Source organism: Pseudomonas sp. BMW13, assembly GCF_013357275.1.
Classification (GTDB): domain Bacteria; phylum Pseudomonadota; class Gammaproteobacteria; order Pseudomonadales; family Pseudomonadaceae; genus Aquipseudomonas; species Aquipseudomonas khazarica.
On record NZ_SUKD01000013.1, the window covers coordinates 165340 to 221278 of the forward strand.

Sequence of the window (55939 nt, forward strand, 5' to 3'; positions counted from 1 at the left end):
CCAGCCGCTCCAGCGGTCAGCAGTCCCTGCGCTATGGGCGCATCGAGCAACTGTTCGCTGGCGGCAAGCTGGAAACCTTCGCCGGCACCCTGGAGATTCCCACCTTCCCGGCCTCGGCCGCCGGCCCCGACCTGCGCGAGCTGGTGCTGGGCTCGGAAGGGCGCTTCGGGGTGATTTCCGAAGTGCGCGTGCGCATCAGCCGCCTGGCCGAGCAGGAGCGCTTCTATAGTGTCTTCCTGCCCGACTGGCAGCAGGCACTGAGCGCCGTGCGCCAACTGGCCCAGGCGCGCGTACCCCTGTCCATGTTGCGTCTGTCCAATGCCATCGAGTCGCGTACCCAGCTGGCGCTGGCCGGGCGTCCGCAGCAGATCGCCCTGCTGGAAAAGTACCTGGCGTTGCGCGGCGCCCGTGACGGCAAGTGCATGCTGACCTTCGGCGTCACCGGCAGCCGCGTGCAGAACGCCGCCTCGCTGAAACAGGCGCGGCGCCTGCTGAAGGGCTTCGGCGGGGTGTTCACCGGCACCCTGCTGGGCAAGAAGTGGGAGCAGAATCGCTTCCGCTTCCCGTACCTGCGCCACGGTCTGTGGGAGGGCGGCTATCTGGTCGACACCCTGGAAACCGCCACCGACTGGTCGAACGTCGACAACCTGCTGAACAAGGTCGAAGCCAGCCTGCGCGAAGAGCTGGTCGGCGACGGTGAGCGCGTGCATGTGTTCACCCACCTGTCGCACGTCTATGGCGAGGGCTCCAGCATCTACACCACCTATGTGTTCCGGCCGGGCAGCGACTACGCCGAGGCCCTGTCGCGCTGGCAGCGCCTGAAGGCCGCGGCCAGCCGCACCATCGCCGAGAACCGCGGCACTATCAGCCACCAACATGGCGTCGGGCGTGACCATGCGCCGTACCTGGTGGAGGAGAAGGGCGAGCTGGGCATGGCCGCGTTGCGCAAGCTGTCCGCGCATTTCGATCCTGAACAGCGCCTGGCTCCCGGCGTGCTTCTGCAGGACTGATCATGGAAGCCTGGAACGCCGCCTGGCGCGAACGTGCCCTGCCCGAGCTGGCGGCGCGCGACTGGGACTTGCTGGTGATCGGCGGCGGCATCTGCGGCGCCGGCATCCTGCGCGAGGCCGCCCGGCGTGGCTGGCGTTGCCTGCTGCTGGAGCAGCGTGACTTCGCCTGGGGCACCTCCAGTCGCTCGTCGAAAATGGTCCACGGCGGGTTGCGCTATGTCGCCAAGGGGCAACTGGCGCTGACCCGTGATTCGGTACGCGAGCGCCAGCGCCTGCTGGGCGAGGCACCGGGGCTGGTGCAGCCGCTGAGCTTCGTCATGCCGCACTATCGTGGCGGCTTTCCCGGCCCCAGGGTCTTCGGCGGCTTGCTGAGCCTGTATGACGCCCTGGCCGGCAAGCGCAATCACCTGTTCTACCCGCTGCAGCAACTGCGCTACCTGGCGCCGGGCCTGCGCGAGGATGGCCTGCTGGGTGGCACGCGTTTCTTCGACGCGGTGACCGACGATGCGCGCCTGGTGCAACGTGTGCTGGGTGAGGCGCGCAGCGACGGTGGCGAGGCGCTCAACGGCATGCGCGTGGTCGAGCTGCTGCGCGAGGCGGACCAGGTCGTCGGTGTGCTCGCTGAGGATACGCAGACGGGCGCGCGCTACCCGCTGCGCAGTCGCGCCGTGGCGCAGGCCACCGGGGCCTGGGCCGACCGCCTGCGGACGCCGGGCAATGGGCGGATCCGCCCGCTGCGCGGCAGCCATCTGCTGCTGCCGGGCTGGCGCCTGCCGGTGGCCCACGCCTTCAGTTTCATGCACGCGGACGATGGTCGGCCGGTGTTCGTCTTCCCCTGGGAGGGGGCGACGGTGATCGGCACCACCGACCTGGATCATGATGGGGCGCTGGATGACGAAGCGGCCATCAGCAACGCGGAGGTCGACTACCTGCTGGCGGCCTGTGCCCAGCAGTTTCCCCAGGCCCTGGTCGGCCGCGCCGACGTGCTGGCGACCTGGGCCGGCGTGCGTCCGGTGGTGAGTGACGGCGCCGTCGGCCTGAAGCCCTCGGACGAGAAGCGCGAGCATGCACTGTGGGTCGAGCCGGGGTGCGTGACCCTGGCCGGCGGCAAGCTGACGACCTTCCGGCTGCTGGCGCTGGAGGTGCTGCGCGCTTGCGCCGGCTTCGTCGGCAAGACGGTTGACGACCGCGGTTGTGCGGTGTTCCGCGCTGAAGCGTTGCCGTCCATGGCGTCGCTGAGCCCGGCGCAGCAGCGGCGTCTGGCCGGTCGCCATGGTCGCCAGCTGGGCGAGGTGCTGCGGCGGATCGAAACCCAGGGTGAGGCGTGCGTCGCCGGCACCGACACCCTGTGGGCCGAGCTGGCCTGGGCCGCAGACGGCGAACTGGTGCTGCACCTGGACGACCTGCTGCTGCGCCGTACCCGTCTGGGCCTGTTGCTGGCCGAAGGCGGACGTGCCGAGCTGCCGCGCATTCGTGCGCTGTGCCAGCCACGCCTGGGCTGGAGCGACGAGCGCTGGCTGCAGGAACAAGCGAACTACCTGGCGCTCTGGCAACGCTGCTACAGCTTGCCGCCAGCCTGATCATCCAGCGGTGGCCTGGCCGCCGCTGGCAGCCCGGACGCGAACCGGGACAAACGAAGAAGCCGCGCCCGGTATGTATCCGGCCACGCAGCCACATGCCTGACAAGAAGGATCACACCTTGAGCGAACCAAGCTACCTGCTGAGCATCGACAACGGCACCCAGAGCGTGCGTGCGCTGCTGTTCGATACCGCCGGCAACCTGCTCGCCAAGGGCAAGGTGGAGCTCGACCCGTACTTCTCCAGCCAGCCGGGCTGGGCCGAGCAGGACCCGGAGTACTACTGGGCCAGCCTGGGTGAGGCCTGTCGGCTGCTCTGGCAGCAGGCGGACATCGACCGCAGCCTGATCAAGGGCGTGGCGGTGACCACGCAGCGTGGCAGCGTCATTCATGTCGATGAGCAGGGCACGCCGCTGCGCCCGGCGATCCTCTGGCTCGACCAGCGTCGTGCCGAGGTCCGCGAGCGCATCAACGGGCCGTGGGGCTGGCTGTTCAAACTGGCCCGTGCCGAGGAGGCGGTCGATCACTTCCGTGGCCAGGCCGAGGTCAACTGGGTCGCCCAGCAGCAACCGGAGATCGCCGCCCGCACGCACAAGGTGCTGCTGCTCTCGGGCTTTCTCACCCATCGTCTGTGTGGCCGTTTCGTCGACTCGACCAGCAGTTGCGTGGCCTACCTGCCGTTCGACTACAAGCGCCTGTGCTGGGCTGCGCCGCGGGACTGGAAATGGCAGGCGCTGGCGGTACGTCGGGAACAGCTGCCCGAGCTGTTCAAACCGGGCGAGCGCCTGGGCAGCATCTCGGCGCAGGCGAGTCGTCACACCGGTATTCCGGAGGGGCTGCCGCTGATCGCCGCTGGCGCCGACAAGGCCTGCGAGGTGCTCGGCTCCGGCGCACTGGACGCGAGCACCGCGTGCCTCTCCTACGGCACCACGGCGACCATCAACACCACCCGCAGTCGTTATCTGGAGACCATCGCGCTGATTCCGCCGTACCCGGCAGCGCTGCCGGATCACTTCAACACCGAGGTGATGATCTATCGCGGTTTCTGGATGGTCAGCTGGTTCAAGCGCGAGTTCGGCCTGCGCGAGATGCAGCGCGCCGAGGCTCTGGGCGTGGCGCCCGAGGCCCTGTTCGACGAACTGGTCAACGCCGTGCCCCCCGGCTCCATGGGGCTGATGCTGCAACCCTACTGGACCCCCGGTATCCGGGAGCCCGGACTGGAGGCCAAGGGCTCGATCATCGGCTTCGGTGACGTGCACACGCGCGCCCACCTGTATCGCGCCATCCTCGAAGGGCTGGCCTATGCCCTGCGCCAGGGCAAGGAGCGCATCGAGAAGCGTGCCGGCACGCCGATCCGGCGTCTGCGCGTGTCCGGCGGTGGTTCGCAGAGCGATGCGGCGATGCAGCTGACCGCCGACATCTTCGGCCTGCCGGCAGAGCGCCCGCATCTGTACGAAACCAGCGGCCTCGGGGCGGCGATCAACTGCGCCGTGGGCCTTGGCCTGCATGCCGACTATGCGGCCGCCATCGCCGCGATGACCCGCGTCGGCCAGGTCTTCGAGCCCGACCCGGCGGCGCAGCGCATCTACGAGCAGCTCTACACGCAGGTCTACCAGCGCATGTATCGCCAGCTCAGGCCGCTGTACCAGCGCATTCGCAAGATCACCGGCTATCCGGCCTAGGGCTGCAAGCCGGGAGGTGCGTCGCCCCCGAATGGCCTCAGGCGACGTCCACCAGCACGATCTCGCTGTCTTCCTGCGCTTCGACGCGCAGCTGGGTTTCCTCGGCGATGGCCACGCCGTCACGTGCCTTGGCGGCCACGCCGTTGACGCTGAAGGCGCCGCTGGCCGCGACCAGATAGGCCTTGCGGCCTGGCTGCAGGCTGTACTCGGCAGTCTGTCCGGCCTTGATCGTGGCGGCTAGCAGTCGCGCATCGGTGCGGATGCGCAAGGCGTCGACATCTTCCTCGTAGCCACTGGCCAGGGTGACGAAGGCTCCGGAGCGATCCCCCTTGGGAAACGGCTTGGCGCCCCAGGACGGCGGCAGGCCCGCCTGGGTCGGCTGGATCCAGATCTGGAAGATCTTGGTGGTCTCATCCTCCAGGTTGTACTCGCTGTGGGCGATCCCGGTGCCGGCGCTCATCACCTGCACGTCGCCGGCCTCGGTACGGCCCTTGTTGCCCAGGTTGTCCTCGTGGCTGATCGCCCCTTCGCGGACATAGGTGATGATCTCCATGTCACGATGCGGATGGGGCGGGAAGCCCGAGTGCGGCGCGATCTCGTCGTCGTTCCAGACACGCAGGTTGCCCCAGCTCATGCGCTGCGGATCGTAGTATTCGGCGAAGGAAAAATGGTGGCGGGCATTGAGCCAGCCGTGGTGGGCGCCACCGAGTTGTTCGAACGGACGTACGTCAATCATGGTCAATCCTCCTGTCACGCCAGGGCTGAGTCCCGGGCAGTGTCGATGGCGGCATGATCCATTTGGTTTAATCGATTTTAAAGCGCAATATTTTTGGCATTAACATCGATTTATTCGATTATTTTCGCGAAGGCCAAGCACTAGGCTTTCGCTGAACCCTTCAAGGAGGAGTGCGATGGGCGAGCGCAAGGCCTGGCTGATCCTGCATGGCAAACAGGCACTGAACGAAGAGGTGAGGGCGGCGGTGAATGGCCTGCGCGAGCGTGGCTGGGACCTGGCGGTGCGCCTGACCTGGGAAGGCGGTGACGCCGAACGACTGGTCGAGGAAGGGCTGGCGGCCGGCTATCGGACGCTGATCGCTGGCGGTGGCGATGGCACCCTGCGCGATGTGGTCGAGGCGCTGGTCAGGGCGCAGAGCGAGGCGAGCCTGGCGCTGCTGCCACTGGGCACCGCCAATGACTTTGCCCACGCCGCCGGTATCGCCCTGGCCCCCGCCGCCGCGCTGGCGCTGCTGGAGGTCGAGCCGGTGAGCGTGGATATCGGCATGGCGGGCGAACGCGCCTTCCTCAACATGGCCACGGGCGGCTTCGGCTCCAACGTCACCGCCAACACGCCGGAAGAACTGAAGAAGGTGCTGGGCGGCGCCGCCTATCTGCTCACCGGGCTCAGCCGCTTTTCCGAGGTGCGCGCCGCCACGGGGCGCTTCCACGGGCCTGACTTCGACTGGCAGGGGGAGTTTCTCGCGCTGGGCATCGGCAACGGCCGTCAGGCCGGCGGCGGCCATGTGCTGTGCCCGCAGGCCAGGGTCGACGACGGCCTGCTGGACGTCTGCATCGTACCGGCCGCGCAGGATGTGGTGACGACCCTGGGCACCCTGCTGTCGGGCGGCATTCGCGGCCTGCAGAGCGTGGCGATCAACGCCCGCCTGCCCTGGGTCGAGGTCGAGGCCAGCGAGGGGCTCGACCTCAACCTCGATGGCGAGCCGATGACGAGCGAGCGCCTGCGTTTCGACGCGGTGCCTGCTGCCCTGCGTCTGCACCTGCCGGAGCATTCCCCGCTACTCGGTCGCTGGTCAGGTGAGGAGGGCTGAGGCATGATGGCTGAGCGCCAGCAATGCTACAGTCTGCCGGCCGCTCGCCGATAACCCTAATGGCAGGCTAGACTCACTAAACACCACGGGAGCGCATGATGGCCGGCATTCTTGATTCAGTAGATCAACGCACGCAACTGGTCGGCGAAAACCGCCTGGAAATCCTCATGTTCCGCCTGGGCGGCCGGCAGCTGTTCGCGATCAACGTGTTCAAGGTGCAGGAAGTCCTGCAGATGCCCAAGCTGACGCTGATGCCCCAGCGCCATCGCTTCGTCTGTGGCGTGGTCAACCTGCGTGGTCAGACCCTGCCGGTGATCGACCTGTCTCAGGCCATCGGCATGCGCCCGCTGGTGCCGGATGAGCGCAGCACCATCATCGTCACCGAATACAACCGCTCCGTGCAGGCATTTCTGGTCGGCAGCGTCGACCGCATCCTCAACCTCAACTGGGAGTCGATCCAGCCGCCCCCTGGCGGTGCCGGCCGGCAGCACTACCTGACCGCCATCACCAAGGTCGACGAGCAGATCGTCGAGGTGATCGACGTGGAGAAGGTGCTGGCCGAGATCGTGCCGATGAGCACCAAGGTATCGGCCGAGAAGCTGGCCGACCCGCTGCTGGAGAAGGCGCGTGGTCGTGAGGTCCTGCTGGTCGACGACTCCAGCGTGGCGCTCAGCCAGCTGCGTGACACCCTGACCCAGCTGGGCATTCGCCTGCACATGGCCAGCGACGGCCTCAAGGCCTTCAACCTGCTGAAGAAGTGGGCCGACAGCGGTGAGGTGATGACCGACAAGCTGCTAATGGTCTTCACCGATGCCGAGATGCCGGAAATGGACGGCTACCGGCTGACCAGCGAGATTCGCAGCGACCCGCGCCTCAAGGACCTCTACGTGGTGTTGCACACCTCGCTGTCCGGCAGTTTCAACGAGGCCATGGTGAAGAAGGTCGGCTGCGACGGTTTCCTCTCCAAGTTCCAGCCGGACAAGCTGGTGGACGTGATCCGCACGCGCCTGGAGCTCGACGAGCCCCGCTAGGGCTACACGCCAGGTTTCGTCCTTGCGTCGCAGCGTGGGCGGGGCGACTGCCCGGCGCTGACGCTGCCCATCCCTAACCCGCTACCCGGGTTTACCCTGTTTCCTGCAGCCTGGTGCTTGTGAGCATCGACGTCAGCTCGTATAACGGCGTTTTGCCAACAGGGAGCTGACCCATGCCGAGTCTTTCGGAGCTGTACCGCTATCCGCTCAAGTCCGGGCGCGGCGAGGCGCTGCAGCGCAGCGCGGTCGATGGCCTGGGGCTCAATGGCGACCGCCGCTGGATGGTGGTCGATGCCGACAGCGGTCGCTTCATCACGCAACGCCTGCTGCCGCAGATGAGCCAGCTGAGCGCCCTGTACGACGGGCGTGGCGGCCTGACGCTCAGCGCGGCCGGGGTCGAGGATCTGTGCGTCGCGCTTCCCGAGCCGGATCAGGCGTTGCGCGGTGTGACCGTCTGGCGTGACAGCCTGCGCGTGCCGGATGCCGGTGACGAAGCGGCGGCCTGGCTCAGTGCGCTGCTGGGCAAGTCCTGTCGCCTGGTACAGGTGCCGGACGAGCGTACCCGCCAGGTCGATACCGCCTATGCGCAGCCAGGGGACCGGGTGGCCTTCGCCGATGGTTTCCCGCTGCTGCTGATCGGCCAGGCGTCGCTGGACGATCTGTCGCGGCGTGTCGGCCAGCCGCTGTCGATGCTGCGCTTTCGCCCCAACCTGGTGGTCACCGGCAGCGAGGCCTACGCGGAAGACAGCTGGAAGCGCATTCGCATTGGCGAGGTGGAGTTCGACGTGGCCAAGGGCTGTTCGCGCTGCATCCTCACCACCGTCGATCCGCAGACCGGTGAGCGCCATGCCCAGCGTGAACCGTTGGCCACGCTGAAGACCTACCGTGAGCGCGATGGCGATGTGTACTTCGGTCAGAACCTGCTACCGCGCGGCGTAGGCGAGCTGCAGGTGGGCATGCCGGTCGAGGTGCTGGAATAAGCCGCAGGCCATGAGCCTCGGGCTGCAAGCCGCAGCGCTGTGTTCAGCGTTCATGGCTTGCAGCGCACGCGGTTTCACTGGTCGTCGAAGAAGCGCTCGTTCCAGGCCACCAGCGGGTGGGGGGCATTGAGCTTCTGGCCGTAGATGACCGAGTAGGACAGCACGTTCTGCACGTACTGGCGGGTCTCGTCGAACGGGATGTTCTCCACCCAGACGTCATAGCTCAGGTGATTGGCGCCGCGCAGCCACTGGCGCACGCGGCCTGGACCGGCGTTGTAGGCCGCCGAGGCGAGCACGCGGTTGCCGTTGAACTGCCCATACACCTGGCTCAGGTAGGCGGCGCCCAGCTGGATGTTGGTCTCCGGGTTGATCGCCTGCTTCGCCGAGGACAGGGGAATGCCGAACTTGCGTGCGGTTTCCCGGGCGGTGGCCGGCATCAGCTGCATCAGGCCCATCGCGCCGGCATGGGAGCGGGCGTCGGCCATGAACGCGCTCTCCTGGCGGGTGATGGCGAATACCCAGCTCGAATGGATGTCACGGCGTCGCGCTTCACGCACCAGGTCATCCCGGTGCGCCATGGGGAAGCGCACCTCCAGGTCGTCCCAGTACTGGGCCTGGCTGATGGTGCGGATGGCGGGGAAGTACCACTCCATGTCGTAGGCCAGGCGTGCCTGAGCCACCAGTTCATCGCGACTGAACAGGCGGCTGACGTGGTACCACTCGCGCCGGCCGTCGACGATCTGCCCCAGGGCGTGGAATTCCATGGCGCGGCGGATGCCGGCCGTGTTGCGCACCTTCTGGATGACCTTGGGGTCGATGTGCAGCGGCTGGTTGTTCAGCTGGTAGGGGGCCTTGACCTGGTCGGCGGCCATGAAGCCGTAGAAGTCACGTTCCTTGGCCAGTGCCTGGAACAGCACGGCCGGTTGCTGGCTGTTGGGCTGGGCCAGTTGCAGGCTGCGGGCGTTCCAGTAGCGCCAGCGGTTGCTGCTGGCCAGCTCGGCCGGCATGCGCTGGGTCAGCTGGTAGGCCTCATCCCAGCGACCGTTGCGCAGCAGCAGCCGTGCGCGCCACTCGCTGACGCTGTTGTCGCGCAGTTCCGGGTCGTACTTGGCCATCACCTGCAGCCCGCGCATGTCGAAGCGCTTGGCCAGGGTCAGGCCGATCTGCCGGGCGATGGCGACCTTCTCCTGTTCGGAGAACTTCATGCGCTGCGCGTAGCTGTCCAGCAGCGGCAGGGCGTCTTCCGGGCTCTGCCGGGCCAGGCGACGCAGGCCGAGACCGACCACGTCGCCCATTGCCTCGTCGGCCGGAGCGAAACGTGCGGTCTGCTTCAGGGTTTGCGGTTTCTGCGCCACCTCGAGCAACAGCTTGCCGTGGGTGCCGAGGGTGGACAGCCCCTTGACCAGGTAGTTGGCCAAACCGTAGTTGCCGGCCTCGACGGCCAGCTTGGTGCGCTGCCAGCGGCGGCTCTCCGTGAGCTGGCCGTTGGCCGTCCAGCGTTCGAACAGCGGGTCGCAGGCATTGGGTTGCGACTTGCCCACCAGCCAGAGCTTCTCGGCCGTGGCATTGCCTTCCGCGACCTGGCCATGGGTCATCTGGTACTGGCCGTAGAGGCAGTCCAGTTCGGTGAAGTTCATCGCCGGATCGTAGTGCGCGAGAAAGGGTTTCCAGTCGCCGCGCTCGGCCAGCATGCGCAACCAGCGCAGCTTCATCCAACTGGCTTGCGGCAGGTCGCCATGCTCGGCGAGAAACTTCTCGATCTCGGCATTGCTGGCGGACTTGAGCCGGCTGGTCAGGTCGTCGTAGGTCAGGTAGGGCGTCAGCGGGTAGTCACGCAGCGCTGTCCGGTAGGTGCGGTAGGGACCGCTGTCGCCCTTGGCCAGTGCGCGCTTGGCTTCGTCGTAGTACTGGCGCTGCTGGGCAAGGCTGGCGGCTTCGGCGCTGGCGACGCCGGCGGAGGTGAGGATCAGGCAGGAAATTACGGAGAGAAAGCGACTGCGCATGGTATATCCAGGGGCAAGCGGGTGATTGGGCAACACGGTCCGTGTTGTTGCATACGTCTAGCTTAGCGCTTCATCGAGGCAGGGTGAATGGCGCAGCGCCGGACGGACATATGCGGCAAAAAAGCGGCGTCGGGGCGCTCGGGCGCCATCCGGGTGGATGCCGCTGTCGGCGCGAAACGGCAACAGCCCGGTTGCATCTCGGGTAGAATGCGCCCCCTGTTTCTGGAGATGCCCATGACCCTGCTCAAGTTCGCTGACGTATCCCTCGCCTATGGCGCCATGCCCCTGCTCGACGGGGTGTCGTGGCAGATCGCACGGGGCGAACGGGTGTGCATCATCGGCCGCAACGGTACCGGCAAGTCGAGCATGCTGCGCCTGGTCAAGGGCGACCAGATGCCGGATGACGGCGAAATCTGGCGGGCGCCCGGGCTGAAGATCGGCGAGTTGCCGCAGGAGCTGCCGCGTGCCGACGAGCGCACGGTGTTCGACGTGGTCGCCGAAGGCCTGGCCGGAGTCGGCGAGCTGCTGGCGCGTTATCACCACCTGGCGCAGCACATCTCGGGCGATGACGATCTCGAGCAACTGATGCACGTCCAGCAGGAGCTGGAAGCCAAGGACGGTTGGCGTTTGCAGCAACTGGTCGACAGCACCCTGAGCCGCCTGCAACTGCCTGCCGACAAGACCCTCGCCGAGCTGTCCGGTGGCTGGCGCCGCCGCGTGCTGCTGGCGCAGGCGCTGGTTTCCGAGCCGGATCTGCTGCTGCTCGACGAACCGACCAACCACCTGGATATCGGCGCCATCGCCTGGCTCGAAGAAGCGCTGAAGGACTTCGGCGGCGCTGTGCTGTTCATCACCCACGACCGCTCCTTCCTGCAGAACCTGGCCACGCGCATCCTCGAACTGGATCGTGGCGGGCTGATCGACTGGAACGGCGACTACGCCAGCTTCCTCGTGCACAAGGAGCAGCAGCTTGCTGCCGAGGAAACCGCCAACGCGCTGTTCGACAAGCGCCTGGCACAGGAGGAGGTGTGGATTCGCCAGGGCATCAAGGCACGCCGTACGCGCAACGAAGGCCGGGTGCGTGCGCTCAAGGCGATGCGTGCCGAGCGCGCCGAACGTCGCGAGCGCCAGGGCAAGGCCACCATCCAGCTGGAGACGGCGGACAAGTCCGGCAAGCAGGTCATGGTGGCGGAGAACGTCAGTTTCGCCCACGCCGGCGGTCCGTTCCTGGTCAGGGACTTCTCCATGGTGCTGCAGCGTGGTGATCGCATCGGCCTGCTGGGCGCCAACGGCACCGGCAAGACCACCTTGCTCAAGCTGCTGCTGGGTGACTTGCAGCCGAGCAGTGGTGGCATCGAGGTGGGCACCAAGCTGGAAGTGGCATATTTCGACCAATTGCGTCACCAGCTCGAGCCGGAGAAGACGGTGATCGACAACGTCGCCGAAGGGCGCGACTTCATCAGCATCGATGGGCAGAACCGCCACGTGCTGAGCTACCTGGGCGACTTCCTGTTCAGTCCGCAGCGGGCGCGCACCCCGGTGAAGGCGCTCTCCGGGGGGGAACGGGCACGACTGTTGCTGGCGAAGCTGTTCAGCAAACCGGCCAATCTGCTGGTGCTCGATGAACCGACCAACGATCTGGATGTAGAAACTCTGGAACTGCTCGAAGAAGTCCTGCTTAACTTCCCTGGTACGGTGCTGATGGTCAGCCACGATCGTGCCTTCCTCGACAATGTCGTGACCAGCACCCTGGTGTTCGAGGGCGAGGGCAAGGTGCGCGAGTACGTGGGTGGCTACCAGGACTGGCTGCGCCAGGGTGGTTCGCCGCGCCTGCTCGGCGTCGGCGAGAGCAAGTCGGGCAAGGCCGAGCTGGCCAGCGCGGTCGTCGAGGCACCGGTGGCAGAGGCGCCACAACCGGTTCAGGAAAGCAGCGAGCCGGCGAAGAAGAAACTCAGCTACAAGCTGCAGCGCGAACTCGAAGCGATCCCCGGGCAGATCGATGCCCTGGAGCAGGAGATGGCCGCGCTGCAGGAACGGATTGCGGATCCCGGCTTCTATCAGCAGCCGGTGCAGACCACCACGGACGTATTGGCGCGTCTCGATGACCTGCAGAAGGAGTTGGACAGGTTGATCGAGCGCTGGGCAGAGCTGGAAGGCTGACGAAGGAACGAACAGGCATGGCCATCGAGTACCGCATCACCCTGGATGATAATCATCAGTTCAGCTATCGGATCGAGCTGAACCGGGAGTACGACCCCGAGGAGGCTCAGCAGGCACCTGCCTGGACGCGTCTCGGGCACCAGCAGTGCAGCAACTGCCCGCTCAGCCGCGAGCAGTTCAGCAACTGCCCGGCGGCGGTCGACCTGCATCGGGTGATCGAGGATTTCCGTGGCTTGCCGGCGTTCAAGAAAGCCAGTGTCTGGGTTCGCACGCCGGAGCGCGAGTACACCAAGCACCTGGGCCTGGAGGAGGGGCTGCGTGCGCTGCTGGGGGTGATCATGGCCACCAGCGCCTGCCCGCTGCTGGGGCGCCTGCGGCCCATGGCGCAGCATCACCTGCCGTTCGCCAATAACCAGGAGTTCATCCTGCGCGCGGTGTCGCTCTACCTGACGCGGCAGTACTTCAACATGCGTGAAGGGCGTCTGGCCGATTGGGAACTCAAGGGGCTGGTGCGCCTGTTCCAGCAACTGAAGTTGGTCAATCAGGCGTTCTGGCAGCGCATCCACGACACCTGCGAGGGTGATTCGAACCTCAAGGCCTTCCTCACCTTCTTCTCCCTGTCGTCGAGCATGACGGTATCGCTGGAGACTCAGCTGCAGAAGATCCGCCCGCTGGTCATGAGTGCCGGCGATTCCTTCGACTGAGCAACGAAGCGCCGCCAGTTGTGATCTCCCGCGGCTCAGCGATGAGCGCGGGAGACAGGATCAGGCGTGTTTTTCCGGCTTCTTCAGGCGCACCGCGAGCACGTCGCAGGGCGCACCATGCAGCACGTCGTTGGCGGTCGAGCCGAGCAGCAGCGCCAGGCCGTGGCGACCATGGCTGCCGACCACGATCAGGTCGCAGCCCTGTTCTTCGGCGAGACGGTGGATTTCCTGGCGCGGCTGGCCGTAGGCAAGGTGGCGCTGGTCCGCGGCGAGCTCGGGGTATTTGCCGGAGAAGCTGTCCAGGCGCTCGCGGGCCTGTTCGAACTGCTGTTGCTGCAGCATCGACAGGTCCATCGGCACGTCACCACCGAAGGCCATGGCCATGGGCTCGACGATGTGCACCAAGGACATCTTCGCTCCGCTGGCCTGCGCCAGTTTCTGTGCGCGAACCACCACGGGGTCGCATTCGTCGGTCAGGTCTACGGCGACCAGAATATGCTGGTAGGGCATGGTGAACTCCTCGTGAAAGGCAAATAGCGCTGTATCAAGTATGGCCCCATTGCATGCGATAGGGCGACCGATCATGGCAGGGAAAAGAAAAAGCCCAGTGCGAGCACCGGGCGGAGGTGGCCAGGCAGGCCGGAATGCGGGGCATCAGTGCTGGCTGGCGGCATATTGCGCCGATACGCCTTCTAGGCCTTCGATGATGCTGTCGGAATACTTGCTGATCAGGAAAGGTACGGTATTTTCGTTGTAGTTGCGCAGCGATTTCTCGATGTAACGCCATTTGGTCTCGATGCTGTTCAGCGCAGCGCTGATTTCCGGCGTGTTCTGCTGCGCGCTGCTGAGACTGTCCAGCTTGCTGGCGAACTCACCCGCCAGCTCATCGATTGCCCGCTCCTCGCCACCGCCGAAGAAGCTGGCGCCGACCGAGGCGCTGCGCGAGGCATAGTCCAGGGCGATGTTCTGCATCAGCAGGCTCTGCTCGCGGCTTTTCTGGGTGAGCGGCGGAACGCTGTGGCCGCTTTCCTGTTGAATCTTCTGATACAGCTCCTGACTGATGGCCATCAGGCGCTGATTGCTGTCGGCGAGGTCGGCAACCGGCTGCAGGTCGGTGTAGCCCTTGGTGCGCATGGCGTCCATCAATGCCTGGAGCGAGGTGTGGTAGCTCTGCCAGTTGCTCAGCAGTTGGGCGCGCAGGGCCTTGCTGGCGTCGCCGGGCATGTCGCCCAGGGCACTGAGGTGCGACTGCACGTCCTGCAGTGATTCGCCGATCATCCGCGCATAGCGCTGGTCGCCTTCCATGCCGTTGTACATGTAGAAGTCGCCCAGGCTCTTCTGCATCGCCAGGCGCAGCTGGTGCAGGCGCAGCAGGTCATCGGCCGGCGCGGCATTGAGCAAGGGAGAGGAAAGCAACGTGAACAGCAGAACGAGCAGGGCGCTCAGGGGGAATGCAAGCGAACGGCGGCTCGACATTGGCGACTCCGTGTGGCCCATCGTGGGGCTCGATTTGTTGTTGTAGTGCTCACGGATGGCGCTGTGCCAGCCGAAAGTGAGACGACTGTACCCGGAGCGTCGGCGTTTGGCTAGGGACTCGGGCTTGCCTGCAACAAACGCGAAAACACCGGCAATGGCGCGATATTGACGCTATTTATCGAGACCCGCTGGAGGCCGCGCGTGACCAGGCTTGCGCAAATCGTCGGGAAAACGTCGAAACGAGGCCAATTGACAAGCGCGGGCTTTTCCCCGAAGGTGTGCACACCCAAATCAAACGGGCGTATGAATTGAGCGTTTGCCTGGTCAGGCGCGCCAACACAGCCCGAATATCGCGTCGGCGGGTGTGTCGTACCGATTGGGGCTATGCTCGACGGCTGTGCCGCGGGCAGGCCTGCCGGTTGGCTCCGATGTGTACTGTTCAGCTTCCATACCGTGGAGATCAGTTGATGATTTACGAAGGTAAAGCCATCACGGTTAAGGCTCTTGAGAGCGGCATCGTCGAATTGAATTTCGACCTCAAGGGTGAGTCCGTCAACAAATTCAACCGTCTTACCCTCAACGAGCTGCGCGCCTCCGTCGACGCGATCAAGGCTGACGGTTCGATCAAGGGCGTGATTGTCACCAGTGGCAAGGACGTATTCATCGTCGGCGCCGATATCACCGAGTTCGTCGACAACTTCAAGCTGCCCGACGAAGAGCTGGTGGCTGGCAACCTGGAAGCCAACAAGATCTTCAGTGATTTCGAAGACCTCGCCGTGCCGACCGTCGTCGCCATCAACGGCATCGCCCTGGGTGGCGGTTTCGAGATGTGCCTGGCCGGTGACTACCGTGTGATGAGCGAGACCGCCAAGATCGGTCTGCCGGAAGTCAAACTGGGCATCTACCCGGGCTTCGGCGGCACCGTGCGCCTGCCGCGCGTGATCGGTACCGACAACGCGGTCGAGTGGATCGCTTCGGGCAAGGAAAACAAGGCTGCCGACGCCCTGAAGGTTGGCGCCGTCGACGCCGTCGTCGCCCCTGCCAAGCTCAAGGACGCCGCGCTGGACCTGGTCAAGCGCGCCATCTCCGGCGAGCTGGACTACAAGGCCAAGCGTCAGCCCAAGCTGGAAAAGCTCAAGCTCAACGCCATCGAGCAGATGATGTGCTTCGAGACCGCCAAGGGCTTCGTCGCTGGCCAGGCCGGCCCGAACTACCCGGCACCGGTCGAGGCGATCAAGTCGATCCAGAAAGCCGCCAACTTCGGCCGTGACAAGGCGCTGGAAGTCGAGGCCGCCGGCTTCGTCAAACTGGCCAAGACCTCGGTTGCCGAGAGCCTGATCGGTCTGTTCCTGAACGACCAGGAGCTGAAGAAGAAGGCCAAGCACCACGACGAAATCGCGCGTGACGTGAAACTGGCTGCCGTACTCGGCGCCGGCATCATGGGCGGCGGTATCGCCTACCAGTCGGCTTCCAAGGGCACGCCGATCCTGATGAAGGATATCCGTGAAGAGGGTATCCAGATGGGCCTGAACGAGGCCTCCAAGCTGCTCGGCAAGCGCGTCGAGAAGGGCCGCATGACCCCGGCGAAGATGGCCGAGGCGCTCAACGCCATCCGTCCGACCATGTCCTACGGTGATTTCGGCAACGTCGACATCGTCGTCGAAGCCGTGGTCGAGAACCCCAAGGTCAAGCAGATCGTGCTGGCCGAAGTGGAAGGCGTCGTACGTGAGGACGCCATCCTGGCTTCCAACACCTCGACCATCTCCATCAGCCTGCTGGCCCAGGCGCTCAAGCGCCCGGAAAACTTCGTCGGCATGCACTTCTTCAACCCGGTGCACATGATGCCGCTGGTCGAAGTCATCCGTGGCGAGAAGTCCAGCGAAGTGGCCGTGGCCACCACCGTTGCCTACGCCAAGAAGATGGGCAAGAACCCGATCGTGGTCAACGACTGCCCCGGCTTCCTGGTCAACCGCGTGCTGTTCCCGTACTTCGGCGGCTTCTCCAAGCTGCTGGGCTTCGGTGTCGACTTTGTGCGCATCGACAAGGTGATGGAGAAGTTCGGCTGGCCCATGGGCCCGGCCTACCTGTCCGACGTGGTCGGCATCGACACCGGTCACCACGGCCGTGACGTGATGGCTGAAGGCTTCCCGGACCGCATGGCCGTGGAAGGCAAGACCGCCGTCGACGTGATGTACGAAGCCGACCGCCTGGGCCAGAAGAATGGCAAGGGCTTCTACGCCTACGAGACCGACAAGCGCGGCAAGCCGAAGAAGGTCTCCGACCCGGCTGCCTACGAGCTGCTGAAGTCGATCGTGGTCGAAGAGCGTGAAGTCACCGACGAGGACATCATCAACTTCATGATGATCCCGCTGTGCATGGAAACCGTTCGTTGCCTGGAAGACGGCATCGTCGACACCGCAGCCGAGGCCGACATGGGCCTGATCTACGGCATCGGCTTCCCTCCCTTCCGTGGCGGTGCGCTGCGCTACATCGACTCCATCGGTGTCGCCGAGTTCGTCGCCCTGGCCGACAAGTACGCCGACCTGGGCGCGCTGTACCACCCGACCGCCAAGCTTCGCGAAATGGCCGCCAACGGCCAGAAGTTCTTCGGTTAAGCGCGCAACGACTAGAGCGAGAGTGAATTTATGAGCCTGAATCCTAGAGATGCAGTGATCGTCGACTTCGGTCGTACCCCGATGGGTCGTTCCAAGGGCGGCATGCACCGCAACACCCGCGCCGAGACCATGTCCGCGCACCTGATCAGCAAGCTGCTGGAGCGTAACGCCAAGGTCGATCCGGCCGAGGTCGAGGACGTGATCTGGGGCTGCGTCAACCAGACCCTGGAGCAGGGCTGGAACATCGCGCGCATGGCGTCGCTGATGACCCAGATCCCGCACACCAGCGCCGGCCAGACCGTCAGCCGTCTGTGCGGTTCGTCCATGAGCGCGCTGCACACTGCCGTGCAGGCGATCCAGACCGGCAACGGTGACGTGTTCGTCGTCGGTGGTGTGGAGCACATGGGCCACGTCGGCATGATGCACGGTGTCGACCCGAACCCGCACCTGTCGCTGTACGCCGCCAAGGCGTCCGGCATGATGGGCCTGACCGCCGAGATGCTGGGCAAGATGCACGGCATCGGCCGCGAGCAGCAGGACGCCTTCGGTGAGCGTTCGCACCGTCTGGCGCACAAGGCAACCGTCGAAGGCAAGTTCAAGGATGAAATCATCCCGATGCAAGGCTACGACGAGAACGGCTTCCTCAAGATGTACGATTTCGACGAAACCATTCGTCCGGAAACTACCCTCGAGAGCCTGGCTGCGCTGAAGCCTGCCTTCAACCCGAAAGGCGGCACCGTGACTGCCGGTACCTCCTCGCAGATCACTGACGGTGCCTCCTGCATGATCGTCATGAGCGCCCAGCGTGCTCAGGATCTGGGCATCCAGCCGATGGCCGTGGTGCGTGCCATGGCCGTTGCCGGTGTCGATCCGGCGATCATGGGTTACGGCCCTGTGCCGTCCACTCAGAAGGCGCTCAAGCGCGCGGGTCTGAGCATGGCCGACATCGATTTCGTCGAACTCAACGAAGCCTTCGCCGCACAGGCCCTGCCGGTGCTGAAGGACCTGAAACTGCTCGACAAGATGGAAGAGAAGGTCAACCTGCACGGCGGCGCGATCGCCTTGGGTCACCCCTTCGGTTGTTCCGGGGCCCGTATCTCCGGTACCCTGCTCAACGTCATGAGGCAGAACGGCGGCACCCTGGGTGTCTCCACCATGTGCGTGGGCCTTGGCCAAGGCATCACCACCGTCTTCGAGCGCGTTTAAGCGCTAGCGGACACGAAACCGGGGCCCAGTGCCCCGGTTTTGCTTTTTACGGCTTTTCACTTCGGGAACCCCTTCAATGCAGTTGCAGTCAGGACTCTATCGCCATTACAAAGGCCCGCAGTACCGTGTATTCGGTGTGGCGCGGCATTCCGAGAGCGAGGAAGAGGTCGTGGTCTACCAGGCGCTGTACGGCGAGTTCGGCCTCTGGGTGCGACCGCTGAGCATGTTCTGCGAGGAGGTCGAGGTGGACGGCAAGCGCGTTCCACGCTTTGCTTTGATTCAGGCTGAAGTCAGCCCGATTGGGGCGCATCAAGTCTGACTGCGCAGACCCTGCGCTTGACCTTCGCTTGGTCGCCACTATATATAGCGGGGCCTTAGAGGGCGTCTGCAAATTGCTGCACTCGGCCATGCTGCGTTGAAACCAGCCTCAGAATGCTCATGTACAGCTCGTACACAGCACTTTCTCGACTGTTTTCGCTTTGCCTGACCTTCGCTCGCTGTTTTGTAAACACCCTCGGCTCCGTGCCTTCTATATTTCGCAATTCAGGAATTTTCTGATCCATGGGCAAATCGCTGGTCATCGTGGAATCCCCGGCCAAGGCCAAGACCATCAACAAGTACCTGGGCAACCAGTACGTGGTGAAGTCGAGCATCGGCCACATCCGTGACCTGCCTACCAGTGGCTCGGCAAGCGCCAACAAGGAGCCTGCCAAGCGCGGCAAGGCGGCCGGCGAAGCCCCGGCGCTGTCGCCCAAGGAAAAGGCCAAACGTCAGCTGTTCGCGCGCATGGGGGTCGACCCCGAGCATGGCTGGAAGGCCAAGTACGAGATCCTGCCCGGCAAGGAAAAGGTGATCGACGAACTGCGTCGTCTGGCCAAGGATGCCGACACCATCTATCTCGCGACCGACTTGGACCGTGAAGGGGAGGCCATTGCCTGGCACCTGCGCGAGTCCATCGGCGGTGATGACGCCCGTTACAAGCGCGTGGTGTTCAACGAGATCACCAAGAAGGCGATTCAGGAAGCCTTCTCCAGGCCCGGCGACCTGGATATCAACCGCGTCAACGCGCAGCAGGCACGGCGCTTCCTCGATCGCGTGGTGGGCTACATGGTCTCGCCGCTGCTGTGGGCGAAGATCGCGCGTGGTCTGTCTGCCGGTCGCGTGCAATCGGTGGCCGTGAAGCTGGTGGTGGCGCGCGAGAAAGAGATCCGCGCCTTCGTGCCGGAAGAATACTGGGAAGTGCACGCCGACCTCGGTACCGCGAAGAACGCCAAGGTGCGTTTCGAGGTGGTGCGCGAGAAGGGCGCGGCCTTCAAGCCGGTCAACGAGGCCCAGGCCATGGCCGCGCTGGAGAAGCTCAAGGCTTCCAGCTACAGCGTGGCCAAGCGTGAGGACCGTCCGACCAGCAGCAAGCCTTCGGCGCCCTTCATCACCTCCACCCTGCAGCAGGCGGCGAGCAACCGCCTGGGCTTCGGTGTGAAGAAGACCATGATGATGGCCCAGCGTCTGTACGAGGCCGGCTACATCACCTACATGCGTACCGACTCGACCAACCTGTCCGCCGACGCCGTGGAGATGGTGCGTGGCTTCATCGGCAGCGAGTACGGCGACAAGTACCTGCCGGGCAAGCCCAACCTCTACTCGAGCAAGGAGGGCGCTCAGGAGGCGCACGAAGCGATTCGTCCGTCCGACGTCAACCTGCGCCCGACCCAGCTGTCCGGCATGGAGCGTGATGCCGAGCGCCTGTATGACCTGATCTGGCGCCAGTTCGTGGCCTGCCAGATGCCGCCGGCCGAATACCTGTCCACCAGCGTCACCGTGGCGGCAGGCGATTTCGAGCTGCGGGCCAAGGGCCGCATCCTCAAGTTCGACGGTTACACTCGTGTGCTGCCGCAGCAGAGCAAGCCCGGTGAAGACGACGTACTGCCGGAAATGAAGGAAGGCGAGGGCCTCAAGCTGATCCAGCTCGACCCCAGCCAGCACTTCACCAAGCCGCCGGCGCGCTACTCCGAAGCGAGCCTGGTCAAGGAGCTGGAGAAGCGTGGCATCGGCCGTCCGTCCACCTACGCGGCGATCATTTCCACCATTCAGGATCGTGGCTACGTGACGGTGCACAACCGTCGCTTCTACGCCGAGAAGATGGGCGACATCGTCACCGAGCGTCTCGACGAGAGCTTCGCCAACCTCATGGACTACGGCTTTACCGCCACCATGGAAGAGCATCTGGATGATGTCGCCCAGGGCGAGCGCGAGTGGAAGCATCTGCTCGACGAGTTCTACGCCGACTTCAAGAAGAAGCTCGAAGTGGCGGAAGCGGGCGAGGGTGGCATGCGTGCCAACCAGCCGACCCTGACCGACATCCCCTGCCGCGAGTGCGGCCGGCCGATGATGATTCGTACCGCCTCCACGGGGGTGTTCCTCGGCTGCTCCGGCTATGCGCTGCCGCCGAAGGAGCGCTGCAAGGCCACCATCAACCTGGTGCCGGGCGACGAGATCGCCGCGGACGACGAGGGCGAGTCCGAATCCCGCGTGCTGCTGGGCAAGCATCGCTGCCCGATCTGTTCCACGGCGATGGATGCCTACCTGCTGGATGAAACCCGCAAGCTGCATATCTGCGGGAACAACCCCGATTGCACCGGCTACGAGATCGAGCAGGGCCAGTACCGCATCAAGGGCTACGAAGGCCCGAGCCTGGAGTGCGACAAGTGCGGCAGCGAGATGCAGCTCAAGACCGGCCGTTTCGGCAAGTTCTTCGGCTGTACCAATGCCAGTTGCAAGAACACCCGCAAGCTGCTGAAGAACGGCGAGGCGGCACCGCCGAAGATGGACAAGGTGGAGATGCCGGAACTCAGGTGCGAGAAGGTGGATGACACCTACGTGCTGCGCGACGGCGCCTCGGGCCTCTTCCTCGCCGCCAGCCAGTTCCCGAAGAACCGCGAGACCCGCGCTCCGCTGGTGCTGGAAATCGTGCCGCACAAGCAGGAGATCGATCCCAAGTACCACTTCCTCTGCGACGCCCCGCAGAAGGACCCGGACGGCCGCCCGGCGGTGATTCGCTACAGCCGCAAGACCAAGGAGCAGTACGTGCAGTCCGAGGTCGACGGCAAGCCGACCGGCTGGCGCGCCTTCTTCGATGGCGGCAAGTGGAAGGTCGAGGACAAGCGCTGAGTTCAGCGTCCTGACGAAATGCGCGCCGGCAATGGCCGGCGCGCGTACCATGGCTCGATCTGCAGTGGAGGTCGCCGCAATGGCCAAAGAAATCTACACCCGCACCAACCAGAAGATCTTCTTCGCCGGCATCGCCCTGGATAACTGGCGCAAGGCCGAAGGCTCCGCCGCGTTCAACGTGCAGGCGCTGGTGCAGGCCGAGCGCGAGGCGGCGTTGTTCCACCTGTATGGCGCGCTTCTCGGCGTGTGCCACGAGATCGCCGGTTACTACCGCATGAGCGACGCGGCCCCTTCGCGTGTCGAGGCCTTCGTCCAGCAGGCGGTGCTCGATGGCGCGCCCAGCCCCGAGCTGGCCGAGCTGGTCGAGCTGGCGCAGCAGCGTGAAACCTGGCTGGCGCAGCTGCTGGCGGCCTATGCGGCGCTGTTCCAGCCGCCGCGTGAGGAGCGCAAGGCCAAGGTCGACCCGGCGATGCCGCTGATCACGGCGGTCAGTGTCGGTGAGGAGCCGGTGGAGCTGAGTGTCGACGACATCGACGCCTGGCGTCAGCAGCTCAAGACCCTGGTGCTGCGTTTCCGCGAAGGCCTCAGTGAGTGCTGATCGGGTTTAACTGGACCAGTGGGCTGGGGGTGACCCCGACTGACTGTTACAATGTCGTGTTTTTGCACAGAGACTGAGCCATGCCTACATCCTTCCTGGAAATCGTCGAACTGCCCGATGGGCGTATCGCCCTGCGCCGCGCAGAAGATGAAGAGGCCCTGGTCACTCTGGACTTCTCCGCTGATGCCAAGGCCTTTCTGCAGGGGCAGCACATCGAAGTGGCCAAGGCCATGCTGAACGTGGGTGTGCAGATGGCCGGGCGCATGGCCGAGGGCGACTTCGTCGGCGAAGAAGATGAGCCTCGCGTCCTGCACTGATCGACGGCGATGAATCAACGAAAACGGGGCTCCAGTGGAGCCCCGTTTGCGTTTCTGGGAAGCGTCAGCCCAGGCTGATGTTCAGGCTCTGCGCACCGCCGGTCTGCGCGGCCTGCGCCAGGCGCTGGCGGGTGCTGCGCTCGACAGGATGCAGCCAGCTGATGACGGTATGGCTGCGGCCCAGCTTGAGCGCTTCCTCGGCCAGCTCGAGGGCGTCCTGCCCCTGGCGTGGCTGCAGCAGCAGGATGCGTTCGCGATTCAGGCCGGCGTCACGCAGCCAGGCCTGGGTCAGGCTGGCAGGCGGCGCGACCAGCGTCAGCCAGCGCGCATCCTGGTTCTGGCTCAGTTCACGGAGGATCGGTGCCAGCAAATGCAGGCAGTGGCCGGCCGTGCCGCGAAGGGCGAGCTCGCTGAATGCCTGATCGTCGACCACACCGGCTTCGGCAGGTGCCTCGTGTTGGGTGTCGGCGAGAAAGGCGTTGAACAGGGGGAGCTGTGAACGTTCGAACGACTGCTGCATGTGCATGGCGTCTCCTTAGCGGCGAATCACGCCGACACTCAAACCTTCGATGACCAGGTCCTGGTGCTCCAGGTCGACCTCGATCGGGGCGAACTCGGGGTTCTCGGCAATCAGCCAGACCTTGTTGCCTTCGCGCTTGAAGCGCTTGACCGTGACTTCGTCGTCGATGCGGGCGACGACGATCTGGCCGTTGCGTGCCTCGCGAGTGGTGTGCACGGCGAGCAGGTCACCATCGAAGATGCCGATGTCCTTCATGCTCATGCCGCGTACGCGCAGCAGGTAGTCGGCCTTGGGCTGAAAGAAGGTCGGGTTGATCTGGCAGGATTCCTCCACGTGCTGCTGGGCGAGAATCGGCGCACCAGCGGCCACCCGGCCGATGACCGGCAGGCCCTCGTCTTCGTTCGCTGCGCCGGCCTCGAAGCCGGGGATGCGAATGCCACGGGAGGCGCCCGGGGTCATCTCGATCGCCCCTTTGCGGGCCAGGGCCTTGAGGTGCTCCTCGGCGGCATTGGGCGACTTGAAGCCCAGTTCCTGGGCGATCTCCGCACGGGTGGGCGGGTAGCCGTTGTCTTCCAGGCAGCGTTTGATGAAGGCGAGAATCTCGGCTTGGCGGGGCGTCAGTTTCAGCATGGCTGGGCTCTGTCTTTTTATACAGTGACTGGGATTATATACAGTAAGGCGGGCTTGGCAACGGCCAATTTTCATGCGCCGGTCGCGCCGCGTGTTACCCGCACGGGTCAATTGACGTCTGTGCTGTTATAAGCTGTGACCAGCCGGCCAAAAGACGGCTCATGCGGCTTGACATTTCGATGCGCTGAAACGTATGTTTCAAACAAGTGTTTGTCAGGTGATAGCTCATGGCCCAGTCGGAAACCGTTGAACGCATTCTCGATGCTGCAGAACAGCTGTTCGCGGAGAAAGGTTTCGCCGAGACCTCGCTTCGTCTGATCACCAGCAAGGCGGGGGTCAACCTGGCAGCCGTCAACTATCACTTCGGCTCCAAGAAGGCGCTGATCCAGGCGGTGTTCTCGCGTTTCCTCGGGCCGTTCTGTACCAGCCTGGAGAAGGAACTCGACCGTCGCCAGGCGAAGACGGAAAACCAGGCCACGCTCGAGGAGCTGCTGGAACTGCTCGTCGAGCAGGCACTGGCGGTCAAGCCGCGCAGCGGCAACGACCTCTCCATCTTCATGCGTCTGCTCGGCCTGGCCTTCAGCCAGAGCCAGGGGCACCTGCGCAAGTACCTGGAAGAGGTCTACGGCAAGGTGTTCCGTCGCTACATGCTGCTGGTGCATGAAACCGCGCCGCGCATCCCGCCGCTGGAGCTGTTCTGGCGCGTGCACTTCATGCTCGGCGCGGCGGCGTTCAGCATGTCCGGGATCAAGGCGCTGCGCGCCATGGCCGAGACCGATTTCGGCGTCAATACCTCCATCGAGCAGGTGATGAGGATGATGGTGCCGTTCCTGGCCGCCGGCATGCGCTCGGACTCCGGTGTGGACGATCCCGCGCTGGCGGGGGCTCAGCTCAAGCCCCGCAGCAAGACGCCCAGCGCTACGCCCAAGGTTTGATGCCGGGGCAGGTGGGCTTGGCTTGGCCCTTCGGCTAAGCTAGCGGCCCATGTCCGATCTCGATCTGCTGCATATCTCTCTCGCTGACCAGACCCTCTATGGCCTTGGCGCCGGCCAGCTGCTGCTGCGCCTGCCTGTCTCCACGGCGCTGAACGGCCCCGGTGAGCGCAACGGCTCCGGCTGCACGCCACGTGGCCTGCACCAGGTGCGGGCGAAGGTCGGCGCTGGCCTGCCGCTGGCCGCCGTGCTGCGCGGCAGACGCTGGACCGGTGAGGTCTGGTCCGCGCAGCTGCATCAGCAGTTTCCCGACCGCGACTGGATTCTCACCCGCATTCTCTGGCTCAGCGGCCTGGAGCCCGGGCGCAACCGTTTGGGTGAGGTGGACAGCTTTCGCCGCTATATCTATCTGCATGGCACGCCGGATACGGAACCCATGGGCACGCCGCTGTCTCATGGCTGCGTCCGGCTGCGCAATACCGACATGTTGGCGCTGTTCGAGCGCGTGCCCGTGCATTGCCGGGTGCGTATCGACGAGGCGCCATGCCCGCAGTGGGCTGCGGACCACGATTTTCAGTAAGGAATACCTGCATGCAAGGCTCATTGATGATGGATGTCGCTGGCACCTGGCTGACCGCCGAGGATCGCCAGATGCTGCGCCAGCCCGAGGTGGGTGGCCTGATCATTTTTGCCCGCAATATCGAATCGCCGCGCCAGGTGCGCGAGCTGTGCCAGAGCATTCGTGCCGTGCGCCCGGACCTGCTGCTGGCCGTGGATCAGGAAGGCGGGCGGGTGCAGCGCCTGCGCCAGGGCTTCCTGCGTCTGCCGGCGATGCGCGCCATCGCCGACAATCACAACGCCGAGGAGCTGGCCGAGCACTGCGGCTGGCTGATGGCGACCGAGGTACTGGCAGTCGGTCTGGATCTCAGCTTCGCGCCGGTACTCGACCTCGATCATCAGCGCAGCGCGGTGGTCGGCAGTCGTGCCTTCGAGGGGGACCCGCAGCGTGCCACGCAGCTGGCTGCGGCGTTCATCCGTGGCATGCAGCAGGCGGGCATGGCGGCGACCGGCAAGCACTTCCCCGGGCATGGCTGGGCCGAGGCCGACTCCCACGTGGCAATTCCCGTCGACGAGCGCAGCCTGGAGGACATTCGTGCCTGTGACATGCAGCCGTTCCGGCAGTTGTCCGGCCAGCTCGATGCGGTGATGCCGGCGCATGTGATCTACCCTCAGGTGGACGAGCAGCCGGCCGGTTTCTCCCGCCGCTGGCTGCAGGACATCCTGCGCGGTGAGCTGGGTTTCGACGGGGTGATCTTCAGCGACGACCTGTCCATGGCCGGGGCGCATGTCGCCGGGGATGCGGGCAAGCGTATCGAGGCGGCGCTCGGCGCCGGTTGCGACATGGGCCTGGTGTGCAACGATCGTGGCTCGGCCGAGCTGGCCCTCGCCGCACTGCAGCGTCTGCAGGTGCAGCCGGCCGAACGGCTGCAGCGGATGCGCGGGCGTGCTCATGCGTGCACCGACTATCGCCAGGCGCCCCGCTGGTCGCAGGCGGTGGCCGCACTCAGAACCGCCCAGTTGCTGGATTAAGGAGGGCACCATGAGCGTTCTTGCCATCATCGGCGGCACTGGCCTGACCCAGTTGCCGGGCCTCGAGATCCGTCAGGCGGTCTCCGTGGAGACGCCTTACGGGGCGCCTTCGGCCGATATCCTGCGGGGCGAGTATGCCGGGCGCGACGTGCTGTTTCTCGCCCGTCATGGTCAGCCACACCGCATTGCGCCGCACCAGATCAACTACCGCGCCAATCTCTGGGCGCTGAAGCAGGTCGGCGCCGGTGCCATCGTCGCGGTCAACGCGGTCGGCGGTATTCACGCGGCGATGGGCGCCGGGCATTTCTGCGTGCCACACCAGATCATCGATTACACCGCCGGGCGCGCGCACACCTTCTTCGAGGGTGAGCTGGAGCATGTGACCCATGTGGATTTCAGTCATCCCTATGACGAGGCCCTGCGTGAGCGCCTGATCGCGGCGCTGCGCAGCGAGGGGGCGGCCTGCAGCAGTCAGGGCGTCTACGGTTGCACCCAGGGGCCACGCCTGGAGACTGCGGCGGAAATCGTCAGGATGGAGCGCGATGGCTGCGACCTGGTCGGCATGACCGGTATGCCCGAGGCAGCCCTGGCGCGTGAGCTGGCGCTGCCCTATGCCTGCCTGGCGCTGGTGGTCAATCCGGCTGCGGGCAAGGCGCCGGGGCTGATCACCATGGCCGAGATCGAGCGCGTGCTGGAGCAGGGGATGGGCGCGGTCAAGGGCGTGCTGGCGCGTGTGCTGAGCGCCTAGCTGCTGCCTTGATCGCTGCAATGAAAAAGGGCCGCTCAGCGGCCCTTTTGCGTCATGCCCTCAAAGCGGGCTGATGCGTACCAGCGCGCCGAGGCTGCCGTGGTCCAGGTAGGTCAGGCTGTTGTCCTTCAGGCGCTGGGCGACTTTCATGTGCTCGCTGCTGTCGAGCAGGCCGTCGGCGCTGAAGTGGTTGATCCACAGCTCCAGGTCCAGGTCGGCGAAGCGTTCCTGGGTGAAGGTCAGCGTGCCTTCGACCGGGTAGTGGCCGAAGTGGCTGTCGCCAGTGCTGACGGCGACGCGGCTCGGGGTGCCGCCCAGCGTCTGGCTCCAGGCCTTGTGCAGCAGGACCTGATAACCGTTGCCGGGGTTGAGCTTGGCGGCCTCGTTGTTGAGGGCGGTGGCGCGTTCGTTGCCGTCGATCGGCAGGGCGGTGCCGGCCCAGTCGTCGGGGGCGATCTTCGGCGCGATCACGGGTTCGCCGGCCTGGCGAAACACCAGCAGTTCAACCTGGTAGAGGCGTTCGGCGAAAGCGCTCGGTGCCAACAGGCAGAGCAACAGGGCAATCAGGTGCAGTGGGCGCATGGTCAGGTCCTTCAGGTGGTGGGCGCGAGGCGCTCGAACAGGGCTTCCAGGGTGTTGAAGCGCTCTTCCGCGCGCTCCATCGGCACCTGGATCTTGAAGACGGTGGCGCCTTCGAACTTGTAGCGTTTGGGCTGGGCCTGGATCAGCTTGATCAGCGTCAGCGGGTCGACGCAGGTCTCTGCGGCGAACTCGATGCGGCCGCCCTGCGGTCCGGCGTCGACCTTGGTGATGCCCAGCTTCTCGGCCTGCAGCTTGAGCAGGGTCAGGCGCATCAGGTGCTTGGTCGGCTCGGGCAGCAGGCCGAAGCGGTCGATCATCTCGACCTGCAGTTCCTTCAGGCCGTCTTCGTCGGAGGCCGAGGAAATGCGCTTGTACAGGATCAGGCGCGCGTGCACGTCGGGCAGGTAGTCCTCGGGGATAAGCGCGGGCACGCGCAGGTTGATCTCCGGGCCGCCGCCCAGTGGCTGGTCGAGGTTGGGTTGTTCGCCTTTCTGGATGGCCTTGACCGCACGCTCGAGCATTTCCATGTACAGGGTGAAGCCCACAGCCTGGATCTGCCCGCTCTGGCCGTCGCCAAGCAGCTCGCCGGCGCCACGGATTTCCAGGTCGTGGGTGGCGAGGATGAAGCCGGCGCCGAGGTCCTGGGCACCGGCAATGGCTTCCAGGCGCTTCTGCGCGTCTTCGGTCATGCTCTTGCGCGGCGGCGTCAGCAGGTAGGCATAGGCCTGGTGGTGGCTGCGGCCGACGCGGCCACGCAGCTGGTGCAGCTGGGCCAGGCCGAACTTGTCGGCGCGCTCGATGATGATGGTATTGGCGCTGGGCACGTCGATGCCGGTCTCGATGATGGTCGAGGCCACCAGCACGTTGAAGCGCTTGTGGTAGAAGTCACTCATCACCTGTTCCAGATCGCGCTCGCGCATCTGCCCGTGGCCGATGCCGATGCGCGCTTCCGGCACCAGCTCGGCGAGGTCGGCGGCGCACTTCTCGATGCTCTTCACGTCGTTGTGCAGGTAGTACACCTGGCCGCCGCGCAACAGTTCGCGCAGCAGCGCTTCCTTGATGGTCGGCTTGTTCTCCTCCATGACGAAGGTGCGCACCGACAGGCGCCGCGCCGGCGGGGTGGCGATGATCGACAGGTCGCGCATGCCGGCCACGGCCATGTTCAAAGTGCGCGGGATAGGCGTGGCGGTGAGGGTGAGGATGTCCACCTCGCTGCGCAGGGCCTTCAGCTGTTCCTTCTGGCGCACGCCGAAACGGTGTTCCTCGTCGATGATGACCAGGCCCAGGTTGTGGAACTTCACGTCGTCCTGCAGCAGCTTGTGGGTGCCGATGACGATATCCACCTTGCCTTCGGCCAGTTGCTGCACGGCGCCTTCGACTTCCTTGGCGCTCTTGAAGCGGCTCATCACCTCGACCTTCACCGGCCAGTCGGCGAAGCGGTCGCGGAAGCTGTTGTAGTGCTGCTGGGCGAGCAGGGTGGTAGGCACCAGCACCGCCACCTGCTTGCCGCTGTGCACGGCGATGAAGGCGGCGCGCATGGCCACCTCGGTCTTGCCGAAGCCGACGTCGCCGCAGACCAGGCGGTCCATCGGCTTGCCGGCCAGCATGTCGCCGCGCACGGCATCGATCGCAGCCTGCTGGTCCGGGGTTTCCTCGAACGGGAAGCCGGTGCTGAAGGTGGCGTAGTCCACCGCCGGGTCCTGGAAGGCGAAGCCTTCGCGGGCGGCGCGGCGGGCGTAGATGTCGAGCAGTTCGGCGGCGACGTCGCGTACCTGCTCGGCGGCCTTGCGCTTGGCTTTCTGCCAGGTTTCCGAACCCAGCCGGTGCAGCGGCGCGAGGGCATCGTCGCTGCCGCTGTAGCGGGCGATCAGGTGCAGGCTGGCCACCGGAACGTAGAGCTTGGCCTCGTCGGCGTATTGCAGGGCGAGGAACTCGGCGGCCTGGCCGTCGAATTCCATGGTGATCAGGCCCAGGTAGCGGCCGACGCCGTGGTCGATATGCACCACCGGCGCGCCTTCGCGCAGCTCGGTGAGGTTCTTGATCACGTTGTCGCCGCCTTCGCGGCCCTTCTCGCGGCGGCGACGCTGCATCACGCGCTGGCCGAACAGCGGGCTTTCGGCGATCAGCGCCAGGTCATCGAGCAGCAGGCCTTCGTCCAGCGGGGCGATGCAGATGTTCAGGCGTTCGCCGCTGGCGACGAAGGCCGGCCAGCCATCGACCTCCCTGGGCTTGAGCTTGAGGCGGGCGAGCAGCTCCAGGAGCACCTCGCGACGCCCGGCCGATTCGGCGCAGAACAGCACACGGCCCTGGTACTCCTCGATGAAGCGGCGCAGCGCCGCCAGTGGCTCGCCGGCCTTGGCCTGGATCGCCAGGTCGGGCAGGGCGCGGGCGTCGAAGCGCGTGCGGCCGACACCGGGTTCGATGTCCTCGGGGTTGGCCACCACCCGTGGCCAGCTTTTCAACTGGGCAAAGCAGTCGTCCACCGGCAGGAAGATGTCGGCGGGCGGCAGTAGCGGGCGCTCCGGGTCGACGCGGCGATCCTCGTAGCGGTTGCGCGCGTCCAGCCAGAACTGCTCGGCGGCTTTCTCGATGCCCGGCAGCGAGAACACCTGAGTGTCGCCCGGCAGGTAGTCGAACAGGGTGCCGGTGGCCTCGAAGAACAGCGGCAGGTAGTACTCGATGCCTGCCGGGGTGATGCCGGAAGACAGATCCTGATAGATCGGGCAGCGGCGGAAGTCGACGTCGAAGCGTTCGCGAAAGCGCCCGCGAAAATCGCTGACGGCCTTCTTCTCCAGCGGGAACTCGCGTGCCGGCAGCAGGCGAATCGACTCGACCTTGTCCACCGAGCGCTGCGTCTCGGGGTCGAAGGTGCGCAGGGTTTCGATCTCGTCATCGAACAGGTCGATGCGGTAGGGCGTTTCGCTGCCCATCGGGTAGAGGTCGATCAGCGCACCACGCACGGCGAACTCGCCGTGTTCGTAGACTGTGTCGACGCACCGGTAGCCGGCGGCCTCCAGGCGCGTGCGCATCTGCTCCACGTCCAGCTTCTGGCCGACATCCAGCACCAGGCTGCTGCCGAGCAGGAAGTTCTTCGGCGCCAGACGGTGTAGGGCAGTGCTGATCGGCACTACCAGTATCCCGCGCTTCAGCTGCGGCAGCTGATACAGGGTGGCGACGCGCTGGGAGATGATGTCCTGGTGGGGCGAGAAGACGTCGTAGGGCAGGGTTTCCCAGTCGGGGAAATGCAGCACCGGCAGGCTGGGAGCGAAGAAGGCCAGTTCTTCCTGCAGGCGTTCGGCGCTCTGGCTGCCCTCGGTCAGGACCAGGGTGAAACGCTCGGCAGTGCTGGCGGCCTCGGCAATCGCCAGGGAAAGGGCGGCGCCAGGCAGGTTGCCCCATTGCTGTTTGCCGGCACTGGCCGGCAGAGACGGAAGACGCAGTACGGACACGGGCGGCTCGCGGTCGTGACAAAAGGCCGGGAATTGTAGCGGGGCTTTGGGGTCAATGTCAGTCGCGACAGGCGCGCATTGCTCCCGCACGCGAGCGCCGTCATAATGTAGCCCCTTTTTTCAGCCCCTACATGTGGAAGGTACTGCCCGTGACTCAGAAGCCCGACCAGTGTCTCGGTGAATGGATCGATCGTGAAGCCCTCGCGGAAGCGATGATTCCGCTGATTGGTCAGCTCTATCGCAACAACAATGTGGTGACCTCGATCTATGGCCGTGGCCTGATCAACCGTTCGGTCATCGACATCCTCAAGGCTCACCGTTTCGCCCGTCACCGCCTGGCTGACGCGGCCGAACTGTCGGTACACGACACCTTCCCGATGCTCAAGGCCATGAGCGAGCTCAAGCTGGGCGCCGCTTCCGTGGACCTGGGCAAGATGGTTGCCAAGTTCAAGGCCGAAGGCGCTGGCCGCGGCGTCGAGCAGTTCGTCAAGGACGAGCTGGAAGAGGTCGTGGGCAAGCAGAACGGCGCTGCCCGTGAAGGCACCGACGTGGTGCTCTACGGCTTCGGTCGCATCGGCCGCCTGCTGGCGCGCATCCTGATCGAGAAGACCGGTGGTGGCGACGGCCTGCGTCTGCGTGCCATCGTCGTGCGCAAGGGCGCCGAGAACGACCTGGTCAAGCGCGCCAGCCTGCTGCGCCGCGACTCGGTGCACGGCAAGTTCAATGGCACCATCACCATCGATGAAGCCAGCAGCACCCTGACTGCCAACGGCAACCTGATCCAGATCATCTACTCCAACGATCCGGCGTCCATCGACTACACCCAGTACGGCATCAAGAACGCCCTGCTGGTGGACAACACCGGCAAATGGCGTGATGCCGAAGGCCTCGGCCAGCACCTGAAGTGCCCGGGTGTCGACCGCGTCGTGCTGACCGCGCCGGGCAAGGGCGCGCTGAAGAACATCGTGCACGGCATCAACCACGGCGAAATCGCTGCGGACGACAAGATCATCTCCGCCGCGTCCTGCACCACCAACGCCATCGTGCCGGTGCTCAAGGCGGTCAATGACAAGTTCGGCATCGTCAACGGCCACGTCGAGACCGTTCACTCGTACACCAACGACCAGAACCTGATCGACAACTTCCACAAGGGCAGTCGTCGTGGTCGCAGTGCTGCGCTGAACATGGTGATCACCGAGACCGGCGCCGCCACCGCTGCCGCCAAGGCCCTGCCGGTGCTGAAGGGCAAGCTGACCGGCAACGCCATTCGCGTACCGACGCCGAACGTGTCGATGGCCATCCTCAACCTGAACCTGGAGAAGGCCACCAGCCGCGAAGAGATCAACGAGTACCTGCGCCAGATGGCCATGCACTCGGACCTGCAGAAGCAGATCGATTTCGTCAGCTCGCAGGAAGTGGTGTCCACTGACTTCGTCGGCTCGCGTCATGCCGGTGTGGTCGATGCCGAGGCGACCATCGCCAACGATAACCGCGTCGTTCTGTACGTCTGGTATGACAACGAGTTCGGTTACAGCTGCCAGGTGGTGCGCGTGATGGAAGACATGGCCGGGGTCAACCCGCCTGCTTTCCCGCGCTAAGCGCCGGGGTGTGACAAGACGGGAGCTTCGGCTCCCGTTTTTTATGCGCGGTCGCCGCTGGCTGGTCGCTCGCGGCGCGTATTCGAGGGTGGGGCAGGTGGCGGAGCTTGGACGATGGTCGTATGTACATCGTCTGTCCGCTGCGTCTGGTTGATGCCTGGTGGCACGTGAAGTGTTGCTTGCTGTTACCGGAGGGTCAAAAAAAGCAAGCACTTGGGTGGCCAGTCCAGGGGGCCATCTTTATAATCGAGCAGATTTTTTACCCAGGACCGGCACCCTTATACACCTCAGCGACATGCCGAGGTGGTTGATCCTATTGGGTCTGCGGGCGTTGCCCCCTGTCTTATAAAAAGCTTTCTAAATCAGTGGTTAGGCAAACCTATGATCAAACTAAAGCATGGGCTCGATTTGCCCATAACGGGTGCGCCGACACAGCGTATCGAGGCCGCAAGGCCCGTGCGCAGTGTCGCCGTCATCGGCTTCGACTATCACGGGATGAAGCCGACGATGGAAGTGCAGGTCGGTGACCGAGTCAAGCTCGGTCAGTTGCTGTTTACCGACAAGAAGACACCCGGCGTGCGTTACACCGCCCCCGCTGCTGGCGTTATCAGTGCCATTCACCGTGGCGAGAAGCGTGTCCTGCAATCGGTCGTCATCGATATCGACGGCGATGAGCAGGAAACCTTCGCCCAGTACGCTGCCGACCAGCTCGAAGCGCTGAGTGACGAGCAGGTTCGCGAGAACCTGCAGCAGTCCGGCCTGTGGACTGCGCTGCGTAGCCGTCCGTTCAGCAAGGTGCCGGCCCTGGATGCGCTGCCCAGCTCGATCTTCGTGACCGCTGTCGATACTCACCCGCTGGCCGCCGATCCTGCGGTGATCATTGGCGAATATGCCGCTGATTTCGAAAATGGCCTGAAGGTTCTCGCTAACCTGGCCAAGGTCTTCCTGTGCAAGGCCGATGGCGTCAGCCTGCCCGGCGAGAGCCTGGCCAAGGTGCAGAGCGAGGCCTTCGCCGGCCCGCACCCGGCTGGTCTGCCAGGTACCCACATTCATTTCCTCGACCCGGTCAGCGCCAGCAAGAGCGTCTGGCAGATCGGCTATCAGGACGTGATCGCCGTCGGCAAGCTGTTCACCACGGGGCAGCTGTTCGTCGAGCGCGTCGTCGCGCTGGGTGGCCCTGTCGCCGAGCAGCCGCGTCTGCTGCGTACCCGCCTGGGCGCCAGCCTGGAAGAGCTCACCGCCGGTGAACTCAAGCCCGGCTTCAACCGGGTGATTTCCGGCTCCGTGTTCGGTGGGCGTACCGCCCAGGGCGCGTTCGCCTTCCTCGGTCGCTACCACAACCAGGTGTCCTGCCTGGGCGAGGGCAATGACCGCGAGATGCTGCACTACCTGCGTGCCGGGGTGAACAAGCACTCGGTGCTGAACATCTTCGTTTCCAAGCTGGCCGGCGCCAAGCTGTTCAACTTCACCACCACCACCAATGGCAGCCCGCGCGCCATGGTACCGGTGGGCAACTACGAAGCCGTGATGCCGCTGGACATCCTGCCGACCCAGCTGCTGCGCTACCTGATCGTCGGTGATACCGAGATGGCGCAGAAGCTCGGCTGCCTCGAACTCGACGAAGAAGACCTGGCGTTGTGCACCTACGTGTGCGCCGGCAAGTATGAATATGGCCCGATCCTGCGGGACAACCTCGCCCGTATCGAGAAGGAGGGTTAATCCGTGGGTATTCGTGCATTCCTCGACAAGATCGAGCACAACTTCGAGAAGGGCGGCAAGTACGAGAAGTGGTACGCCCTCTACGAAGCCATCGACACCTTCTTCTACCGTCCTGGCAGCGTGACCAAGACCACCGCTCACGTGCGTGATGGCATCGACCTCAAGCGCATGATGATCACCGTGTGGCTGTGCACCTTCCCGGCCATGTTCTTCGGCATGTGGAACACCGGCTACCAGGCCAACCTGATCTTCGCCCAGAGCCCCGAGCTGCTGGCGGCCCAGGAAGGCTGGCGCTTCGCGCTGATCGGTTCGCTGGCCGGCTTCGATCCGGGCAGCCTGTGGGACAACTTCATCCAGGGCGCTGCCTACTTCCTGCCCGTCTACGCGGTGACCTTCATCGTCGGCGGTTTCTGGGAAGTGCTGTTCGCCTCGATCCGTCGTCACGAGGTCAACGAAGGCTTCTTCGTCACCTCCGTGCTGTTCGCCCTGATCCTGCCGCCGAGCATTCCGCTGTGGCAGGTCGCCCTGGGCATCAGCTTCGGCGTGGTGATCGGCAAGGAAGTGTTCGGCGGTACCGGCAAGAACTTCCTCAACCCGGCGCTGACCGGCCGTGCCTTCCTGTTCTTCGCCTACCCGGCGCAGATGTCGGGTGATGCGGTCTGGACCGCCGTCGACGGTTTCGCCGGCGCGACCTCGCTGAGCCTGGCGGCGTCCGGCGGCATCGAGAACGTGATCAACAACGGCATCACCTGGATGGACGCCTTCGTCGGCACCATTCACGGTTCGCTGGGCGAGACCAGCACCCTGGCCATCGCCATCGGCGGCCTGGTGCTGCTGCTGACCCGCATCGCTTCCTGGCGCATCGTCGTCGGCGTGATGCTGGGCATGATCGGCCTCAGCCTGCTGCTCAACCTGATTGGCTCGGACAGCAACCCGATGTTCGCCATGCCGTGGTACTGGCATCTGGTCGTCGGCGGCTTCGCCTTCGGCATGTTCTTCATGGCCACCGATCCGGTATCGGCGTCCATGACCAACACCGGCAAGTGGATCTTCGGTGCCCTGATCGGCGTGATGGTGGTGTTGATCCGTGTGGTCAACCCGGCCTTCCCCGAGGGCATGATGCTGGCGATCCTGTTCGCCAACCTGTTCGCACCGCTGATCGACCACTTCGTCGTTCAGGCCAATATCAAGCGGAGGCTGGCACGCAATGTCTAGTCAAAAAGAATCCACCGTCCGCACGCTGACGGTGGCCGTGCTGGTGTGCCTCGTGTGTTCGGTATTCGTTGCCGGCGCGGCCATCGCACTGAAGCCGACCCAGGTCGAGAACCGCCTGCTGGACAAGCAGCGCAGCATCCTGGCGATCGCCGGCCTGGCCCAGCCGGGTATGTCCTCGGCCCAGGTCAAGCAGGTGTTCGACGGTGCCATCACCGCCAAGCTGGTGGACCTGGAAACCGGCAAGTTCTCCGACGCCTTCGACCCGATCACCTTCGACCCGCTCAAGGCGGCCAAGGATCCCAAGCTGTCCACCGCGCTCAGCGGTAGCGAGGACATCGCCGGGATCAAGCGCCAGGAGCGTTACACCACCGTGTACATGGTGGAGAAGGATGGCCAGGTGGAAACCCTGATCCTGCCGGTGCGTGGCTACGGCCTGTGGTCGACCCTGCACGGCTTCATCGCGGTCAAGGGCGACCTCAACACTGTGGTCGGCATGGGCTTCTACCAGCACGGCGAGACGCCGGGCCTCGGTGGTGAAGTCGACAACCCGAAATGGAAAGGCCAGTGGCCGGGCAAGACCCTGTTCGACGAAGACGGCAAGCTCGCCGTGCAGGTCGTCAAGGGTGGTGTCGACCCGCAGAGCCCGCAAGCGACCCATCAGGTCGACGCGCTCGCCGGTGCCACGCTCACCAGCAACGGGGTGGATCATCTGCTGAAGTTCTGGCTCGGCCAGAACGGCTTCGGTCCGTTTATCGCTAACCTGCGCGCAGGGGAGGCCTGATCATGTCGCAGCCGACTATTAAAGAAGTCCTGCTCAACCCGATCTTCAACAACAACCCCATCGGTCTGCAGATTCTCGGGATCTGCTCGGCCCTGGCGGTCACGTCCAACCTGCAGACCGCGCTGGTGATGTCTGCCGCGCTGACCCTGGTCACGGCGTTCTCCAACCTGTTCATCTCGATGATCCGCAGCCAGATCCCCGGTTCGATCCGCATGATCGTGCAGATGGTGATCATTGCCTCCCTGGTGATCGTGGTCGATCAGGTGCTCAAGGCCTATGCCTTCAGCCTGTCCAAACAGCTGTCGGTGTTCGTCGGCCTGATCATCACCAACTGCATCGTGATGGGCCGTGCCGAAGCATTCGCCATGCAGAACCCGCCCGTGCTGTCGTTCTTCGACGGTATCGGTAACGGTCTGGGCTACAGCGCCATGCTGATCGCCCTGGGCGTGATCCGCGAGCTGTTCGGTGCCGGCAAGCTGATGGGCTACGAGATCCTTTCCGTGGTCAACGACGGTGGCTGGTATCAGCCCAACGGCATGCTGCTGCTGCCGCCTTCGGCGTTCTTCCTGATCGGCCTGTTCATCTGGGCCATTCGTAGCTGGAAGAAGGACCAGGTCGAGTCCAATGCCTACAAGATGGCGCCTCAGGTATCCAGCAAGGAGGCCTATTAATGGAACATTACATCAGCCTGTTCGTCCGTGCGGTGTTCGTCGAGAACATGGCGCTGGCGTTCTTCCTCGGCATGTGTACCTTCATCGCCATCTCCAAGAAGGTGGAAACCGCCATCGGCCTCGGCATCGCCGTGGTCGTGGTGCTGGGTATCACCATGCCGGTGAACAACCTGATCTACTCCAACATCCTCAAGGACGGTGCGCTGGCCTGGGCCGGTCTGCCTGACGTCGACCTGTCCTTCCTTGGCCTGCTGACCTTCATCGGCGTGATCGCGGCGATCGTGCAGATCCTGGAAATGACCCTGGATAAGTACGTGCCGTCGCTCTACAACGCCCTGGGGGTGTTCCTGCCGCTGATCACCGTGAACTGCGCCATCATGGGTGGCTCGCTGTTCATGGTCGAGCGTGACTACAACCTGGCCGAAAGCACCGTCTACGGTGTCGGCGCGGGCGTGTCCTGGGCGCTGGCCATCGCCGCGCTGGCGGGCATCCGCGAGAAGCTCAAGTACAGCGATGTACCGGCTGGCCTGCAGGGTCTGGGCATCACCTTCATCACCATCGGTCTGATGTCGCTGGGCTTCATGTCCTTCTCCGGCGTGCAGCTGTAAGGAAAGGATGAACAGATGAATTACGAAATCTTCCTCGCCATCGGCATGTTCACCGCCATCGTGCTCGCGCTGGTGCTGATCATCCTCGCCGCGCGCGCCAAGCTGGTGTCCAGCGGTGACGTGAGCATCGAGATCAACGGCGAAAAAACCATCGTGGTACCGGCCGGCGGCAAGCTGCTGCAGACCCTGGCCGACAACAACATCTTCCTGTCCTCCGCCTGCGGCGGCGGCGGCACCTGCGCGCAGTGCAAGTGCGTCGTCGAGTCCGGCGGCGGCGAGATGCTGTCCACCGAAGAGTCGCACTTCACCCGGCGCGAGGCCCGCGAGGGCTGGCGTCTGTCCTGCCAGACCCCGGTCAAGCAGGACATGAAGATCGAAGTCCCTGAAGAGGTCTTCGGCGTCAAGAAGTGGGAGTGCACCGTCGAGTCCAACCCCAACGTCGCCACCTTCATCAAGGAGCTGACGCTGAAACTGCCGGAAGGCGAGAACGTCGACTTCCGTGCCGGTGGTTACGTGCAGCTGGAATGCCCGCCGCACACCGTCAACTACAAGGACTTCGACATCCAGGAGGAGTACCGCGGCGACTGGGACAAGTTCAACCAGTGGAAGTACGTGTCCAAGGTCGACGAGACCGTGATCCGTGCCTATTCCATGGCCAACTACCCGGAAGAGCGCGGCCTGGTGAAGTTCAACATCCGTATCGCCTCGCCGCCCCCGGGCAAGGACGATCTGCCGCCGGGCAAGATGTCTTCCTACGTGTTCAGCCTCAAGCCGGGCGACAAGATCACCGTGTACGGACCGTTCGGTGAGTTCTTCGCCAAGGACACCGATGCCGAGATGGTCTTCATCGGTGGTGGTGCCGGCATGGCGCCGATGCGTTCGCACATCTTCGACCAGCTCAAGCGCCTGAAGTCCACGCGCAAGATCAGCTTCTGGTATGGCGCGCGCTCCATGCGCGAGTCCTTCTACAACGAAGAGTACGACCAGCTGCAGGCGGAGAACCCGAACTTCCAGTGGCACCTGGCGCTGTCCGATCCGCAGCCGGAAGACAACTGGACCGGCCTCACCGGCTTCATCCACAACGTGCTGTACGAGAACTACCTGAAGGACCACCCGGCTCCGGAAGACTGCGAGTTCTACATGTGCGGCCCACCCATGATGAACGCTGCGGTGATCAAGATGCTGACCGACCTGGGTGTCGAGCCGGAGAATATCCTCCTCGACGACTTCGGCGGCTAAGCATGAGGTCAGCTGTACTTCAGCCCGTTATCGCTGTCGCCCTGGCGGCAGCCCTAACGGGCTGCTTGCATTCTGAACGGATCGAAGAGTTCGGTGGCCCGACCATGGGCAGCACCTATTCGATCAAATACGTCCGCAGTGAAGGCGTCGCGCCACAAGCCGAACTCAAGGCCGCGACCGAGGCGATCCTCGCCGAGATCGACCTGCAGATGTCCACCTACCGTGACGACTCGCTGATCGAGCAGTTCAACCGTGCACCGGCCGGGGCCTGTCAGGCCATGCCGCAGGCTGTGCTGGACCTGGTGCGCGCCGGTGATCGCCTGCACGAAGAGAGCCAGGGCTATTTCGACCTGACCCTCGAACCGCTGCTCGACCTCTGGGGCTTCGGCCCGAGAGGGCAGGGCGAGGCCGTGCCGAGCGAGGAGAAGCTCGCCGAGGTGCGTCAGCGCGTCGGTCAGCAGCACCTGCGCATCGATGGCGAGCAGCTGTGCAAGGACGCCGACGTGCAGGTCGACTTCAACAGCATCGCCGCCGGCTATGCGGTCGAACGCATCGTCGCGCGCCTGCGCGAGCTGGGCGTCACCAGCTACCTGGTCGAAGCCACGGGTGAGCTCAAGGCGGCTGGCTTCAAGCCCGATGGCAGCCACTGGCGCATCGGCCTGGAGGCACCGCGTGACGACAAGCGCGTGGCCCAGCGCGTGCTGCAACTCGATGGTTACGGTATCTCCACGTCGGGTGATTATCGCAACTACTTCGAGGAGAATGGGCAGCGCTACTCGCATACGCTCGATCCGCTCACCGGGCGCCCCGTCAGCCATACGCTGGCTGCGGTCACCGTGGCCGACCGATCGACCTTGCGCGCCGATGGCTTGTCTACCCTATTGATGGTGCTTGGGCCTGACGCCGGCATGGCGTTCGCCGAGCGCAACGGTATCGCGGCGTTTTTCGTGACGCGTGAGGGCGAGGGCTTCGTCACACATGGCACGGCCGCATTCGAGCAGCTATTCGCTGCAGGAGATGAGCAATGACGTTTCTGGTTGTATTTCTGACCATGGTTCTGGTCGTCGGCATGATGGCCGTCGGTGTGATCATGGGGCGCAAACCCATCGCCGGTTCCTGCGGCGGCATCGCCAACCTGGGCATCGAGAAAGAATGCTCGATCTGTGGTGGCAGCCGCGAGAAGTGCGAAGAGGTCAACCGCGACAAGGCCGATGCGCCGAACACCGACCTGGCTTACGACGCAAGCAAGCGTTGAGCCAGGCGGTATGGATTGACAGCCGGCAGCCGTTATCCACTGCCGGCCCCGCCGAGGGTGCGCCACAAGCGCTCCGGCCTGATCTGAAGGAGTAAACATGGCGGTCTACAACTACGATGTGGTGGTGCTGGGCTCCGGGCCTGCGGGCGAGGGCGCGGCGATGAACGCGGCCAAGGCCGGGCGCAAGGTGGCCGTGGTGGACAACCGTCCGCTGGTCGGCGGCAACTGCACCCACCTGGGCACCATCCCGTCCAAGGCGCTGCGCCACTCGGTGCGGCAGATCATGCAGTTCAACACCAACCCGATGTTCCGCCAGATCGGTGAGCCGCGCTGGTTCTCCTTCCCTGACGTGCTGAAGAGCGCCGAGAAGGTCATCGCCAAGCAGGTCACCTCGCGCACCGGCTACTACGCACGCAACCGTATCGACACCTACTTCGGCACGGCCAGCTTCGCCGACGAGCAGACCATCGAGGTGGTATGCCTCAATGGCGTGGTGGAGAAACTGGTCGCCAAGCAGGTCGTCATCGCCACCGGGTCGCGTCCGTACCGCCCGGCGGACGTCGACTTCCGCCACCCGCGCATCTATGACAGCGACACCATCCTCAGCCTCGGGCATACCCCGCGTCGCCTGATCATCTACGGAGCCGGGGTGATCGGCTGCGAATACGCCTCGATCTTCAGTGGTCTGGGCGTGCTGGTCGACCTGATCGACAACCGCGACCAGTTGCTGAGCTTCCTCGACTCGGAAATCTCCGATGCGCTGAGCTACCACCTGCGCAACAACAACGTGCTGATTCGTCATAACGAGGAGTACGAGCGCATCGAGGGGCTGGAGAACGGCGTAATCCTGCACCTGAAGTCGGGCAAGAAGATCAAGGCCGATGCCCTGCTGTGGTGTAACGGCCGTACCGGCAATACCGATCAGCTGGGGCTGGAGAACATCGGTATCGGTGTCAACAGCCGTGGTCAGATCCAGGTCGACGAGTACTACCGCACCGAGGTGAGCAACATCTACGCCGCGGGCGACGTGATCGGCTGGCCGAGCCTGGCCAGTGCCGCCGCCGACCAGGGCCGTTCCGCCGCTGGCAGCATCGTCGACAATGGCAGCTGGCGTTTCGTCGATGACGTGCCGACCGGTATCTACACCATTCCGGAGATCAGCTCGATCGGCAAGAACGAGCGTGAACTGACCCAGGCCAAGGTGCCGTACGAAGTGGGCAAGGCCTTCTTCAAGGGCATGGCCCGTGCGCAGATCTCGGTCGAGCCGGTGGGCATGCTGAAGATTCTCTTCCACCGTGAAACCCTGGAAGTGCTGGGTGTGCACTGCTTCGGCTACCAGGCCTCGGAGATCGTCCACATCGGTCAGGCGATCATGAACCAGAAGGGTGAAGCCAACAGCATCAAGTACTTCATCAACACCACCTTCAACTACCCGACCATGGCCGAGGCCTATCGCGTCGCAGCGTTCGACGGCCTCAACCGGCTTTTTTGAGCGGCTCCGGCCGGCGGCCTGAGCCGGTCGGGGAGTCAGGCTGGGTAGTGGCTTCCGAGTGGCGCTGGCCGAATCGGGAGAGCTTCTAGCGTCTCAGGCGGCAGCAACGAAAAAACCGGCTCATGGGCCGGTTTTTTCATGTCGGTGTCGTTCGCGATGCTGGCCTGCGTCAGCGCCCTGGGCTGCCTGCGTCACTCAGAGCAGCCGGCCAACTGTTCGACGATCAAGGCCAATGCTGCCTGAGGCGAGAGCTGGGCGGTATCGACAGTGAATGGCGAGGGTTGCCAGGGCTCATAGTCATGCTGATCGACCGACTGCCAGGTGGGCGGCACAAGCCCCGGCACGTCGACGACTCGCGACTCTACCCGCTGGCGGTGCTGGGTTCTATCGGAGCAGACGATCTGCACGTTCAGCAAGCGGCTGTCGGCACTGGCTGCCGTTGTGCTCCAGGCCGCGCGGCTTTCCTGCACAGGATTGACGCAGTCGACGACTACCCGGCGACCACTGTTCAGATTGTCCAGGGCGATGGCATTGGCGACCACATAGCCACTGCTGCCGATATCCGTGCCCGTTACCTGGCTGCTGCGAAGTGCCTGTTCGATACTGTCGATGCGCAGGTAAACAGCGCCCAGGCTGGCCGCCAGCGCCCTCGCGAGGGTGGTCTTGCCGGTGCCTGGAAGGCCGCTGAAAACGATCAACATCACTCAGCTGCGCAGCGTCTGTACCGCCAGTTCCGGGAAGTCGGTGATGATGCTGTCGGCGCCGAAGTCGGCGAGGCGGCGCATCAGGGCGGCTTCATTGACCGTCCACACCGACACGTGCAGGCCCTGCTTCTGCGCCTTGAGCAGGCGCTCCGGGGTGCACAGCGTCCAGTTCAGGGCCAGCAGGTGGCAGTCGTAGTGCGCCGCCACCTTGAGCGGGTCGAGCCAGGCGTACTCGGCGACCAGGCCCACCTGCAGCTGCGGAGTCAGCTCGCGAGCGGCCTTGAGCACTTCGCGCGAGCTGGAGGTGATGGTGATGCGCTCGCGCAGGCCGAAGCGTTCGGCGAGTTCGGCGATGGCCAGTACGGTGCGTGCCGAGCGTACTTTCGAGGCGCTTTTCACCTCCAGCTGCCAGTGTTCGAACGGGCATTGCTCGAACAGCTCCGCCAGGCGCGGAATCGGGCAGGGGCGCACCCAGCCCGGGCCGCCCTTGCGCGCATCGTACTTCACCAGTTCGGCGGCATCGTGCTCGACCACCTTGCCGCGCAGGCCCGTGGTGCGCTTGAGGGTCGGGTCGTGGATCACCATCAGCTCGCCGTCGCGTGACAGGTGCAGATCCAGTTCGCAACGGCTGACGCCATGCTCCAGGCAGCGCTGGAAGCTGGCGAGGGTGTTTTCCGGGGCTTCGCCCTTGGCGCCGCGATGGCCGTAGATGAGAGTCACTGTTGCTCCTTGGCAGTGTCAGGGGAGTGCGGCTGGTGATGGCGCACGCTGTCGATCACGTGATCGTATTCGAAATAGACACTGAAATCGCGGTAATCCCAGCGTGTGATGGGGGGCTGGCCGACGGGCTTGTGCTCCTCGTCCGCGAGGCCGAAGCGTTCCAGTACCGAGCGCTTGGACTCGCCCAGCTTGGGCAGGTTGCGGGCGTCGATGTCGCTGCCCTGGCTGCCGACGGGAATGGCCAGGGTTTCGGCGTGAAGGGTAACGGGGGCGAGCAGGGCGATCAGCAGGGCAAGACGGTACATAGGGATTCCTTGGCGGCGTTCATTCGCGGGCCTGGCGACGTTCCAGAGCCTGTTTCTGCAGGATATGCCGGGCCAGCAACTGGCGCTGTGCGTCGGTCAACGCTTCGAACTCCGTGCCGATCTCGTACTGGCCATTGGCGCGCTGGCTGCAGTGCACGACCTGGGCCCGCAGCAACAGGCCGAGGGCCTGGGGCATCAGCACCATCTTGATCGCCAGGTGACTGCCCGGCGCGACGGCCTGGGCATGGTTGAAGCTGATGCCACCCTCGGACAACGACACCTGGCGGGGCGCGCCGATATCGCGCAGCAGGCTTTGCGCCACGGCCTGGCCGAGCAGGTCGATGCGCTTGTTGATCACCTTCAGGTAGTTGGCCAGGGTGCGGTCGCGCTCGCTGATGTGACGCAGCAGGTGCTGCGACTCGAAGTCCATCAGGTGCAGGTCGCTGAGCAGGTTGAACAGCGGCGACGGATCGTGAAGTTCGTCGCTGGCCTGGGCTTCGGCGCCTGCCAGCAGGGTGAATTCCAGTGCGATCGTATCTTCGATGCGATAGTATTCGCGGCGATCATCTACATCGTTTGTCGACATGGCGAACCCATGAAAGCAGTGGTGGTCGAAGACCCTGTTGAAAGTCTCGCGAGCTGGATGCATGCAAGGCGAGAGTCGCCGAGGTCGTGCCGTTTACCTGGGTAAACCGGCGCCCCGAGTCGACTTCAACGCAGCAGGCTCGTTGCGCAGCGGACTTTGACTTGTTTCTGAGTGTAAGGCCGCTGATCAGGCCCCGCCACAAGGACGTTTTTCTTTCTCCCGAATCTCTCCGACATGTTCAGACCTCTGTTCGTATTCATCGGTACGCGTTACACGCGGGCCAAGCGACGCAACCACTTCGTCTCCTTCATCTCCCTGACGTCCATGCTCGGCCTCACCCTCGGGGTGATGGTGATGATCCTGGTGCTGTCGGTGATGAATGGCTTCGACCATGAGATGCGTACGCGCGTACTCGGCATGATCCCCCATGCCACCATCGAGTCGGCGACGCCGGTCAGCGACTGGCAGGCCCTGGCGAGCCAGGTCAAGCAGCATCCGCGGGTCGAGGCGCTGGCGCCTTTCACCCAGATGCAGGGCCTGCTGACGCATGACGGCAAGGTGCAGAAGGTGCTGATCAATGCCATCGACCCCGAGCAGGAACGCAAGGTGTCGATCATCGACGGCTTCTTCCAGCAGGGCAGCCTGGACAGCCTGCGCCCCGGCGATTTCGCCATGGTCATCGGCGACAAGGCGGCGGCCAAGCTGGGGGTGAAGCTGGGTGACAAGATCACCTTCGTCGCGCCCGAGGTGACGGTCACGCCGGCCGGCATGTTCCCGCGCCTGAAGCGCTTCACCATCACCGGTATCTTCCATGTCGGCGCCGGCGAGATCGACGGCGCGCTGGCGCTGGCCAACATCAGCGACCTGGCCCGCCTGCACCGCTGGCAGCCCGGCCAGGTGCAGGGTCTGCGCCTGAAATTCGATGATCTGTTCCAGGCGCCACGCAGCGCCTGGGAGATCGCCCAGACCCTCGACGGCGATTTCTATGCACGCGACTGGACCCGCACCCACGGCAACCTCTACCAGGCGATCCGCATGGAGAAGACCATGATCGGCCTGTTGTTGCTGCTGATCGTCGCGGTGGCCGCGTTCAACATCATCTCCACCCTGGTGATGGTGGTGAGCGACAAGAAGGCCGACATCGCCATCCTGCGCACCCTCGGTGCCACGCCACGGCAGATCATGGCCATCTTCATGGTCCAGGGCACGGTCATCGGCGTGGTCGGCACCCTCATCGGTGCGCTGCTGGGCATCGTCGCCGCGCTGAATGTCAGCAGCCTGATCGCTGCCATCGAGAAACTGCTGGGCATCAAGTTTCTCAACGCCGATGTCTATTTCATCGATTACCTGCCTTCGCAACTGCAGAGCGCCGACGTGGTCATGGTCTGTGCCGCGGCGCTGCTGCTGAGCTTCTTCGCCACCCTGTATCCGGCCTGGCGCGCCGCGCGCACCCAGCCCGCCGAGGCCCTGCGTTATGAGTGAATCCATGAGTCAGAACGCCATGAAACAGCAAAATGCCGTGCTCAGCTGCCGCAACCTGAGCAAGCGCTACGACGAGGGCCCCGAGTCGGTGGTCGTGCTCGATGGTCTGGAGCTGGAACTGCTGGCCGGTGAACGCGTCGCCATCGTCGGCAGCTCCGGTTCGGGCAAGAGCACCCTGCTGAACATGCTCGGTGGCCTGGATACGCCGAGCGAGGGCAGCGTCTGGCTGGCCGGCGAGCAGCTGTCGGCACTGAGCGAGACGGCACGCGGCCTGCTGCGCAATCGCGCCCTGGGCTTCGTCTACCAGTTCCACCACCTGCTGGCGGAGTTCACCGCACTGGAGAACGCCTGCATGCCGCTGCTGATCGGCAAGACGCCGATCGCCGAGGCGCGTGAGCGTGCCACCCAGCTGCTCGAACGCGTCGGTCTGGGCCATCGCCTCAATCACAAGCCGGCCGAACTGTCCGGCGGCGAGCGCCAGCGTGTGGCGATTGCCCGCGCGCTGGTCAACCGTCCGGGCCTGGTGCTGCTCGACGAGCCCACCGGCAACCTCGACCAGCACACCGCCGAAGGTATCCAGGAGCTGATGCGCGAGCTGAGCCGCGACTCCAACACCGCGTTCCTGGTGGTGACCCACGACATGCAGCTGGCCCGGCAGATGGATCGCGTGCTGAGCCTGCAGGACGGCAAACTGGTGAGCATCTGATGTTTCGTCCGCTGAGTATCTTCATCGGCGCTCGCTACACACGGGCCAAGCGCCGCAATCATTTCATCTCCTTCATTTCGCTGACCTCGATGATCGGCCTGGGCCTGGGTGTCCTGGCGATGATCGTGGTGCTCTCGGTGATGAACGGCTTCCAGCGGGAAATGAGCTCGCGCATCCTCGGCATGGTGCCGCACGCGATGCTCTATGGTGAGCAGCCGGTGGCCGACTGGCAGGCGCTGGCGGACAAGGCCATGGCCAATCCGCAGGTGCTGGCTGCTGCGCCCTATGCCGAGCTGGAGGGCATGCTCTCGCACCGTGGGGTGATGCAGCCGATCCAGATTCACGGCATCGATCCGGCGCAGGAGGGCAAGGTGTCGATCCTGCCCGGCCACATCCGCCAGGGCAGCCTGAACAACCTGCAGCCCGGCGAGTTCGGCGTGGTGATCGGTGATATCACCGCGCGCCGTTTCGGCTTGCAGGTCGGCGACAAGCTGACGCTGATCATTCCCGAGCTGAGCAGCGCACCGGGTGGTGTCACGCCGCGCATGCAGCGTCTGAACGTGGCGGCGATCTTCAAGGTCGGCGCCGAGCTGGACAGCTCGCTGGCGCTGATCAATGTCGCCGATGCCGCCAGCATGCAGCGCCTGCCGGAGGGCACGGTGCCGGGTATCCGCCTGGCGCTGAAGGACCTCTACCAGGCGCCGCAGGTGTCCAAGGCACTGGTGGCCGAGCTGGGCAGTGGCTACCGCGCCGATGACTGGACCCACACCCAGGGCAGCCTGTTCAGCGCGATGAAGATGGAGAAGACCATGATCGGCCTGCTGTTGCTGCTGATCGTCGCCGTGGCGGCGTTCAACATCATCGCCACGCTGATCATGGTGGTCGCCGACAAGGGCGGCGACATCGCCATCCTGCGTACGCTGGGCGCCACGCCACGGCAGATCATGGCGATCTTCATGGTGCAGGGTTCGGTGATCGGCCTGGTCGGCACCCTGTTCGGCACCGTGTTCGGCGTGCTGGCCGCACTGAACGTCAGTGCGCTGGTGGCCTGGCTGGAATCCTTCGCCGGGCAGCAGGTGCTGAGTTCCGACGTGTATTTCATCAGCAGCCTGCCTTCGGAGTTGCAGTGGCTGGACGTGGCGCTGATCTGTTCCGCTGCGCTGCTGCTCAGTTTCCTTGCTACGCTCTATCCCTCCTGGCGCGCCGCCCAGGTGCAGCCGGCCGAAGCCCTGCGCTACGAGTGAGGCCGTCTCACCACCAACCAGCCAGGTGCAGCGCCAGCACGGCGAAGGCGACGGCGAACAGGTAGCGCAGCGTGCGCAGCACCGCCGGGCGCTGCAGCAGATGCTGGCGCAGCGCTGCGGCGAACAGCCCGTAGACGCTGAATACGGCGAAGGTCACTGCCATGAACAGCCCGCTGAGTGTCAGCAGGTGCTGCATGGCATGCGCCTGACCTGGCTCGAGGAACTGCGGCAGGAACGCCAGGAAGAAGATCGACAGCTTGGGGTTGAGCAGGTTGAGCGCGACGCCCGAGCGTATCAGCGTGGCGTTCGAACGTGCGCCCTGATGCGCCTGCAGCTGCAGCGGACCCTGTTCACGCAACATGCCCCAGGCCATCCACAACAGGTAGAGCGCGCCGCCGTAGCTGAGTGCTTGCAGCGCCAGGGGGCTGGCGTAGAGCAGGGCGGCCAGCCCGCTGACGGCGGCCAAGGCATGTGGCGCGCAGCCCAGGGTGCAGCCGAAGGCCGCTACCAGGCTGGCGCGCCAACCCTGTGCCAGGCCGGCGGCGATGGTGTAGACCACGCCGGTGCCTGGCGAGGCCACCACCAGCAGCGAGGTGAGAAGAAATTCGAGGCTCATGCCGCAGGCCCTCCCTGGTCGTTCGGGCCTGTGTTGCGATCGTGCCTGTGCATGGGGCTTTCCCTGTGACGAGTGAGCCCGCAGTCTGTCGAGTCGTGTTCCGGACGATCTTGAACGAAATTGCAGAGGGCTCAGCGTCCCGGGCGGGCGTACAGTCCTGGGGTGAAGCCGAAGCAGCGCACGAAGTGGCGGCTCATGTGGCTCTGGTCGGCAAAGCCCGCAGTGGCCGCAGCCTCGGCCAGGGGCAGGCCGGTGGCCACCAGCTGGCGCGCCTTGAGCAGGCGTCGTTGCAGCAGGTAGGCGTGGGGCGTCAGTCCAGTCAGGCGGGAGAAGGCGCGCACCAGCTGGAAGCGGCTGAGCTGCGCCTGTTCCGCCAGCAGCGCCAGCGTCAGGGGTGCCATGGGGTCGTCGTCGATCAGCGTCTTGGCTCGGCTGGCACCGTTTCCGGCGGCCAGAGGCTTGCCCGGACGCTGTTCCAGAAGGTGCGCGAGCAGCACCGGCAGGGTCTGCTCGCCGGCCAGTTGCGCCGCTGGCATGCCAGGCTGGGCGATGGCCCGGTACAGCGCCGCGAAGGCATGGCTGGCCTGGCGCTTGCGCAGCACCGGATAGGCCAGTTCGCTGGGCGTCGGGCCGCCGTCACTGGCCATGTCGGCGAAGGCCTGGGCGATCCGCTCGGGCTCGAAGTACAGCATCCGCCAGCGCCGGGCGTTGCCACCCAGTGGTGCGCCATCGTGGACTTCACCAGGGTTGAGCGAGATCAGGTCGCCGGCTTGCGCCTGTACCTGGCCCCGGCCGCTGGCCGAGCGCTGGGCGCCCTGGAGGATCTGGCCGATGCCGAACTGTTCGTGGATATGGCGTGCGAAGCTGCGGTCGGAGTCGGCCTCGACGATCTCCACGCCCAATCCGCTCAGGCGTCGTATGCGAAAGCCCGGCTCGTTCATGCGTATCCGTCTCCTGGCACCATGCTGCGCCTGGTTGAGGTTACTGCTGCTGGCGGCGACGTTCCTGGCGTTTGCGCCAGCTGCGCTGCACCCACCAGCGCCAGTACGCCATGGTCAGCACGTAACCGAGCACGGCGAGGATCAGGCCCGCCACGAAGGAGCCCAGCAGCAACGGTTTCCACAGCATCGACAGCTCGGCGGTGATCCACTCCAGGCTGAGGTGGCTGGGCATGCGCACGGCGGGTGAGTTGCTCAGCCAGGCGCCGAACTTGTAGGTGCAGTAGAACACCGGCGGCATGGTGATCGGGTTGGTCAGCCAGACCAGGCCGATGGAAATGGGCAGGTTCGCCCGCAGAGGAATCGCCACCGCAGCGGCGGCCAGCATCTGCATGGGCATGGGGATCATCGCCCAGAACAGGCCGATGGCCATGCCACGGGCGACCGAATGGCGGTTGAGGTGCCAGAGATTGGGGTCGTGGATGAGCTTGCCGAGAAAGCGCAGGGACTTGTTACCCTTGATACTGTCGGGGTTGGGCAAGTAGCGCTTGAATAAACGACGCGGCATGAAGAGTCTCTGGGCAGGCAAAAGCGCCGATATTATGCACGGATTCGTCATCGTCAGCGTTTCCATATTGTGACCTAAGTTGAGCGCCGGATGCGCTCGGCTGAGCTCGACGAGCAGGGAGGCTCGATGCGTACAGGGATGTTGGCGCTGGCCCTGGGTTTGCTGGCGTTGCGCTTTCTGCCGGGCCTGCCGTCCGCCGGGGTGCTGCTGCTCATGGCCGGTTGCGCGCTCGCGCTGCTGTGCTCGCGGGGCTATCCCCTGGGCTTCTTCCTGCTGGGGCTGGCCTGGGCCTGCGGCTCCGCGCAATGGGCACTGGATGATCGCCTGGGCGTGGCGCTGGATGGGCGCACCCTGTGGCTGGAGGGGCAGGTGGTCGGCTTGCCGGAAGCGGCCGACGGTGTGCTTCGCTTCCAGTTGCAGGACGCCCGTTCACGGCGTGCCGAACTGCCCGCCAGGATGCGCCTGGCCTGGTATGGCGGGCCTCCGGTGCTGGCCGGCGAGCGTTGGCGTCTGGCAGTCAATCTCAAGCGTCCCCATGGCCTGGTCAATCCGCAGCGTTTCGATTACGAAGCCTGGCTGCTGGCCCAGCGCATCGGCGCCACGGGGACGATCAAGGCGGGTGAGCGCCTGGCCCCGGCCACTGGCCTGGGCAGCTGGCGCGACGCCCTGCGCCAGCGCCTGCTGGCGGTGCCCGCCTGGGGACGGCAGGGCGGCATTGCCGCACTGGTGCTCGGCGATGGCTCCGGCCTGACGGCGGAGGACTGGCGTCTGTTGCAGCACACCGGCACCGTCCACCTGATGGTCATCTCCGGGCAGCACATCGCCCTGCTGTCCGGTTTCCTCTACGGACTGGTGGCGCTGCTGGCCAGGCTCGGTGCCTGGCCGCAGCGCCTGCCGTGGTTGCCTTGCGCCTGCGCGCTGGCCCTGGGCGGCGCGCTGGTCTATGGCCTGCTGGCCGGGTTCGAGGTGCCGGTGCGCAGGGCCTGCGTGATGGTTGCCCTGGTGCTGTTGTGGCGCCTGCGCTTTCGTCACCTGGGCCCTGCCTGGCCAATGTTGGCGGCCCTGCTGGTGGTGCTGTTGCTGGAGCCGCTGGCGTCCCTGCAGCCGGGCTTCTGGCTGTCGTTCTCGGCGGTCGCCGTGCTTGCGCTGGCCTTTTCCAGTCGCCTGGGTGCCTGGGGCTGGTGGCACGGGCTGACGCGTGCGCAATGGACCACAGCAATCGGCCTGTTGCCGATGATGTTGATCCTCGGGCTGCCGGTCAGCAGCAGCGGGCCTCTGGCCAATCTGCTCGCCGTGCCCTGGGTAGGGCTTGTGGTGGTGCCGCTGGCGCTGTTCGGTACGCTGCTGTTGCCGGTGCCTCTGCTCGGCGAGGGCTTGCTGTGGCTGGCCGGCGGGGCATTGCAGCTGCTCTTCGTGCTGCTCGGCCTGATCGCCGGCTGGTTGCCCGCCTGGCTGCCCAGCGAGTTGCCGTGGTGGGTCTGGTCGTTGGCGGCGCTGGGGGCCGCGTTGCTGTTGCTGCCTGCCGGTGTGCCACTGCGCTTGCCGGGGCTGGCGCTGCTGCTGCCCGCGCTGCTGGTACCGGCGCAAGGACCCGAGGACGGGCAGGCCGACGTCTGGGTCCTGGATGTCGGCCAGGGTTTGTCGGTTCTGGTGCGGACCCGCGAGCACAGCCTGCTGTACGACGCCGGGCCGCGCTTCGGTGACTTCGACAGCGGCGAACGTATCGTCCTGCCGTCGCTGCGTGCGCTGAACCTCCGGCGACTCGACCTGTTACTGGTCAGCCACGCCGACAACGATCATGCCGGTGGGGCGGCGGCCGTGGCGGCGGGCATGCCGGTGGCGCGGGTCATCAGTGGCGAGCCGGTGTGTCTCGCGCGAAGCCTGGCTGCCGAGGCCTGCGAGTCCGGGCGCAGCTGGCAGTGGGATGGCGTGACCTTCAGGTTGTGGCAATGGCCGCAGGCGGCGCCAGGCAACCCGCGTTCCTGCGTCTTGCAGGTGGAGGCTGGGGGGGAGCGCTTGCTGTTGACCGGCGACATCGATGCCGCGGCCGAACAGGAACTGGTGCAATCGGGCTTCCCGCTGGCGTCGCACTGGCTGCTGGCTCCGCATCACGGCAGCCGCAGCTCCTCCAGCCAGCCCTTCATCGACGCGGTCGGGCCGCAGCACGTGCTGATCACGCGCAGCCGGCACAATGCCTTCGGCCATCCGCACCCGCAGGTGCTGGCGCGTTACCGGGCGGCGGGCGTGGCGGTGCATGACACCGCGTATGCCGGCGCGCTGCATCTGCGCCTGGGCAAGTGGCTCGCACCGCGCGGGTTGCGAAGCGAGGCACGCTTCTGGCGGGAAAAATGAGAACGGCGGCGGTCGGCGGGTGACCCACCCTATGCTAGAGTGGCGCCACTTTTTCGAGGGGGAATCTCTACCGTGTGGGAACTGGTCAAAGCTGGCGGCTGGATGATGCTGCCGATCATTCTCTGTTCCATCGCTGCTGCCGGTATCGTTGCCGAGCGCCTGTGGACCCTGCGGCCCGCCCGCGTCACGCCGGCCAATCTGCTGGCCCAGGTATGGCGCTGGATCAAGGACAAGAAACTGAACAACCAGAAGCTCAAGGAGCTGCGTGAGCATTCGCCGCTCGGGCAGATCCTGGCCGCTGGCCTGGCCAACTCCAAGCATGGTCGCGAGATCATGAAAGAGTGCATCGAAGAGGCCGCCGCCCGCGTCATTCATGATCTGGAGCGCTACCTCAACGCCCTCGGCACCATCGCCGGCATCGCACCGTTGCTCGGCTTGCTCGGTACCGTGCTGGGCATGATCGAAATCTTCAGCTCCTTCATGGGCGCGGGTATGGCCAATGCGCCGATGCTCGCCGGCGGTATCTCCAAGGCGCTGATCACCACTGCGGCAGGCCTGATCGTGGCGATCCCGGCGCTGTTCTTCCACCGCTACCTGCAACGTCGTGTCGACGAGCTGGTGGTGGGCATGGAGCAGGAGGCGATCAAGCTGGTGGAGATGGTGCAAGGTGACCGTGACGTCGACCTGGGCGAGGGCAAGGCGTGAAATTCCGGCGCAAACCGCGGGAGAACGTCGAGATCAACCTGGCCTCGTTGATCGACGTGGTGTTCATCCTGCTGCTGTTCTTCGTGGTCACCACCACCTTCACCCGTGAGACCCAGCTCAAGGTCGACCTGCCCGAGGCGGTCAGTGGCACGCCACCGGAGCAGACCGAGCTCAAGCAGGTCGAAGTGCTGATCGCTGCCGACGGCGCCTACTCGGTGAACGGCAAGGCCCTGCTGGAAAGCAACCTGAGCAACCTGATGGCGGCGCTGCAGAAAGAGTCCGATGGTGACAACAGCCTGCCGCTGATCATCAGCGCCGATGGCAAGACCCCGCATCAGGCGGTGATCACGGCCATGGATGCCGCAGGCAAGCTGGGCTTCGCACACCTGCGCATGACCACGGTGGAAGCACAGGAAGCGCCCTGATTGAGCGCCGCCGATCGCTTGCTCGAGGCCTGGTACCGCGGCCACCCGGCGCTGGTGCTGCTGCGCCCGCTGGAGTGGCTGTACCGCCGCGTGGTGCAGGGCAAGCGCGCGCGTTTCCTGGCGGGCGAGGGTGACATCTACCGCGCCCCCGTGCCGGTGCTGGTGGTGGGCAACGTCACCGTCGGCGGCACCGGCAAGACCCCGCTGATCCTCTTTCTCATCGAACATTGCCGGGCTCGCGGTCTCAGGGTCGGCGTGGTCAGCCGTGGCTATGGCGCCACGCCGCCGAGCCTGCCCTGGCGTGTGCGTGCCGAGCAGCCTGCGGCGCAGGCTGGTGACGAGCCGCTGTTGATCGTGCAGCGCACGGATGTGCCGCTGATGATCGACCCGGACCGCAGTCGCGCCGTGCGGGCGCTGCTGGCCGAGGAGCCGCTGGACCTGATCCTCTGCGACGACGGCTTGCAGCACTATCGCCTGGCGCGCGACCTGGAACTGGTGCTGATCGATGCCGCGCGCGGCCTGGGCAATCGCCGCTGCCTGCCGGCGGGGCCGCTGCGCGAGCCTGCCGAGCGTCTGCAGGCGGTCGATGCGGTGCTGTACAACGGCGCCGAGGCGGATCGCGCCGACGGTTACGCCTTCCAGCTGCAGCCCAGTGCGCTGGTCAACCTGGCCAGCGGCGAGCGCGTCGCTCTCGAGCATTTTTCGGCAGGGCAGGCGGTGCATGCAGTGGCCGGCATCGGTAATCCGCAGCGTTTCTTCAACACCCTCGAAGCGCTAAACTGGCGGCCGGTTCCGCACCCCTTCGCCGACCATGCCCAGTACGATCTGGCGCAGCTCAGCTTCGAGCCATCGCTGCCGCTGCTGATGACGGAGAAGGATGCGGTGAAATGCCGGGCCTTCGCCGCCGCCGACTGGTGGTATCTGGCTGTCGATGCCGTGCCCACGCAGGCCTTCGTCGACTGGCTGGATGCGGAGCTGACCCGTCTCATACCGGGGTCTTCGTAACCCCATCCAAGGACTGCGTCATGGACCTCAAACTGCTCGACATCCTCGCCTGCCCGATCTGCAAGGGCCCGCTGCAGCTCTCCGAAGACAAGACCGAACTGATCAGCAAGGGCGCCGGCGTGGCCTACCCGATTCGCGACGGCATTCCGGTGATGCTGGAGAGCGAAGCCCGTACCCTGACCACTGACGAGCGTCTGGACAAGTAAATGAGCGCTGCCTTCACTGTCGTCATTCCCGCCCGTTACGCCTCCACCCGCCTGCCAGGCAAGCCGCTGCAGGACATCGCCGGCAAGCCCATGGTCCAGCATGTCTGGGAGCAGGCGCGGAAGAGTTCGGCCAGCCGGGTGGTGATCGCCACCGACGACGCCCGCATCGTCGAGGCCTGTACCGCGTTCGGCGCCGAGGTGCTGCTGACCCGCGAGGATCACAACTCCGGCACCGACCGCCTGGCCGAGGTCGCCACCCAGCTCGGATTGTCCGCCGATGCCATCGTGGTCAACGTGCAGGGCGACGAACCGCTGATTCCGCCGCTGATCATCGATCAGGTGGCGGCCAACCTGGCGGCCAATCCGCAGGCCGGCATCGCCACGCTGGCGGAGCCGATCGAGGACGTCTTGGCGCTGTTCAACCCCAACGTGGTCAAGGTGGTGGCCGACAAGAACGGCCTGGCCCTGACCTTCAGTCGTGCGCCGCTGGCCTGGGCGCGCGATGCCTTCGCCAAGGACCGCGACGTGCTGCCGCAAGGCGTGCCGTACCGCCGCCACATCGGTATCTACGCCTACCGTGCCGGTTTCCTGCATGACTTCGTCGCCTGGGGCCCGTGCTGGCTGGAAGACACCGAGTGCCTGGAGCAGCTGCGCGCGCTCTACAACGGTGTGCGCATCCATGTCGCCGACGCCCTGGAAGCGCCGGCCGCCGGCGTGGATACCGCCGAAGACCTGGAACGGGTTCGTCACCTGCTGGGGGTCTGATGAAGGTTCTCTTCGTTTGCCTGGGCAACATCTGCCGCTCGCCCACCGCCGAAGGCGTCTTCCGTCACAAGCTGCGCGCAGCCGGTCTGGAAGGGCAGGTGCAGGTGGATTCCGCCGGCACCGGTGACTGGCACGTGGGCAAGGCGCCGGACAGCCGCACCCGCCAGGCGGCGCAGCGCCGTGGCTATGACCTGTCGGCGCAACGTGCGCGCCAGGTCGAGGCCGCGGACTTCCAGCGCTTCGACCTCATCCTGGCCATGGACCAGAGCAACCTGCGCAATCTGCAGGCGCTGCGTCCGGCCGGCGCCCGTGCCGACCTCGATCTGTACCTGCGTCGTTTCGACCTGGCCCTGGACGAGGTGCCGGACCCGTACTACGGCGGTGAGGATGGCTTCGAGCAGGTGCTGGACCTGATCGAGCAGGCCAGCGATGCATTGCTGATCGAGATCAAGGGGCGCCTGTGACACTCAACCTGCAGAGCGATATGTCGCTCAAGCCGTTCAACAGTTTCGGCGTCGATGTGCGTGCGCGGCTGTTCGCCGAGGCGCATGACGATGCCGAGGTGCGCGAGGCGCTGAGCCTGGCCGAACAACGGGGCCTGCCCCTGCTGGTGGTCGGCGGTGGCAGCAACCTGCTGCTGACGGGCGATGTCGAGGCGCTGGTGCTGCGCATGGCCAGTCGTGGCCTGCGGGTTCTCGACGATGCTGGCGAGCAGGTGCTGGTCGAGGCCGAGGCCGGCGAACCCTGGCATCCGTTCGTGCAATGGAGCCTGGCGCAGGGCTTCAGTGGCCTGGAGAACCTCAGCCTGATTCCCGGCACCGTCGGTGCTGCGCCGATGCAGAACATCGGTGCCTATGGCGTGGAGGTCAAGGACCTGTTCGCCGGGCTGACCGCGCTGGATCGCCACAGTGGCGAGCTGCGCGAGTTCGCGCTGGACGAGTGTGCCTTTGCCTACCGCGACAGCCTGTTCAAGCGTGAGGCCGGGCGCTGGTTGATCCTGCGCGTGCGTTTTCGCCTGGCTCGCCAGGCCGCGCTGCGTCTGGACTATGGCCCGGTGCGTCAGCGCCTGGTCGAAATGGGGGTCGAGGCGCCGACGGCGAGCGATGTCGGTCGGGCGATCTGCGCCATTCGCAGCGAGAAACTGCCGGATCCGGCCGAGCTGGGCAACGCCGGCAGCTTCTTCAAGAACCCGGTGGTGTCGTTCGAGCTGGCCGAGCGCATTCGTGCGCA

54 protein-coding genes (2 of these 54 running past the window's edge) are annotated in these 55939 nt (G+C 65.1%); 39 read left to right on the forward strand and 15 right to left on the reverse strand.

Annotated elements, in window-relative coordinates:
* The 3 genes from E4487_RS11415 to E4487_RS11425 form a co-directional block, all read left to right on the forward strand.
* On the forward strand, positions 1-1010 hold the 3' portion of the coding sequence (locus E4487_RS11415; RefSeq protein ID WP_175253386.1) for an FAD-binding oxidoreductase. 586 nt of this gene lie to the left of the window's left edge; only the last 1010 of its 1596 coding nucleotides appear in the window; the start codon falls outside the window, past its left edge; its stop codon occupies positions 1008-1010.
* Between the two features lie 2 nt (positions 1011-1012).
* Positions 1013-2590 (forward strand): glycerol-3-phosphate dehydrogenase/oxidase, encoded by a 1578-nt coding sequence (locus E4487_RS11420; protein WP_175253387.1) that lies wholly within the window; start codon positions 1013-1015, stop codon positions 2588-2590.
* Positions 2591-2685: 95 nt separating this feature from the next.
* On the forward strand, positions 2686-4269 hold the full coding sequence (locus E4487_RS11425; RefSeq protein ID WP_373921516.1) for an FGGY-family carbohydrate kinase: 1584 nt from the start codon (positions 2686-2688) through the stop codon (positions 4267-4269).
* A gap of 37 nt (positions 4270-4306) precedes the next feature.
* Here E4487_RS11425 and E4487_RS11430 read toward each other — a convergent pair whose 3' ends face one another.
* Entirely contained in the window at positions 4307-5005 is a 699-nt protein-coding gene (locus E4487_RS11430; RefSeq protein ID WP_150608841.1) for a pirin family protein, read from the reverse strand.
* 175 nt (positions 5006-5180) lie between these two features.
* Here E4487_RS11430 and yegS point away from each other — a divergent pair, with 175 nt between their 5' ends.
* The 3 genes from yegS (at position 5181) to E4487_RS11445 (ending at position 8106) form a co-directional block, all read left to right on the forward strand.
* A complete protein-coding gene (gene yegS / locus E4487_RS11435) occupies positions 5181-6095 on the forward strand; it encodes a lipid kinase YegS (RefSeq protein WP_175253389.1) in 915 nt (304 codons plus the stop codon).
* 98 nt (positions 6096-6193) lie between these two features.
* The gene (locus E4487_RS11440) at positions 6194-7126 is read left to right on the forward strand and encodes a chemotaxis protein CheV (RefSeq protein WP_037048692.1); all 933 of its coding nucleotides are present in this window, start codon (positions 6194-6196) and stop codon (positions 7124-7126) included.
* Between the two features lie 173 nt (positions 7127-7299).
* Positions 7300-8106: an MOSC domain-containing protein gene (locus tag E4487_RS11445; protein ID WP_037048689.1), complete on the forward strand. Its 807-nt coding sequence runs from the start codon at positions 7300-7302 to the stop codon at positions 8104-8106.
* A gap of 74 nt (positions 8107-8180) precedes the next feature.
* On the opposite strand, the gene E4487_RS11450 is transcribed toward E4487_RS11445, so the two are convergent.
* Positions 8181-10109, reverse strand: coding sequence for a transglycosylase SLT domain-containing protein (locus E4487_RS11450; protein WP_037048678.1), 1929 nt, complete (start codon positions 10107-10109; stop codon positions 8181-8183).
* Positions 10110-10343: 234 nt separating this feature from the next.
* On the opposite strand from E4487_RS11450, the gene E4487_RS11455 reads away from it, so the two are divergent.
* Both E4487_RS11455 and E4487_RS11460 read left to right on the forward strand, forming a co-directional pair.
* Positions 10344-12269 (forward strand): ATP-binding cassette domain-containing protein, encoded by a 1926-nt coding sequence (locus E4487_RS11455; protein WP_037048676.1) that lies wholly within the window; start codon positions 10344-10346, stop codon positions 12267-12269.
* A gap of 17 nt (positions 12270-12286) precedes the next feature.
* Positions 12287-12973: a hypothetical protein gene (locus E4487_RS11460; RefSeq protein WP_037048674.1), complete on the forward strand. Its 687-nt coding sequence runs from the start codon at positions 12287-12289 to the stop codon at positions 12971-12973.
* Between the two features lie 60 nt (positions 12974-13033).
* Here the strand turns inward: E4487_RS11460 and E4487_RS11465 are convergent, their stop codons facing one another.
* Together E4487_RS11465 and E4487_RS11470 are read right to left on the reverse strand one after the other, a co-directional pair.
* Entirely contained in the window at positions 13034-13483 is a 450-nt protein-coding gene (locus E4487_RS11465) for a universal stress protein (RefSeq protein WP_037048672.1), read from the reverse strand.
* Positions 13484-13627: 144 nt separating this feature from the next.
* Positions 13628-14449 carry a hypothetical protein gene (locus E4487_RS11470; protein WP_175253390.1) on the reverse strand — a complete coding sequence of 274 codons (822 nt, stop codon included), beginning with the start codon at positions 14447-14449 and terminating at the stop codon, positions 13628-13630.
* Between the two features lie 467 nt (positions 14450-14916).
* Between E4487_RS11470 and fadB the strand changes: the two genes are divergently transcribed.
* The 6 genes from fadB (at position 14917) to E4487_RS11500 (ending at position 22353) form a co-directional block, all read left to right on the forward strand.
* A complete protein-coding gene (gene fadB / locus E4487_RS11475; protein WP_037048661.1) occupies positions 14917-17064 on the forward strand; it encodes a fatty acid oxidation complex subunit alpha FadB in 2148 nt (715 codons plus the stop codon).
* Positions 17065-17094: 30 nt separating this feature from the next.
* Positions 17095-18270, forward strand: a complete 1176-nt coding sequence (gene fadA, locus E4487_RS11480) for an acetyl-CoA C-acyltransferase FadA (protein WP_175253391.1) — start codon at positions 17095-17097, stop codon at positions 18268-18270.
* Between the two features lie 76 nt (positions 18271-18346).
* Entirely contained in the window at positions 18347-18589 is a 243-nt protein-coding gene (locus E4487_RS11485; RefSeq protein ID WP_037048657.1) for a DUF1653 domain-containing protein, read from the forward strand.
* A gap of 242 nt (positions 18590-18831) precedes the next feature.
* A complete protein-coding gene (gene topA / locus E4487_RS11490) occupies positions 18832-21438 on the forward strand; it encodes a type I DNA topoisomerase (RefSeq protein ID WP_037048654.1) in 2607 nt (868 codons plus the stop codon).
* Between the two features lie 79 nt (positions 21439-21517).
* On the forward strand, positions 21518-22036 hold the full coding sequence (locus E4487_RS11495; protein WP_037048653.1) for a DUF6586 family protein: 519 nt from the start codon (positions 21518-21520) through the stop codon (positions 22034-22036).
* Positions 22037-22116: 80 nt separating this feature from the next.
* Entirely contained in the window at positions 22117-22353 is a 237-nt protein-coding gene (locus E4487_RS11500) for a hypothetical protein (RefSeq protein ID WP_037048652.1), read from the forward strand.
* 64 nt (positions 22354-22417) lie between these two features.
* Here the strand turns inward: E4487_RS11500 and sulA are convergent, their stop codons facing one another.
* Positions 22418-22879 (reverse strand): SOS-induced cell division inhibitor SulA, encoded by a 462-nt coding sequence (sulA, locus tag E4487_RS11505; protein ID WP_175253392.1) that lies wholly within the window; start codon positions 22877-22879, stop codon positions 22418-22420.
* A 9-nt stretch (positions 22880-22888) separates the two neighbouring features.
* Entirely contained in the window at positions 22889-23503 is a 615-nt protein-coding gene (gene lexA / locus E4487_RS11510; RefSeq protein ID WP_037048649.1) for a transcriptional repressor LexA, read from the reverse strand.
* Positions 23504-23730: 227 nt separating this feature from the next.
* Here lexA and E4487_RS11515 point away from each other — a divergent pair, with 227 nt between their 5' ends.
* From E4487_RS11515 to E4487_RS11530, 4 genes are read left to right on the forward strand one after another with little or no spacing between them, the layout of a single operon-like run.
* Entirely contained in the window at positions 23731-24438 is a 708-nt protein-coding gene (locus E4487_RS11515) for a TetR/AcrR family transcriptional regulator (RefSeq protein ID WP_037048647.1), read from the forward strand.
* A 49-nt stretch (positions 24439-24487) separates the two neighbouring features.
* Complete coding sequence (locus tag E4487_RS11520; RefSeq protein ID WP_175253393.1) at positions 24488-25015, forward strand: L,D-transpeptidase; 528 nt, start codon at positions 24488-24490, stop codon at positions 25013-25015.
* An 11-nt stretch (positions 25016-25026) separates the two neighbouring features.
* Positions 25027-26025, forward strand: a complete 999-nt coding sequence (gene nagZ / locus E4487_RS11525) for a beta-N-acetylhexosaminidase (RefSeq protein WP_150608870.1) — start codon at positions 25027-25029, stop codon at positions 26023-26025.
* Positions 26026-26035: 10 nt separating this feature from the next.
* On the forward strand, positions 26036-26773 hold the full coding sequence (locus tag E4487_RS11530; RefSeq protein WP_175253394.1) for an S-methyl-5'-thioinosine phosphorylase: 738 nt from the start codon (positions 26036-26038) through the stop codon (positions 26771-26773).
* A 60-nt stretch (positions 26774-26833) separates the two neighbouring features.
* On the opposite strand, the gene E4487_RS11535 is transcribed toward E4487_RS11530, so the two are convergent.
* Together E4487_RS11535 and mfd are read right to left on the reverse strand one after the other, a co-directional pair.
* Positions 26834-27355, reverse strand: coding sequence for a CsiV family protein (locus E4487_RS11535; protein WP_175253395.1), 522 nt, complete (start codon positions 27353-27355; stop codon positions 26834-26836).
* A gap of 11 nt (positions 27356-27366) precedes the next feature.
* Positions 27367-30804: a transcription-repair coupling factor gene (mfd, locus tag E4487_RS11540; protein ID WP_175253396.1), complete on the reverse strand. Its 3438-nt coding sequence runs from the start codon at positions 30802-30804 to the stop codon at positions 27367-27369.
* Positions 30805-30935: 131 nt separating this feature from the next.
* Here mfd and E4487_RS11545 point away from each other — a divergent pair, with 131 nt between their 5' ends.
* The 10 genes from E4487_RS11545 (at position 30936) to sthA (ending at position 41382) form a co-directional block, all read left to right on the forward strand.
* On the forward strand, positions 30936-32402 hold the full coding sequence (locus E4487_RS11545; RefSeq protein WP_175253397.1) for a glyceraldehyde-3-phosphate dehydrogenase: 1467 nt from the start codon (positions 30936-30938) through the stop codon (positions 32400-32402).
* A 381-nt stretch (positions 32403-32783) separates the two neighbouring features.
* Positions 32784-34121, forward strand: a complete 1338-nt coding sequence (locus E4487_RS11550; protein ID WP_175253398.1) for a Na(+)-translocating NADH-quinone reductase subunit A — start codon at positions 32784-32786, stop codon at positions 34119-34121.
* 3 nt (positions 34122-34124) lie between these two features.
* Positions 34125-35336: an NADH:ubiquinone reductase (Na(+)-transporting) subunit B gene (locus E4487_RS11555; RefSeq protein WP_037048619.1), complete on the forward strand. Its 1212-nt coding sequence runs from the start codon at positions 34125-34127 to the stop codon at positions 35334-35336.
* Entirely contained in the window at positions 35329-36117 is a 789-nt protein-coding gene (locus E4487_RS11560; protein ID WP_037048616.1) for a Na(+)-translocating NADH-quinone reductase subunit C, read from the forward strand. The genes E4487_RS11555 and E4487_RS11560 overlap by 8 nt, the downstream gene beginning before the upstream one ends.
* Complete coding sequence (locus tag E4487_RS11565; protein WP_172979207.1) at positions 36114-36788, forward strand: NADH:ubiquinone reductase (Na(+)-transporting) subunit D; 675 nt, start codon at positions 36114-36116, stop codon at positions 36786-36788. Before E4487_RS11560 ends, E4487_RS11565 begins: the two co-directional genes overlap by 4 nt.
* Entirely contained in the window at positions 36788-37396 is a 609-nt protein-coding gene (gene nqrE, locus E4487_RS11570; protein WP_037048611.1) for an NADH:ubiquinone reductase (Na(+)-transporting) subunit E, read from the forward strand. Before E4487_RS11565 ends, nqrE begins: the two co-directional genes overlap by 1 nt.
* Positions 37397-37411: 15 nt before the next feature.
* Positions 37412-38635, forward strand: coding sequence for an NADH:ubiquinone reductase (Na(+)-transporting) subunit F (gene nqrF, locus E4487_RS11575; protein WP_037048607.1), 1224 nt, complete (start codon positions 37412-37414; stop codon positions 38633-38635).
* Between the two features lie 104 nt (positions 38636-38739).
* Entirely contained in the window at positions 38740-39663 is a 924-nt protein-coding gene (locus tag E4487_RS11580; RefSeq protein ID WP_047589838.1) for an FAD:protein FMN transferase, read from the forward strand.
* Positions 39660-39890: a (Na+)-NQR maturation NqrM gene (gene nqrM, locus E4487_RS11585; protein WP_037048601.1), complete on the forward strand. Its 231-nt coding sequence runs from the start codon at positions 39660-39662 to the stop codon at positions 39888-39890. Before E4487_RS11580 ends, nqrM begins: the two co-directional genes overlap by 4 nt.
* Before the next feature lie 97 nt (positions 39891-39987).
* Positions 39988-41382: a Si-specific NAD(P)(+) transhydrogenase gene (sthA, locus tag E4487_RS11590; protein ID WP_037048600.1), complete on the forward strand. Its 1395-nt coding sequence runs from the start codon at positions 39988-39990 to the stop codon at positions 41380-41382.
* A 191-nt stretch (positions 41383-41573) separates the two neighbouring features.
* Here sthA and E4487_RS11595 read toward each other — a convergent pair whose 3' ends face one another.
* From E4487_RS11595 to E4487_RS11610, 4 genes are read right to left on the reverse strand one after another with little or no spacing between them, the layout of a single operon-like run.
* Positions 41574-42083: an AAA family ATPase gene (locus E4487_RS11595; protein WP_175253399.1), complete on the reverse strand. Its 510-nt coding sequence runs from the start codon at positions 42081-42083 to the stop codon at positions 41574-41576.
* A gap of 3 nt (positions 42084-42086) precedes the next feature.
* On the reverse strand, positions 42087-42806 hold the full coding sequence (locus E4487_RS11600; RefSeq protein ID WP_037048598.1) for a glycerophosphodiester phosphodiesterase family protein: 720 nt from the start codon (positions 42804-42806) through the stop codon (positions 42087-42089).
* Positions 42803-43111, reverse strand: coding sequence for a phosphodiesterase (locus tag E4487_RS11605; RefSeq protein ID WP_175253400.1), 309 nt, complete (start codon positions 43109-43111; stop codon positions 42803-42805). The genes E4487_RS11600 and E4487_RS11605 overlap by 4 nt, the downstream gene beginning before the upstream one ends.
* A 19-nt stretch (positions 43112-43130) precedes the next feature.
* On the reverse strand, positions 43131-43697 hold the full coding sequence (locus tag E4487_RS11610; RefSeq protein ID WP_037049118.1) for a PilZ domain-containing protein: 567 nt from the start codon (positions 43695-43697) through the stop codon (positions 43131-43133).
* A gap of 234 nt (positions 43698-43931) precedes the next feature.
* Here E4487_RS11610 and E4487_RS11615 point away from each other — a divergent pair, with 234 nt between their 5' ends.
* The 3 genes from E4487_RS11615 to E4487_RS11625 are packed head-to-tail and all read left to right on the forward strand — an operon-like array spanning position 43932 to position 47129.
* Positions 43932-45179: a lipoprotein-releasing ABC transporter permease subunit gene (locus tag E4487_RS11615; RefSeq protein WP_047589830.1), complete on the forward strand. Its 1248-nt coding sequence runs from the start codon at positions 43932-43934 to the stop codon at positions 45177-45179.
* Between the two features lie 19 nt (positions 45180-45198).
* Positions 45199-45885 (forward strand): lipoprotein-releasing ABC transporter ATP-binding protein LolD, encoded by a 687-nt coding sequence (lolD, locus tag E4487_RS11620; RefSeq protein WP_371923236.1) that lies wholly within the window; start codon positions 45199-45201, stop codon positions 45883-45885.
* A complete protein-coding gene (locus tag E4487_RS11625; RefSeq protein WP_047589828.1) occupies positions 45885-47129 on the forward strand; it encodes a lipoprotein-releasing ABC transporter permease subunit in 1245 nt (414 codons plus the stop codon). The genes lolD and E4487_RS11625 overlap by 1 nt, the downstream gene beginning before the upstream one ends.
* 7 nt (positions 47130-47136) lie before the next feature.
* On the opposite strand, the gene E4487_RS11630 is transcribed toward E4487_RS11625, so the two are convergent.
* The 3 genes from E4487_RS11630 to E4487_RS11640 form a co-directional block, all read right to left on the reverse strand.
* The gene (locus E4487_RS11630) at positions 47137-47745 is read right to left on the reverse strand and encodes a LysE family translocator (RefSeq protein ID WP_037048589.1); all 609 of its coding nucleotides are present in this window, start codon (positions 47743-47745) and stop codon (positions 47137-47139) included.
* Between the two features lie 131 nt (positions 47746-47876).
* Positions 47877-48686 (reverse strand): AraC family transcriptional regulator, encoded by an 810-nt coding sequence (locus tag E4487_RS11635; RefSeq protein ID WP_175253401.1) that lies wholly within the window; start codon positions 48684-48686, stop codon positions 47877-47879.
* Positions 48687-48726: 40 nt separating this feature from the next.
* Positions 48727-49251, reverse strand: coding sequence for a DUF2062 domain-containing protein (locus tag E4487_RS11640; protein WP_047589826.1), 525 nt, complete (start codon positions 49249-49251; stop codon positions 48727-48729).
* Positions 49252-49377: 126 nt separating this feature from the next.
* Here E4487_RS11640 and E4487_RS11645 point away from each other — a divergent pair, with 126 nt between their 5' ends.
* The 8 genes from E4487_RS11645 to murB all read left to right on the forward strand — a co-directional run.
* Positions 49378-51603 (forward strand): DNA internalization-related competence protein ComEC/Rec2, encoded by a 2226-nt coding sequence (locus E4487_RS11645; protein ID WP_257229403.1) that lies wholly within the window; start codon positions 49378-49380, stop codon positions 51601-51603.
* A 72-nt stretch (positions 51604-51675) separates the two neighbouring features.
* On the forward strand, positions 51676-52308 hold the full coding sequence (locus E4487_RS11650) for a MotA/TolQ/ExbB proton channel family protein (RefSeq protein ID WP_037048580.1): 633 nt from the start codon (positions 51676-51678) through the stop codon (positions 52306-52308).
* Complete coding sequence (locus tag E4487_RS11655) at positions 52305-52733, forward strand: biopolymer transporter ExbD (protein WP_037048577.1); 429 nt, start codon at positions 52305-52307, stop codon at positions 52731-52733. The genes E4487_RS11650 and E4487_RS11655 overlap by 4 nt, the downstream gene beginning before the upstream one ends.
* Positions 52734-53738: a tetraacyldisaccharide 4'-kinase gene (lpxK, locus tag E4487_RS11660; RefSeq protein WP_134676232.1), complete on the forward strand. Its 1005-nt coding sequence runs from the start codon at positions 52734-52736 to the stop codon at positions 53736-53738.
* A 20-nt stretch (positions 53739-53758) separates the two neighbouring features.
* Positions 53759-53944, forward strand: coding sequence for a Trm112 family protein (locus tag E4487_RS11665; protein ID WP_003245207.1), 186 nt, complete (start codon positions 53759-53761; stop codon positions 53942-53944).
* A complete protein-coding gene (kdsB, locus tag E4487_RS11670) occupies positions 53945-54709 on the forward strand; it encodes a 3-deoxy-manno-octulosonate cytidylyltransferase (protein ID WP_175253402.1) in 765 nt (254 codons plus the stop codon).
* Positions 54709-55173 carry a low molecular weight protein-tyrosine-phosphatase gene (locus tag E4487_RS11675; RefSeq protein ID WP_134676230.1) on the forward strand — a complete coding sequence of 155 codons (465 nt, stop codon included), beginning with the start codon at positions 54709-54711 and terminating at the stop codon, positions 55171-55173. The genes kdsB and E4487_RS11675 overlap by 1 nt, the downstream gene beginning before the upstream one ends.
* Positions 55170-55939 carry the 5' portion of a UDP-N-acetylmuramate dehydrogenase gene (gene murB / locus E4487_RS11680; protein WP_175253403.1) on the forward strand. Its footprint extends 250 nt past the window's final position, so 770 of the gene's 1020 nt are visible here — the first part of the coding sequence; its start codon is at positions 55170-55172; its stop codon lies beyond the right edge, outside the window. The genes E4487_RS11675 and murB overlap by 4 nt, the downstream gene beginning before the upstream one ends.

What these genes read in the sequence shown, in the direction of transcription:
- E4487_RS11420 (WP_175253387.1), top strand. Translation starts at nt 1,013, where the DNA reads ATGGAAGCCTGGAACGCCGCCTGGCGCGAACGTGCCCTGCCCGAGCTG.
- E4487_RS11425 (WP_373921516.1), top strand. Translation starts at nt 2,686, where the DNA reads ATGCCTGACAAGAAGGATCACACCTTGAGCGAACCAAGCTACCTGCTG.
- E4487_RS11430 (WP_150608841.1), bottom strand. Translation starts at nt 5,005, where the DNA reads ATGATTGACGTACGTCCGTTCGAACAACTCGGTGGCGCCCACCACGGC.
- yegS (WP_175253389.1), top strand. Translation starts at nt 5,181, where the DNA reads ATGGGCGAGCGCAAGGCCTGGCTGATCCTGCATGGCAAACAGGCACTG.
- E4487_RS11440 (WP_037048692.1), top strand. Translation starts at nt 6,194, where the DNA reads ATGGCCGGCATTCTTGATTCAGTAGATCAACGCACGCAACTGGTCGGC.
- E4487_RS11445 (WP_037048689.1), top strand. Translation starts at nt 7,300, where the DNA reads ATGCCGAGTCTTTCGGAGCTGTACCGCTATCCGCTCAAGTCCGGGCGC.
- E4487_RS11450 (WP_037048678.1), bottom strand. Translation starts at nt 10,109, where the DNA reads ATGCGCAGTCGCTTTCTCTCCGTAATTTCCTGCCTGATCCTCACCTCC.
- E4487_RS11455 (WP_037048676.1), top strand. Translation starts at nt 10,344, where the DNA reads ATGACCCTGCTCAAGTTCGCTGACGTATCCCTCGCCTATGGCGCCATG.
- E4487_RS11460 (WP_037048674.1), top strand. Translation starts at nt 12,287, where the DNA reads ATGGCCATCGAGTACCGCATCACCCTGGATGATAATCATCAGTTCAGC.
- E4487_RS11465 (WP_037048672.1), bottom strand. Translation starts at nt 13,483, where the DNA reads ATGCCCTACCAGCATATTCTGGTCGCCGTAGACCTGACCGACGAATGC.
- E4487_RS11470 (WP_175253390.1), bottom strand. Translation starts at nt 14,449, where the DNA reads ATGTCGAGCCGCCGTTCGCTTGCATTCCCCCTGAGCGCCCTGCTCGTT.
- fadB (WP_037048661.1), top strand. Translation starts at nt 14,917, where the DNA reads ATGATTTACGAAGGTAAAGCCATCACGGTTAAGGCTCTTGAGAGCGGC.
- fadA (WP_175253391.1), top strand. Translation starts at nt 17,095, where the DNA reads ATGAGCCTGAATCCTAGAGATGCAGTGATCGTCGACTTCGGTCGTACC.
- E4487_RS11485 (WP_037048657.1), top strand. Translation starts at nt 18,347, where the DNA reads ATGCAGTTGCAGTCAGGACTCTATCGCCATTACAAAGGCCCGCAGTAC.
- topA (WP_037048654.1), top strand. Translation starts at nt 18,832, where the DNA reads ATGGGCAAATCGCTGGTCATCGTGGAATCCCCGGCCAAGGCCAAGACC.
- E4487_RS11495 (WP_037048653.1), top strand. Translation starts at nt 21,518, where the DNA reads ATGGCCAAAGAAATCTACACCCGCACCAACCAGAAGATCTTCTTCGCC.
- E4487_RS11500 (WP_037048652.1), top strand. Translation starts at nt 22,117, where the DNA reads ATGCCTACATCCTTCCTGGAAATCGTCGAACTGCCCGATGGGCGTATC.
- sulA (WP_175253392.1), bottom strand. Translation starts at nt 22,879, where the DNA reads ATGCACATGCAGCAGTCGTTCGAACGTTCACAGCTCCCCCTGTTCAAC.
- lexA (WP_037048649.1), bottom strand. Translation starts at nt 23,503, where the DNA reads ATGCTGAAACTGACGCCCCGCCAAGCCGAGATTCTCGCCTTCATCAAA.
- E4487_RS11515 (WP_037048647.1), top strand. Translation starts at nt 23,731, where the DNA reads ATGGCCCAGTCGGAAACCGTTGAACGCATTCTCGATGCTGCAGAACAG.
- E4487_RS11520 (WP_175253393.1), top strand. Translation starts at nt 24,488, where the DNA reads ATGTCCGATCTCGATCTGCTGCATATCTCTCTCGCTGACCAGACCCTC.
- nagZ (WP_150608870.1), top strand. Translation starts at nt 25,027, where the DNA reads ATGCAAGGCTCATTGATGATGGATGTCGCTGGCACCTGGCTGACCGCC.
- E4487_RS11530 (WP_175253394.1), top strand. Translation starts at nt 26,036, where the DNA reads ATGAGCGTTCTTGCCATCATCGGCGGCACTGGCCTGACCCAGTTGCCG.
- E4487_RS11535 (WP_175253395.1), bottom strand. Translation starts at nt 27,355, where the DNA reads ATGCGCCCACTGCACCTGATTGCCCTGTTGCTCTGCCTGTTGGCACCG.
- E4487_RS11545 (WP_175253397.1), top strand. Translation starts at nt 30,936, where the DNA reads ATGTGGAAGGTACTGCCCGTGACTCAGAAGCCCGACCAGTGTCTCGGT.
- E4487_RS11550 (WP_175253398.1), top strand. Translation starts at nt 32,784, where the DNA reads ATGATCAAACTAAAGCATGGGCTCGATTTGCCCATAACGGGTGCGCCG.
- E4487_RS11560 (WP_037048616.1), top strand. Translation starts at nt 35,329, where the DNA reads ATGTCTAGTCAAAAAGAATCCACCGTCCGCACGCTGACGGTGGCCGTG.
- nqrE (WP_037048611.1), top strand. Translation starts at nt 36,788, where the DNA reads ATGGAACATTACATCAGCCTGTTCGTCCGTGCGGTGTTCGTCGAGAAC.
- nqrF (WP_037048607.1), top strand. Translation starts at nt 37,412, where the DNA reads ATGAATTACGAAATCTTCCTCGCCATCGGCATGTTCACCGCCATCGTG.
- E4487_RS11580 (WP_047589838.1), top strand. Translation starts at nt 38,740, where the DNA reads ATGGGCAGCACCTATTCGATCAAATACGTCCGCAGTGAAGGCGTCGCG.
- nqrM (WP_037048601.1), top strand. Translation starts at nt 39,660, where the DNA reads ATGACGTTTCTGGTTGTATTTCTGACCATGGTTCTGGTCGTCGGCATG.
- sthA (WP_037048600.1), top strand. Translation starts at nt 39,988, where the DNA reads ATGGCGGTCTACAACTACGATGTGGTGGTGCTGGGCTCCGGGCCTGCG.
- E4487_RS11595 (WP_175253399.1), bottom strand. Translation starts at nt 42,083, where the DNA reads ATGTTGATCGTTTTCAGCGGCCTTCCAGGCACCGGCAAGACCACCCTC.
- E4487_RS11605 (WP_175253400.1), bottom strand. Translation starts at nt 43,111, where the DNA reads ATGTACCGTCTTGCCCTGCTGATCGCCCTGCTCGCCCCCGTTACCCTT.
- E4487_RS11610 (WP_037049118.1), bottom strand. Translation starts at nt 43,697, where the DNA reads ATGTCGACAAACGATGTAGATGATCGCCGCGAATACTATCGCATCGAA.
- E4487_RS11615 (WP_047589830.1), top strand. Translation starts at nt 43,932, where the DNA reads ATGTTCAGACCTCTGTTCGTATTCATCGGTACGCGTTACACGCGGGCC.
- lolD (WP_371923236.1), top strand. Translation starts at nt 45,199, where the DNA reads ATGAAACAGCAAAATGCCGTGCTCAGCTGCCGCAACCTGAGCAAGCGC.
- E4487_RS11625 (WP_047589828.1), top strand. Translation starts at nt 45,885, where the DNA reads ATGTTTCGTCCGCTGAGTATCTTCATCGGCGCTCGCTACACACGGGCC.
- E4487_RS11630 (WP_037048589.1), bottom strand. Translation starts at nt 47,745, where the DNA reads ATGAGCCTCGAATTTCTTCTCACCTCGCTGCTGGTGGTGGCCTCGCCA.
- E4487_RS11635 (WP_175253401.1), bottom strand. Translation starts at nt 48,686, where the DNA reads ATGAACGAGCCGGGCTTTCGCATACGACGCCTGAGCGGATTGGGCGTG.
- E4487_RS11640 (WP_047589826.1), bottom strand. Translation starts at nt 49,251, where the DNA reads ATGCCGCGTCGTTTATTCAAGCGCTACTTGCCCAACCCCGACAGTATC.
- E4487_RS11645 (WP_257229403.1), top strand. Translation starts at nt 49,378, where the DNA reads ATGCGTACAGGGATGTTGGCGCTGGCCCTGGGTTTGCTGGCGTTGCGC.
- E4487_RS11665 (WP_003245207.1), top strand. Translation starts at nt 53,759, where the DNA reads ATGGACCTCAAACTGCTCGACATCCTCGCCTGCCCGATCTGCAAGGGC.
- kdsB (WP_175253402.1), top strand. Translation starts at nt 53,945, where the DNA reads ATGAGCGCTGCCTTCACTGTCGTCATTCCCGCCCGTTACGCCTCCACC.
- E4487_RS11675 (WP_134676230.1), top strand. Translation starts at nt 54,709, where the DNA reads ATGAAGGTTCTCTTCGTTTGCCTGGGCAACATCTGCCGCTCGCCCACC.